53 protein-coding genes, 1 tRNA gene and 2 pseudogenes are annotated in these 50,036 nt (G+C 66.7%); 25 read left to right on the top strand and 31 right to left on the bottom strand.

From position 1 onward, the window contains the following. Positions 1 to 178 precede the first annotated feature (178 nt). The 5 genes from QM568_RS07185 to QM568_RS07165 all read right to left on the bottom strand — a co-directional run bounded on the left by QM568_RS07185 (position 179) and on the right by QM568_RS07165 (position 4,131). Positions 179 to 445: a hypothetical protein gene (locus QM568_RS07185; protein WP_415137271.1), complete on the bottom strand. Its 267-nt coding sequence runs from the start codon at positions 443 to 445 to the stop codon at positions 179 to 181. A 9-nt stretch (positions 446 to 454) separates the two neighbouring features. Continuing rightward, the gene (locus QM568_RS07180) at positions 455 to 1,402 is read right to left on the bottom strand and encodes a DUF2599 domain-containing protein (RefSeq protein WP_415137269.1); all 948 of its coding nucleotides are present in this window, start codon (positions 1,400 to 1,402) and stop codon (positions 455 to 457) included. An 82-nt stretch (positions 1,403 to 1,484) separates the two neighbouring features. Then, positions 1,485 to 2,324: an SDR family oxidoreductase gene (locus QM568_RS07175; RefSeq protein WP_415137267.1), complete on the bottom strand. Its 840-nt coding sequence runs from the start codon at positions 2,322 to 2,324 to the stop codon at positions 1,485 to 1,487. Between the two features lie 5 nt (positions 2,325 to 2,329). Next, entirely contained in the window at positions 2,330 to 3,085 is a 756-nt protein-coding gene (locus QM568_RS07170) for an SGNH/GDSL hydrolase family protein (protein WP_415137265.1), read from the bottom strand. 86 nt (positions 3,086 to 3,171) lie between these two features. Further along, complete coding sequence (locus QM568_RS07165) at positions 3,172 to 4,131, bottom strand: SDR family NAD(P)-dependent oxidoreductase (protein ID WP_415137263.1); 960 nt, start codon at positions 4,129 to 4,131, stop codon at positions 3,172 to 3,174. Positions 4,132 to 4,289: 158 nt separating this feature from the next. Here QM568_RS07165 and QM568_RS07160 point away from each other — a divergent pair, with 158 nt between their 5' ends. Both QM568_RS07160 and QM568_RS07155 read left to right on the top strand, forming a co-directional pair. Further along, positions 4,290 to 5,924 carry a flavin-containing monooxygenase gene (locus QM568_RS07160; protein ID WP_415137261.1) on the top strand — a complete coding sequence of 545 codons (1,635 nt, stop codon included), beginning with the start codon at positions 4,290 to 4,292 and terminating at the stop codon, positions 5,922 to 5,924. 24 nt (positions 5,925 to 5,948) lie between these two features. Continuing rightward, positions 5,949 to 6,287 carry a DUF4286 family protein gene (locus QM568_RS07155; RefSeq protein WP_415137259.1) on the top strand — a complete coding sequence of 113 codons (339 nt, stop codon included), beginning with the start codon at positions 5,949 to 5,951 and terminating at the stop codon, positions 6,285 to 6,287. A gap of 67 nt (positions 6,288 to 6,354) precedes the next feature. Here the strand turns inward: QM568_RS07155 and QM568_RS07150 are convergent, their stop codons facing one another. The 6 genes from QM568_RS07150 to QM568_RS07125 all read right to left on the bottom strand — a co-directional run bounded on the left by QM568_RS07150 (position 6,355) and on the right by QM568_RS07125 (position 13,053). Beyond that, positions 6,355 to 7,341: a cyclase family protein gene (locus QM568_RS07150; protein ID WP_415137257.1), complete on the bottom strand. Its 987-nt coding sequence runs from the start codon at positions 7,339 to 7,341 to the stop codon at positions 6,355 to 6,357. A 46-nt stretch (positions 7,342 to 7,387) separates the two neighbouring features. After that, positions 7,388 to 8,368 carry an ABC transporter ATP-binding protein gene (locus tag QM568_RS07145; protein ID WP_415137255.1) on the bottom strand — a complete coding sequence of 327 codons (981 nt, stop codon included), beginning with the start codon at positions 8,366 to 8,368 and terminating at the stop codon, positions 7,388 to 7,390. Further along, positions 8,358 to 9,362 carry an ABC transporter ATP-binding protein gene (locus QM568_RS07140; RefSeq protein ID WP_415137253.1) on the bottom strand — a complete coding sequence of 335 codons (1,005 nt, stop codon included), beginning with the start codon at positions 9,360 to 9,362 and terminating at the stop codon, positions 8,358 to 8,360. Before QM568_RS07140 ends, QM568_RS07145 begins: the two co-directional genes overlap by 11 nt. 99 nt (positions 9,363 to 9,461) lie before the next feature. Further along, complete coding sequence (locus QM568_RS07135) at positions 9,462 to 11,030, bottom strand: ABC transporter substrate-binding protein (protein ID WP_415137251.1); 1,569 nt, start codon at positions 11,028 to 11,030, stop codon at positions 9,462 to 9,464. 86 nt (positions 11,031 to 11,116) lie between these two features. Then, entirely contained in the window at positions 11,117 to 12,019 is a 903-nt protein-coding gene (locus tag QM568_RS07130; RefSeq protein ID WP_415137249.1) for an ABC transporter permease, read from the bottom strand. Next, positions 12,016 to 13,053, bottom strand: coding sequence for an ABC transporter permease (locus tag QM568_RS07125; RefSeq protein WP_415137247.1), 1,038 nt, complete (start codon positions 13,051 to 13,053; stop codon positions 12,016 to 12,018). The genes QM568_RS07130 and QM568_RS07125 overlap by 4 nt, the downstream gene beginning before the upstream one ends. Before the next feature lie 302 nt (positions 13,054 to 13,355). On the opposite strand from QM568_RS07125, the gene QM568_RS07120 reads away from it, so the two are divergent. From QM568_RS07120 to QM568_RS07090, 7 genes are read left to right on the top strand one after another with little or no spacing between them, the layout of a single operon-like run. Then, positions 13,356 to 14,237 carry an SDR family oxidoreductase gene (locus QM568_RS07120; protein ID WP_415137245.1) on the top strand — a complete coding sequence of 294 codons (882 nt, stop codon included), beginning with the start codon at positions 13,356 to 13,358 and terminating at the stop codon, positions 14,235 to 14,237. 46 nt (positions 14,238 to 14,283) lie between these two features. Then, a complete protein-coding gene (locus QM568_RS07115) occupies positions 14,284 to 15,777 on the top strand; it encodes an aldehyde dehydrogenase (protein WP_415137243.1) in 1,494 nt (497 codons plus the stop codon). A 38-nt stretch (positions 15,778 to 15,815) separates the two neighbouring features. Beyond that, positions 15,816 to 17,105, top strand: coding sequence for a cytochrome P450 (locus tag QM568_RS07110; protein ID WP_415137241.1), 1,290 nt, complete (start codon positions 15,816 to 15,818; stop codon positions 17,103 to 17,105). Beyond that, positions 17,105 to 17,326, top strand: a complete 222-nt coding sequence (locus QM568_RS07105) for a ferredoxin (protein WP_415137239.1) — start codon at positions 17,105 to 17,107, stop codon at positions 17,324 to 17,326. The genes QM568_RS07110 and QM568_RS07105 overlap by 1 nt, the downstream gene beginning before the upstream one ends. Continuing rightward, entirely contained in the window at positions 17,323 to 17,712 is a 390-nt protein-coding gene (locus QM568_RS07100) for a Zn-ribbon domain-containing OB-fold protein (protein WP_415137237.1), read from the top strand. The genes QM568_RS07105 and QM568_RS07100 overlap by 4 nt, the downstream gene beginning before the upstream one ends. Before the next feature lie 16 nt (positions 17,713 to 17,728). Further along, a complete protein-coding gene (locus QM568_RS07095; protein ID WP_415137235.1) occupies positions 17,729 to 18,877 on the top strand; it encodes a thiolase family protein in 1,149 nt (382 codons plus the stop codon). After that, positions 18,874 to 20,112, top strand: a complete 1,239-nt coding sequence (locus QM568_RS07090) for a CaiB/BaiF CoA transferase family protein (RefSeq protein WP_415137233.1) — start codon at positions 18,874 to 18,876, stop codon at positions 20,110 to 20,112. Before QM568_RS07095 ends, QM568_RS07090 begins: the two co-directional genes overlap by 4 nt. A gap of 109 nt (positions 20,113 to 20,221) precedes the next feature. Here QM568_RS07090 and QM568_RS07085 read toward each other — a convergent pair whose 3' ends face one another. Both QM568_RS07085 and QM568_RS07080 read right to left on the bottom strand, forming a co-directional pair. Next, on the bottom strand, positions 20,222 to 20,428 hold the full coding sequence (locus QM568_RS07085) for a ferredoxin (RefSeq protein WP_415137231.1): 207 nt from the start codon (positions 20,426 to 20,428) through the stop codon (positions 20,222 to 20,224). Next, entirely contained in the window at positions 20,422 to 21,573 is a 1,152-nt protein-coding gene (locus QM568_RS07080; RefSeq protein ID WP_415137229.1) for a cytochrome P450, read from the bottom strand. Before QM568_RS07080 ends, QM568_RS07085 begins: the two co-directional genes overlap by 7 nt. Before the next feature lie 307 nt (positions 21,574 to 21,880). Here QM568_RS07080 and QM568_RS07075 point away from each other — a divergent pair, with 307 nt between their 5' ends. Continuing rightward, a complete protein-coding gene (locus QM568_RS07075) occupies positions 21,881 to 23,551 on the top strand; it encodes a sulfite reductase flavoprotein subunit alpha (protein ID WP_415137227.1) in 1,671 nt (556 codons plus the stop codon). A 3-nt stretch (positions 23,552 to 23,554) separates the two neighbouring features. On the opposite strand, the gene QM568_RS07070 is transcribed toward QM568_RS07075, so the two are convergent. The 5 genes from QM568_RS07070 to QM568_RS07050 all read right to left on the bottom strand — a co-directional run bounded on the left by QM568_RS07070 (position 23,555) and on the right by QM568_RS07050 (position 30,003). Beyond that, positions 23,555 to 24,505 carry an alpha/beta hydrolase fold domain-containing protein gene (locus tag QM568_RS07070; protein ID WP_415137225.1) on the bottom strand — a complete coding sequence of 317 codons (951 nt, stop codon included), beginning with the start codon at positions 24,503 to 24,505 and terminating at the stop codon, positions 23,555 to 23,557. A 108-nt stretch (positions 24,506 to 24,613) separates the two neighbouring features. Beyond that, entirely contained in the window at positions 24,614 to 26,146 is a 1,533-nt protein-coding gene (locus QM568_RS07065; protein ID WP_415137223.1) for an MDR family MFS transporter, read from the bottom strand. Continuing rightward, positions 26,143 to 27,762, bottom strand: coding sequence for an MFS transporter (locus QM568_RS07060; protein ID WP_415137275.1), 1,620 nt, complete (start codon positions 27,760 to 27,762; stop codon positions 26,143 to 26,145). Before QM568_RS07060 ends, QM568_RS07065 begins: the two co-directional genes overlap by 4 nt. Continuing rightward, a complete protein-coding gene (locus tag QM568_RS07055; RefSeq protein WP_415137221.1) occupies positions 27,689 to 28,912 on the bottom strand; it encodes an NAD(P)/FAD-dependent oxidoreductase in 1,224 nt (407 codons plus the stop codon). Before QM568_RS07055 ends, QM568_RS07060 begins: the two co-directional genes overlap by 74 nt. A gap of 245 nt (positions 28,913 to 29,157) precedes the next feature. After that, positions 29,158 to 30,003 carry an IclR family transcriptional regulator gene (locus tag QM568_RS07050; RefSeq protein ID WP_415137219.1) on the bottom strand — a complete coding sequence of 282 codons (846 nt, stop codon included), beginning with the start codon at positions 30,001 to 30,003 and terminating at the stop codon, positions 29,158 to 29,160. A gap of 218 nt (positions 30,004 to 30,221) precedes the next feature. On the opposite strand from QM568_RS07050, the gene QM568_RS07045 reads away from it, so the two are divergent. Genes QM568_RS07045 through QM568_RS07030 form a run of 4 tightly spaced genes read left to right on the top strand, consistent with a single transcriptional unit; the run spans position 30,222 to position 32,833 of the window. Next, positions 30,222 to 30,977, top strand: coding sequence for an SDR family NAD(P)-dependent oxidoreductase (locus QM568_RS07045; protein ID WP_415137217.1), 756 nt, complete (start codon positions 30,222 to 30,224; stop codon positions 30,975 to 30,977). 4 nt (positions 30,978 to 30,981) lie between these two features. After that, positions 30,982 to 31,584, top strand: coding sequence for a carboxymuconolactone decarboxylase family protein (locus QM568_RS07040; RefSeq protein ID WP_415137215.1), 603 nt, complete (start codon positions 30,982 to 30,984; stop codon positions 31,582 to 31,584). Continuing rightward, positions 31,581 to 32,036: an HtaA domain-containing protein gene (locus QM568_RS07035; RefSeq protein WP_415137213.1), complete on the top strand. Its 456-nt coding sequence runs from the start codon at positions 31,581 to 31,583 to the stop codon at positions 32,034 to 32,036. Before QM568_RS07040 ends, QM568_RS07035 begins: the two co-directional genes overlap by 4 nt. 2 nt (positions 32,037 to 32,038) lie before the next feature. Continuing rightward, positions 32,039 to 32,833, top strand: coding sequence for a TetR/AcrR family transcriptional regulator (locus tag QM568_RS07030; protein WP_415137211.1), 795 nt, complete (start codon positions 32,039 to 32,041; stop codon positions 32,831 to 32,833). On the opposite strand, the gene QM568_RS07025 is transcribed toward QM568_RS07030, so the two are convergent. After that, complete coding sequence (locus QM568_RS07025; protein ID WP_415137273.1) at positions 32,778 to 34,181, bottom strand: MFS transporter; 1,404 nt, start codon at positions 34,179 to 34,181, stop codon at positions 32,778 to 32,780. The two genes, QM568_RS07030 and QM568_RS07025, sit on opposite strands and share 56 nt — an antisense overlap. A 92-nt stretch (positions 34,182 to 34,273) precedes the next feature. Here QM568_RS07025 and QM568_RS07020 point away from each other — a divergent pair, with 92 nt between their 5' ends. Continuing rightward, entirely contained in the window at positions 34,274 to 34,873 is a 600-nt protein-coding gene (locus QM568_RS07020; RefSeq protein WP_415137209.1) for a TetR family transcriptional regulator, read from the top strand. 10 nt (positions 34,874 to 34,883) lie between these two features. On the opposite strand, the gene QM568_RS07015 is transcribed toward QM568_RS07020, so the two are convergent. Continuing rightward, positions 34,884 to 35,897, bottom strand: coding sequence for a zinc-dependent alcohol dehydrogenase (locus QM568_RS07015; protein WP_415137207.1), 1,014 nt, complete (start codon positions 35,895 to 35,897; stop codon positions 34,884 to 34,886). A 33-nt stretch (positions 35,898 to 35,930) separates the two neighbouring features. Then, positions 35,931 to 36,491 carry an isochorismatase family cysteine hydrolase gene (locus tag QM568_RS07010; protein WP_415137205.1) on the bottom strand — a complete coding sequence of 187 codons (561 nt, stop codon included), beginning with the start codon at positions 36,489 to 36,491 and terminating at the stop codon, positions 35,931 to 35,933. 110 nt (positions 36,492 to 36,601) lie between these two features. Between QM568_RS07010 and QM568_RS07005 the strand changes: the two genes are divergently transcribed. Beyond that, a complete protein-coding gene (locus tag QM568_RS07005; protein WP_415137203.1) occupies positions 36,602 to 37,195 on the top strand; it encodes a TetR/AcrR family transcriptional regulator in 594 nt (197 codons plus the stop codon). A gap of 86 nt (positions 37,196 to 37,281) precedes the next feature. On the opposite strand, the pseudogene QM568_RS07000 reads toward QM568_RS07005, so the two are convergent. From QM568_RS07000 to QM568_RS06990, 3 genes and pseudogenes are all read right to left on the bottom strand, one after another. Continuing rightward, a pseudogene (locus QM568_RS07000) lies at positions 37,282 to 37,416 on the bottom strand (IS3 family transposase); the annotation flags it as partial. 199 nt (positions 37,417 to 37,615) lie between these two features. Continuing rightward, positions 37,616 to 38,865, bottom strand: a pseudogene (locus tag QM568_RS06995) (ISL3 family transposase). Between the two features lie 425 nt (positions 38,866 to 39,290). Continuing rightward, positions 39,291 to 39,599: a hypothetical protein gene (locus QM568_RS06990; protein WP_415137201.1), complete on the bottom strand. Its 309-nt coding sequence runs from the start codon at positions 39,597 to 39,599 to the stop codon at positions 39,291 to 39,293. A gap of 92 nt (positions 39,600 to 39,691) precedes the next feature. On the opposite strand from QM568_RS06990, the gene QM568_RS06985 reads away from it, so the two are divergent. Next, a complete protein-coding gene (locus tag QM568_RS06985; RefSeq protein ID WP_415137199.1) occupies positions 39,692 to 40,072 on the top strand; it encodes a DUF6907 domain-containing protein in 381 nt (126 codons plus the stop codon). A gap of 82 nt (positions 40,073 to 40,154) precedes the next feature. Here the strand turns inward: QM568_RS06985 and QM568_RS06980 are convergent, their stop codons facing one another. Next, positions 40,155 to 41,048 (bottom strand): hypothetical protein, encoded by an 894-nt coding sequence (locus QM568_RS06980; protein ID WP_415137197.1) that lies wholly within the window; start codon positions 41,046 to 41,048, stop codon positions 40,155 to 40,157. Positions 41,049 to 41,208: 160 nt separating this feature from the next. On the opposite strand from QM568_RS06980, the gene QM568_RS06975 reads away from it, so the two are divergent. Further along, positions 41,209 to 41,490 (top strand): helix-turn-helix transcriptional regulator, encoded by a 282-nt coding sequence (locus QM568_RS06975; RefSeq protein ID WP_415137195.1) that lies wholly within the window; start codon positions 41,209 to 41,211, stop codon positions 41,488 to 41,490. A 41-nt stretch (positions 41,491 to 41,531) separates the two neighbouring features. Here QM568_RS06975 and QM568_RS06970 read toward each other — a convergent pair whose 3' ends face one another. Further along, entirely contained in the window at positions 41,532 to 41,888 is a 357-nt protein-coding gene (locus QM568_RS06970) for a hypothetical protein (RefSeq protein ID WP_415137193.1), read from the bottom strand. A gap of 167 nt (positions 41,889 to 42,055) precedes the next feature. Here QM568_RS06970 and QM568_RS06965 point away from each other — a divergent pair, with 167 nt between their 5' ends. The 7 genes from QM568_RS06965 to QM568_RS06935 are packed head-to-tail and all read left to right on the top strand — an operon-like array spanning position 42,056 to position 46,118. Further along, positions 42,056 to 42,295 carry a hypothetical protein gene (locus QM568_RS06965; protein ID WP_415137191.1) on the top strand — a complete coding sequence of 80 codons (240 nt, stop codon included), beginning with the start codon at positions 42,056 to 42,058 and terminating at the stop codon, positions 42,293 to 42,295. Between the two features lie 12 nt (positions 42,296 to 42,307). Then, positions 42,308 to 42,628: a hypothetical protein gene (locus QM568_RS06960; RefSeq protein WP_415137189.1), complete on the top strand. Its 321-nt coding sequence runs from the start codon at positions 42,308 to 42,310 to the stop codon at positions 42,626 to 42,628. Positions 42,629 to 42,631: 3 nt separating this feature from the next. Beyond that, complete coding sequence (locus QM568_RS06955; protein ID WP_415137187.1) at positions 42,632 to 44,020, top strand: FtsK/SpoIIIE domain-containing protein; 1,389 nt, start codon at positions 42,632 to 42,634, stop codon at positions 44,018 to 44,020. Next, positions 44,017 to 44,334, top strand: coding sequence for a hypothetical protein (locus QM568_RS06950; RefSeq protein ID WP_415137185.1), 318 nt, complete (start codon positions 44,017 to 44,019; stop codon positions 44,332 to 44,334). Before QM568_RS06955 ends, QM568_RS06950 begins: the two co-directional genes overlap by 4 nt. Then, positions 44,327 to 44,515 (top strand): hypothetical protein, encoded by a 189-nt coding sequence (locus QM568_RS06945; protein ID WP_415137183.1) that lies wholly within the window; start codon positions 44,327 to 44,329, stop codon positions 44,513 to 44,515. Before QM568_RS06950 ends, QM568_RS06945 begins: the two co-directional genes overlap by 8 nt. Next, on the top strand, positions 44,512 to 44,901 hold the full coding sequence (locus tag QM568_RS06940) for a hypothetical protein (RefSeq protein WP_415137181.1): 390 nt from the start codon (positions 44,512 to 44,514) through the stop codon (positions 44,899 to 44,901). The genes QM568_RS06945 and QM568_RS06940 overlap by 4 nt, the downstream gene beginning before the upstream one ends. Beyond that, positions 44,898 to 46,118 (top strand): tyrosine-type recombinase/integrase, encoded by a 1,221-nt coding sequence (locus tag QM568_RS06935; protein ID WP_415137179.1) that lies wholly within the window; start codon positions 44,898 to 44,900, stop codon positions 46,116 to 46,118. The genes QM568_RS06940 and QM568_RS06935 overlap by 4 nt, the downstream gene beginning before the upstream one ends. Positions 46,119 to 46,154: 36 nt before the next feature. Here the strand turns inward: QM568_RS06935 and QM568_RS06930 are convergent. The 5 genes from QM568_RS06930 to QM568_RS06910 form a co-directional block, all read right to left on the bottom strand. Next, a tRNA-Ser gene (locus QM568_RS06930) sits at positions 46,155 to 46,243 on the bottom strand. 98 nt (positions 46,244 to 46,341) lie between these two features. Beyond that, complete coding sequence (locus QM568_RS06925; RefSeq protein WP_415137177.1) at positions 46,342 to 47,343, bottom strand: LacI family DNA-binding transcriptional regulator; 1,002 nt, start codon at positions 47,341 to 47,343, stop codon at positions 46,342 to 46,344. Between the two features lie 51 nt (positions 47,344 to 47,394). Further along, entirely contained in the window at positions 47,395 to 48,069 is a 675-nt protein-coding gene (locus QM568_RS06920; RefSeq protein ID WP_415137175.1) for a hypothetical protein, read from the bottom strand. 2 nt (positions 48,070 to 48,071) lie between these two features. Beyond that, the gene (locus QM568_RS06915) at positions 48,072 to 48,965 is read right to left on the bottom strand and encodes a carbohydrate ABC transporter permease (RefSeq protein WP_415137173.1); all 894 of its coding nucleotides are present in this window, start codon (positions 48,963 to 48,965) and stop codon (positions 48,072 to 48,074) included. Beyond that, the gene (locus tag QM568_RS06910; protein WP_415137171.1) at positions 48,962 to 49,963 is read right to left on the bottom strand and encodes a carbohydrate ABC transporter permease; all 1,002 of its coding nucleotides are present in this window, start codon (positions 49,961 to 49,963) and stop codon (positions 48,962 to 48,964) included. The genes QM568_RS06915 and QM568_RS06910 overlap by 4 nt, the downstream gene beginning before the upstream one ends. Positions 49,964 to 50,036 lie beyond the last annotated feature (73 nt).

Genomic DNA, 50,036 nt, shown 5'->3' with positions numbered 1-50,036 from the left:
CGACACCAGGAACCCCGGACTGGAACCCCGCCACCGCGACGCATCGCGGTCGATGTCATACCCCGATGTCAAAATCGACCTCACGAGCCCGGCAACGACGCCGCGAGCGAGGACTCACCCTCCCAATTAAATATCGAGGCTAGTGGTGCATGCCGACTGCACGAGGTGGCGCGTAACCTCAGCGGGGAGCGGGCTTCGCGACACGGTCGGTGTGAACTGCGGCCGCATCGCCGCCATCGACGAGGCGGAGCAACCCCCAGTTGATAAGGCAGACGACGAACGCTACAACCGCAACGGCTCCGACTATTACGGCCCAGATCGGCAGAGAGACGTTCTCGGTCGAGGAGTCGGCCAGGACACCGAGTTTGAAGATGTACACAGCAACCGAGCCAGCAACGAGCAGACTCGCCCCAGCCCCGGTGAGGTAGACCGCTTTTCGAGTCATCGAGATCGCTCAGTTCGGATTACACAGCTTGAGAACGAACTCTGCGTAGCTGACGTTGGGACGACGAGTCTCCAGGTTCCACGGGTTCTTGAGCGCGCCGATGTTTCGGGCGTGGCAGAGGAGCTGCTTCCGCATTGTCTCGGATTCATATTTGGCAGGCACGAGGCTCTTGTACGACGCCCAAATGGCGCTGTCGCTGGTGCGGCTGAAGTTATAGGTCCCGACGGTCACCGATACCTTGTCTCCGCCTTCAGGATCAGTCGCTGCTGAAATCTTCTTGTACATCGTGTTGCCGCCATAGTTGGTCGGATCCGCGACAATTGGGTACTGGAAGGATCCCGAAGAGTGGTCGACAACCTGGGTCAACACGTTTCCGTCCAGCTCATACCAAGTCGGAACGGGGGCTCCAGAGGAGTCATAGGCCCACGGAAGATCGATGACGAGCTGTACCGCACCGGTATCGTCGTACCCGACCACGCCTCCGTCGTCAAACAGCACCAGCTCCACGCCAGTATAGGTGTACGCAAAGGACCCCTGACTATTATCCGACTGGAGCACCGACGTGATCCGTAAGCTGCCGTCATCATTCAGATTCACCACCGATGCGTCTCCATCCGCATGCGCGAATGTGGCCACGCCGCTTTCCTCAGTGAGTGAACCACCCAACATTGCTGAGTCGATCTCCACAGTGATGTCTGCTCTACCGGTCGCCAGCTGAATGAGAGCGTCCTCGCGATCGGAGATCGTCACTTCCGAGTCTCTGGCGTGCGCTGTGAGGCCATCCGTGGTCGCAGTCAGCGGTGCCGCAGAGGCTAGAGCGTCCGGAACTATCTGTGAAATCACGGTCGCGGGATCGGGGTCCTCGCTGCCTTCCGCATAAGCAGCAGTCGCGCCAAGCGACGATGCGACCAGACCAAATACGGCAGCCACAGCAAACCCACTGACGCTGAGCTTCAATTGCTCACTCCCTCAACCCAAGATTGCAGCCGCGCGATGAGAGATTTCTCGTCCATTACTCTACTTTGACGGACGCGGGATATCAACGATGGGTGGGCTTGGGAACGCGCCCCGTGTGAACCGCGGCGACATTGCCGCCGTCGACGAGCAGGTCGATGCCGGTGATGTAGGTCGCCTGTGGTCCTACGAGGAACGTGACGGCATCGGCGATGTCACTGGGCGTGCCGATGCGACCAGTGCCGGAGTTCTCCACCATGGCGCGCATGAAGGCCCCTGACGGGCTCTGCAGCTCCGTCCTGCCCATCGCGGTAGAGATCACCCCAGGACTGACACTGTTGATGCGCGCACCTCTCGCCCCCCAGGTGGCACTGGCGGCCTGCACCTGCAGACGGTTCGCGCGCTTGGACTTCCCGTACGCGAGACCCGCGCTGCCGAGAGCTTCGGGAGAGAAGAAGTCCAGGCCGAGCAGTTCCTCCGCTTTACTATCCCTGATCGCTTGCTCCTGCTCAGGAGTGAAGCCCGGCGAAATGTAACTGGACGAGCTGGAGATGACGACGCCGGCGGCTCCCGGAGCGACGACCTCCGCGAACTCCTCCAACACCAGCGCGACGCCGAGCAGGTCGACACGCAGCACCGCTTCGATCGGTGCATGCGCCGGTGACACACCCGCTGTGTCCACGACCGTCCGCACTGGGCCGTGCCCTGCTGCAGTCTGCGCGAGTGCGCGCACGGATTCTCGCGAAGACACGTCCACGATCTGGGTGACGACATCGAAACCGTCGATCGTCATCCGATCAGCCAACGAGGTCAACAGCCCCTCGTTGAAGTCGGCGAGCACCGTAAGGCGCCCTGGGGCAAGTCTGCGGGCGATCGTCTCCCCCATGCCACCGACGCCGATGACAACGAGAACATCTCTGTCCATGAGCGTCACGCTCCGATTTCGTTGCCGAGGAACCGCTCGACGAGCGCAGCGAGAACAGCGCCGGCGCGGTCATTCAGGTGCACATGGTCGATGAGCAGCGACAGACCGTTGCGCTCGGAAATCTCGTCCCAGCTGAGCCCTGACGCGTGGGCCTGCGCCGCCTGGATCGTGAGGCGCACGTCTCCCGTGTAGTCACCGGGTTCGTGCTGCTCCGGCAGCTCAGCCACCAGGAGGTCATACAGCGGCAGCACCGTGACATCGCGCGCCATCGCTGCCGAATGAATCCGCGCGTTGTAAGCGCGCACCTTCGCGTTGATCTCGCTGTCGAGCCGCTCTCCGACGGGAGGGAGCTCGATCACCGCGATCCGCGCATCGGTCTCGGTGCGCAGTCGATCCAGGATGCCGGCGATGTTCTCTTCGAACCACTCGGGCGTCGGGGTTTCGGGGATGCCCTGCTGCTCGCGATAGAGCGCTTCCATCTCAGGACTGTTCGTCGCGCAGACGTCGTTCGTGCCGACCAGCACAGTCACCACAGCAGGGCGTGCTGCGATCACCGCGTCAAGGCGTTGAAGCACGTTCCAGGCGAGATTCCCGTTGACTCCGGCATTCACCACCACTGCGCCCGATGGCGCATACCGTTCCGCCAGCGTGTCGACCCAGGGTGAGCTGACCTGCCCGCGGGTGATGCTGTCGCCGGCGCAGACGATCACGCGATCGCCGACGACCTCCGACGTGAACGAATCGATGAGAATCGCTGACATGATGCTCCCTCTGCTCCCAGCCGACTGTCGACTGTCGACTGTCGACTGTCGACTGTCGACTCAGCTTCCCTGATCGGCCCTGACCGCTACTTCGACGTGCCCATGTCCGCGAGCTGCGACATGAAGCGCGCGGACCAGTCCTGCAGGCCGGACGGCACATAGAACCCGTCGAGATCGTTGATCTGCTCCCAGTGCGCCGCGACATCCTCGACCGTCGGCACGGCATCCCCCTCAGCCAGCCATCCCTCGGTGAATCCGAGGAACCACCGCCCGAAGCGATTCGCGCCGGCGACGAGGATCTCGCCGTTCACCGGGCAGGACTCGTGCGCGAGGAATGCGACCATCGGAGACACCCGGTCGGTCTGCATCAGCGCCGCTCTGGCCTCGTCCATCTGGTTCTGAGCGACGATGCTGCCCTTCCCCGTGGTCTCGCTCGGCCGGGTCACCGAGTTTGGCGCGATGCAATTGACGAGGATCCCCTGCGGCTTCGCCGCAACTGCAAGGCTGCGGGTGAAGCCGATCAGCGCGCCCTTCGCGGTCGCATACGCGAGGTTGTTCGGCAGGCCGAGCATCCCCGTCGACGCGGTGGTGATCACACGACCGTAGCCCTGCTCGGCGAAGTGCGGCCACGCAGCCCGCGTGGTGTTCCAGGTGCCCCGCAGGTGCACATCGAGCGTGATCTCGAGGTTCTCGGCATCCGCTTCGGGGAATGTCGCCCATCGTGAGATACCGGCGTTGTTCACCACGATGTCGATCCGTCCGAATTCTCGCACGGCCGTCTCCACCAGCGCCTGGCATCCTTCTTCGCTCGCCACGCTGTTCGTGTCGGCGACCGCCTCGCCACCTGCGTCGATGATCTCTTGGACGACCTCGTTGGCGGGACCGGTGTCGCTGCCGACCCCCTCCTTGCTGCCGCCGAAGTCGTTCACCACAACCTTCGCCCCCCTAGAGGCCAGCAACAGGGCATGTGCCCGGCCAAGGCCGCGACCGGCGCCGGTGACGACGGCGACGCGGCCGTCGAAGCGGAGTTCAGGGGTGGCGTTCATCATTCTCCTTCGAATAATCTGGCGGCCGGTTTCTGCACATCAGCTCAGATGTGCACCAGGCTCCCAACGGCACGCTACACGATTTCCTTGCAAAAGTTGAGCACTACTGCTTACATTATGCAGACGGGCAGGTGCCCGAGACGAGTAGGAGCGAGTCAATGACAGGACAGTCTGACAACGGAGTCGACGTCGAGGTGCTGGTCATCGGTGCCGGCGTCATCGGGATCTACCAGCTCTACCGAGCGCGAGAAGCGGGGTTCACCGCGCTCGCGCTCGAGGCAGGAGAGGGCGTCGGCGGCGTCTGGTACTGGAACCGCTACCCTGGTGCCCGCTTCGACTCGGAGAGCTACGCCTACGGCTACAACTTTTCGAAGGAGATCTTTGACAAGTGGCGCTGGAAGGAAGAGTTCGCGACCCAGCCGGAGATCGAGGACTACCTCAACTTTGTCGTCGACGAGGTCGGCCTGCGCGACGACATCCTGCTCGGCCAGCGTGTTGTGTCTGCAACCTTCGATGAGAACACCGCCGTGTGGACTCTGCACACCGAGAAGGGCGATGTGTTCCGCGCTCGCTACGTTGTGGCCGCAACCGGTGGGCTCTCCGTCCCCCACTACCCCGAGGTCGAAGGACTCGACGACTTCGGCGGGCTCGCCTATCACACAGGAGCCTGGCCGCACGAGCCGATCGACTTCACCGGCAAGCGCGTCGCGATCATCGGCAACGGCCCGAGCGGTTCGCAGATCCTGCCCGTCATCGCCGACATCGTGGAGTACGTCCACCTGTACCAGCGCACCCCGACCTGGTGCACACCGCTGAACAACAAGCCCATCCACTATGACCGTCAGGTGTGGCTCCGGGAGAACTTCGAGGAGATCGCGCAGACGGTCAACACGTCGATCTCCGGCTTCCTGCACCCACTGTCGGGCAAGTTCTCGAAAGATGACACCCCCGAGGAGCGTCAGGCCTTCTACGAGCAGATGTGGGCTGCTCCCGGCTTCGGCAAGCTCACGATGAACTACTTCGACATGACGACCAACAAAGACGTCAACTCCGAGTTCTGCGAGTTCATCGCGAACAAAATCCGCAGCATCGTCAAAGATCCCGTCACCGCAGAGCGCCTCATCCCGAAGGACCACGGCTTCGGTGCGAAGCGTCCACCGTTCATCGAGCGCTACTACGAGCAGTACAACAAGCCCAACGTCGAACTCGTCGCCCTCAAGGAGACGCCGATCGTCCGCGTCGACCGGACGGGCATCGAGACGACCGAGGGTCACCGCGACTACGACATCATCGTCTATGCGACCGGATTCGACTTCGGCACCGGCGCGCTCACCCGCATGGGCGTGCGCGGCAAGAACGGTCTCGATCTCAGCACCGACTGGGAGGACGGCCCCTCCGACTTCGGCGGCTTCGCGGCCCACGACCTGCCGAACTTCTTCTTCCCCGGCGGCCCGCACGGCGCCGGCGGCGGAAACTACCCTCGTTACGGGAGCTTCCAGGTCGACTTCATCACCGACACGCTGATCCACATGCGCGAGCACGGTTTCGCGGTGTTCGAGCCGACGCGGGAGCAGCAGGATGCCTGGATGAACATGGTCGCCGAGCTCGCTCCGCGGACCGGATTCTCGGCCGAGCACAGCCACTACTACGGTGCGAACGTGCAGGGCAAGGCGCGCAAGTACCTGCTCAACCCCGGTGGCCGCCCGAAGCTCGAGGAGGTCCTCGCGGAGCTCACCTCGACGCCGGACTACGGCGGCGCCCTCGACACGATCGCCGAGCCGGTCTCGGCCTGACGGCCACCCGGAACAGGAGCAGACATGACTGACGAGCAGCCCCGAGAGATCCTCCTCGCCCTGGTGAACTCCGTCGAGGGTCAGGACGAGGAGTTCAACGACTGGTACACGAACGTGCACATCCCCGAGGTTCTGGCTGTGCCCGGCTTCGTGAGCGCGCAGCGGTACGCCACCTCCGCCGAGGGCGAGACGGCGGCCGGATTCCGGTACGCGACCGTCTATGAAGTCGAGGGCTCAGCACTCCAGGCGCGCGCTGCGCTGTTCAGCGCGGGCCTGGGCGAAGTGAGTCCGAGCATCGACCTGGAGGGCATGGTGTTCGCGGCGTTCTCGCCGTTGGGCGAGGTGCAGCGCAGCGCTTCGTGACACCGTAGGGACATACACGTCGGCCCGGCATCGTCACGATGCCGGGCCGACGTGTATCGCTGAGCGCTCAGTACAACAGCAGGGGGTTGATGATGACCCCCGTCGAGCGGTGGATCGCGGTCGGTGCAGCGACGAGCAGCCCAGTCGAAGTGCCCGCCTCACGGAGCGCTGCCGCAGCAGGACCCAACAGGCTGTTATCGATCAGGCACAGCCCGATCGCGTAGATCAAACCGTGCACCTCGAGCGCAGCGCGCTCATTGTTGCGCGCATCGTGGAAGTCCCACACGACAAGACCCGGGTCCTGCTCCGCTATCCACTGGGCGCCGGAGGCGCCGATACCGGGGCGAGGCTGGAGAACGGCACCGGGTGTGTAACGGTGGCCTGCGGCCTCGAATCGATCGCGCCCCTGATAGATGAGCAACGCGTCTCCTGGTTCGAGAGTGACGCCCGCAGCTGCGACCGCCGCGTCGAGGTCTTCGGCCGTGACGGGGGCATCGGTGGTGACCCAGTCCACCCCCCGCACGGCGGGGATGTCGAGGAGAACACCGCGGGTCGCGATGCCGTGCTGCGCCCAGTTGACGATCGTGTCCTCGTCGGTCTGCGAGGCGGCGACCGGGATCGGGCCGTGCCAGCTGGCGTCGGCGCCGATGTGGGCGAGGCCATCCATGTGCGTGTTGTGGATGCCGTGGGCGTCGTACGTGATGACATCGCCGCCGTGGGCACTGCGTCCGTGCACGCCGGCGCGGACATCGAGTTCCACGCTGCCGTGGCCGTCCGGCAGCTCCACGACGGCGAGAGCCTGCCACTGCGCCTTCTCCTCGGCGGCGATCTCGGCGAGCGCCGCGAGGCGGTCAGGGCGGGTTTCGATCTCTCTCTCCAGTGAGACCGCCTTGCCGAGCTTGACCTGCGCGACCCCACGGAGGCGTGCGGCCTCGTCGATGAGCGCCACCGAACCGCGGCACTGGATGCCGTCGACATGGCGGGCGGCGTCGTGCGCGGTCGCGATCTCCCGCAACCAGGGAAGGAGGGGGTCGGGTTCTGTCTCCTCGGTCATACTGTCTCCTGTTCTGCCCGGAAAGCCCCGGGATCCAATTGTCGGCTCAATCGAGCGGGTAGTGGCAGGCCGCGAACTGCCCTGGGCGCACCTCGCGCATCTCCGGCTCTTCGGTGGCGCAACGATCCTGGGCGATCGGGCAGCGCGCACGGAACCGGCACCCGGAGGGCGGATTCAGCGGCGAGGGGATGTCGCCGGTCAGCGCCGGGCCGGCGAAGCCGCCCTCGCTCTCCGGGGAGGGCACGGAGTCCAGAAGCCCGCGCGTGTAGGGGTGCGCCGGCCGCTCGTACACCTCGACGGAGTCTCCGAACTCGCAGGTCTTGCCGAGATACATCACCAGGACCTTGTCGCTGAAGCTGCGGACGACGCCGAGGTCGTGCGCGATGAAGACGATGGTGAGATCGTATGCCTTCTTGAGGTCTTCGAGCAGGTTGAGCACCTGCGCTTGCACCGACACGTCGAGAGCCGAAACCGGCTCGTCGCAGATGAGCAGTCCGGGGCGCACGGCGAGAGCCCGCCCGATCGCCACGCGCTGCGCCTGCCCGCCGGAGAGCTGCCTCGGCAGCATGTCGGCGAAACGTTCGCTGGGCAAGCCAACCTGCGTAAGCAGCTCGGGCGCTTGCGCGTCGCGCTGCTTCTTCGGAACGCCGTCGATCGCGAGCCCTTCCATGACGACGTCCTTGACCGAACGCCGCGGGTTCAGAGAGCTGACCGGGTCCTGGAAGATCATCTGCATGTCGCGGCGCAGCTCGCGCATGCGCGCAGGCGAGGCTTCATCGATGCTCTCCTCGCGATAGCGCACGCGTCCGCCGGCGATCGGATCGAGCCGCAGCACCGCACGGCCGGTCGTGGACTTACCGCATCCAGACTCGCCGACGATGCCGAGGGTCTCCCCCTGAAGGAGGTCGAAGCTGACGCCGGCGACGGCTTTGAAGCTGCCGCGATCGGTGTGGTACTCCACCTCGAGGTCTTCGACGGACAGGACCGCCGCGTCTCCGCGCAGATGCGCGCTGCCGCTACCGGCCAACGAGCTCACCCTCTCTCTGGGTCTCATTCACGGGATGAAGGCAGGCCACCGCGTGATCGGTGCCGATCTGAACGAGTGGCGGCTGTGCGGCGCTGCAGTCGTCGGTGGCGGCGGCGCACCGCGGGGCGAATCGGCAGCCGGAAGGCGGATCCGTCGGCGATGGGAGCGAGCCGGGGATCACATTCAGCGGGCTGTGCCGCTCATGTCCGATCGTCGGCGTCGCCCCCAGCAGCGCACTCGTGTAGCGATGCCTCGGGTCTTCGAACACCTCTCTGCTCGCGCCGATCTCGCCGAGCCTGCCTGCGTACATCACCGCCGTCCGGTCGGTGCGTCCGGCAACGACGTGCAGATCGTGCGAGATGAGCATGAGCGACATTCCTCGATCGGTCTGCACACGCCGCAGCAGATCGAGTACCTGGCGTTGGATCGTCACGTCGAGAGCGGTGGTCGGCTCGTCGGCGATCAACAGCTCCGGCTCGCAGGCGAGCGCGACGGCGATCATGACGCGCTGACGCATTCCGCCGGAAAGTTCGTGGGGGTACGCCTTCAGGCGTCGCTCCGGGTCGGGGACGCCGACTTCCTTGAGGAGATCGAGGGCGCGGGATGCCGCCTCCGAGCGAGAAAGGCCGAGGTGGCGCCGCATCCCTTCGGTGAGCTGGCGCTCGACGCGCACGACGGGGTTCAGCGACCTGCCCGGGTCCTGGAAGACCATCGAGATCTGCTTGCCCCAGACGTCGTGCAGTTCTTTGCGGCTGAGGCCGAGCAGGTCCCGCCCTCGGAAGAGGACCGTGCCTGTGCGGTCGGAGCGCGCGGGCATGAGCCCCATGATGGCGCGTGCCATCACCGACTTGCCCGAGCCGGACTCGCCGACGACGCCAAGGGCCTCGCCACGGTGCAGTTGAAGAGAGACGCCGTCGACCGCCTTGACGACGCCGCGCGGGGAGCCGATGTAGGCATGGAGGTCGGTCACTTCGAGCAACAGATCATCGCTCATGCGATGTCACCTCGTTTCTTGGTGCGGTGGTGCGCTGCAGCGCCGGGTGGGGGGGGGGGGGGGGCGCCCCCGGCCCCCCCCGCGCCGCCACGATGGCTCCTACTGCTCGAGCCAGATGCCCGCCGCGGCGGGCGTGGTGTAGCCGTACATGAAGACGCCGTTCACCTTGTCGGAGACGATGGCGCCGTTGTAGTACTCCTGGAAGAGGATGTAGGGCTGCAGTTCGGCCAGCAGCTCCTGCACCTCGGCGAAGTGCTCCTTCTGCTCGGCGATGTCCGTCGCCGCGATCGCCGCATCGAGCGCCTCGTCCAGCCGCGGGTCGCTGATGCGCGAGTAGTTCGTCCGCTCGGCGCTGCTGTCCAGTGCACCCCAGAGCCTGGAGGCCGCATCGACGAATGCCAGCGAGGACTGCGCCACGTTGTAGTCGCCGTTCGTCGTGACGACGCCCTGCTCCGAGGCGTCGCGCTGGTCTGCGGTCACCGTGACATTGTCGTACTCGGTCAGCTGCGCCTGCAGCGCGTCGAAGATCGTCTGCCCTGTACCGGGGAACACCGTGAAGGTGAACTCCAGCGGCTTGCCCTCGTCCGCCAGCTCGTCGAACAGCTCCTGCGCCTTGTCGGGGTCGTAGCTCTGCAGCGGGATGTCAGAGAAGAAGGGCGAGTCGGACTGGAACAGGGTCGTCGGCACCGCACCGTTGCCGCGGTTGACCGCGTTCGACAGTGCATCCAGGTCGAGGGCGTAGGAGAGCGCCTGACGGGCGCGCACGTCGTCGAACGGAGCCTTGCCGGTGTTCAGCATGAAACCGACGCCACCGTTGTAGACGTACTTGATGTTCGTGAAGCCGGCAGCCTCTGCCTCGACGAACTGCGTCGGCGCCGAGTTCAGGATCAGGTCGGCCTGCCCCGCGATCAGCGCGTTGAGGCGCTGCGCGTCATCGGTGACACCCTGGGTCTCGATCGCGTCGAGGTAGCCGGGCTCGCCGAAGTAGTCCTCATTGCGCACGAGCTTGACCGTGCCGCCCTGCGTCCAGCTCTCCACCTTGTAGGGGCCGGCGCCGACCGGGTTCTTGTTGAACGCCTCCTGGCCCTGCTCCAGCGCCGTCGGGGACGCGATCCACTGCAGCGAGTAGATCGGCATGAGCCCGATGAATCCGGGCGTGGGCACGGCCATGTTCAGCTTGACGGTGTAGTCGTCGACGACCTCGATGGACGCGATCTGGCTGGCGATGCCCGCGCTGGCTGATCCGTTGGCCGGATCCTTGATGCGCTCCCAGTTGTACTTGATCGCCTCGGCATCCACCGGGGTGCCGTCGGTGAAGGTCTGGCCCTCGGGGAGCACGATGTCCCACGTGGCGCCTTCGTCGCTCGTGGTGAACGACTCGCACAGCCCGCAGTCGTACCCGCCGGTCTCCGGGTTCGCGATCACGAACTGGCCGTACAGCGCGCTGAAGGTGATCGGCATGGACGTCGAGCTGAAGATCTGCACCGGGTCGAACCCGGTGGGCTGGGCGAGCTCGATGGCGCGCAGCGTGCCGCCCGATACCGGGTCGCCGGATGACGTGGTCGAGCCCGTGTCCTCCGGCTCCTCGCTCGCTGCGCAGCCGGACAGCATCAATGCCGCTGCGATGACCGCTCCGGCGAACTGCAGAGATCTCTTCGTTGAAATCACGATGTACCTGCATCTTTCTCTTGGTGGTTGGTGTGGTGAAGGGTCTGGTGGTGGGGATCGCGGTGGTCTGGATGCTCCGCGAGAGGTCAGTCCTGCATCGTGCGGTCGAAGCGCAGGCGCAGGTGCTCGCCGGCCTGGTTGAGAGCGAAGACGGTGAGGAACAGCACGGTCGCGGGGACGAAGGTGAGGAAGGGTGCGGAGCGCAGCTCGATCGCGCCGGCGTTGATCATCCCTCCCCAGCTGGGCGTCGGCGGCGGCACCCCGAGGCCGAGGAAGCTCAGCGAGCCCTCGGCGACGATGAGCGCGGCCACCACGAGCGGCAGGTACGCGGCGAGCGTCGGCACGACGTTCGGCAGGATCTCGCGCAGCAGGATCCGGCCGTCGCTCGCACCCATATTGCGCGCGGCGCGCACGAACTCCCGGCTGGTCCATGCCATCGTGTTCGCCCTGGCCAGCCGGATGAAGGTCGGAGTGCTCGTCAGCGCGAGCCCGATCAGCAGCACGGGAACGCTAGGCGAGAAGATCGCCGTGATCGCCAGCAGCAGCACGAGGGCGGGGAAGGACAGCAGCACATCGGCGAAAAGGGTCACGACCCAGTCCACGCCCTTGCGGTAGTAGCCGGCGAGCAGACCGAGGATGGTGCCGAGGATCACACCGCCGGCGGCGGAGGCCGTACCGACGACGAGTGAGACCTGCCCGCCGAAGATGAGCCGGGTGAGCAGCGACCTGCCTGCACCGTCCGTGCCGAGCAGGGTGTCGATCGGCCCGAACTGCGGAGGCTGGCGCGGTGGCCCGACGATCGCGTCGATCGGGGCGATGGGGAGGATGGGTGCGGCGATCGCCAGTACGACGACGAGTCCGATCCAGAAGTACGAGAACCAGACCAGGATCGACCACTGGCGCTTGGCCGGGGCGACCTTGGGGATGCCGAGCCGCGGCTGCGCCTGTTTGCGCGGCCTCGTGGAGATCGAACGGGTGACGATGCTCATGCGCTCACAGCCTCCTTCTGGTCCTGAAGCGGAGTCGGCTCGGTGGGGGCTGGGGCGGATGCCGGGGCCGCACGTCGCCGCTTCTTCCCTGGTGCGCGGCGAACCCTCGGGTCGATGAGTCCGTAACCGATGTCGACGAGCATGTTGATGACGACGAAGGCGACGGCGATGAAGGTGACGACGCCCTGCACCGTGATGACGTCGCGCTGCATGATCGAGGTCGAGATGAGCTGGCCGAGACCGGGGAGCACGAAGAGCGCCTCCACGATGATCGTTCCGCCGATCAGTCGCGCGAGGCTGAGCCCGGAGATCGTGAGCAGCGAGAAGGACGAGGGGCGGAACGCGTGCCGGAACAGCACATACCCGCGCGTCATCCCCTTGGCCCGTGCTGCGGCGACGAAGTCCTCTCGCAGCGTGCCGATGAGATCGGCCCTGAGCACGCGGTGGAAGGCGGCGATCTCCACCAGCGCAACGGCGATGGCCGGCAGCAGGGCGCTGCGCAGATTGGGGCCGAGCCCGTCTGCCACCGGAACCCACCCGAGCGCGGGGAGCACCCGCAGGTGCACCGCGAAGATGTAGATCAGCACCGGCCCTGCAACGAAAGCGGGGATGGAGAGGAAGACGGCGGTGACGGCGTTGATGGCACGATCCACTGCGCTGTTGGGCATCGACGCCGAGATGACGGCGAGGGGGATCGCGACGAGCAGCGCTATCGCGAGTGCGAGCACGGCCAGCTCGAGCGTGACCGGGAGACGCTGGAAGATCGCGTCCGTCACGGAGGCGTGCGAGATCGGCGAGACGCCGAGGTCGCCCTGAACGGCATTGAGCGCCCAGTCGAAATACTGCACGAAGAACGGGCGATCGAGTCCGAGTTCGCTGTTCAGCGCCGCGACGTTCTCCGGCGTGGCCGCCTCGCCGAGGATGACCTCGGCGATCGAGCCCGGCGCGAGACTCATCAGCCCGCGCACACCGATCGTGACGATGACGATGACGAGCAGCGCATATCCGACTCGGCGCAGAACGTTAGACCACATGAGGATCCCCCTGGGGGATGCCCAGCGGGTGGGGACGGCTACCGTGCACTCGGACTCCTTTGTCGAGCTTCCCCGGAGAGACCCGGGTTTCATCTATGTTCCGTTCAACGGAACGATTCGCGCCGTACAACGCAACAATCGAAATCATGCCCGCAATGAGGCGCGGTGTCAATCACCCAAATCTCGATGGATATTTGATTGACTCGCCCCGGGGCGACGTGACAGACTCGCATCAACGTTTCGTTATCACGTTCAGATGTTCCGTCCAGCGGAACACTCTCGGCAGACAAGGAAGTCTCTCAATGACGGACCACTTCGGATATCAGGGTCGTGTGAGCGTCGTGACCGGCGCCGCCTCAGGCATGGGCCGTGCGCTCGCCGAGATTCTCGTCGACCTCGGCGCATCGGTGTACGCGATCGACCGCGTCGAAGCACCCGTCGAGGGCATCACGAAGGCCATCGTCGCCGACCTCGGCGACAAGAGCTCGATCGACGCCGCCTTCGCGGAGCTGCCGAAGGAGATCCACTCCTTCTTCGGCGTCGCCGGCATCTCGGGCGTGCACCAGTCCTACCTGGACACGTTCACCGTCAACTTCATCGCGAACAAGTACATCACCGACACCTACCTGCGCGACCGCGTGGTCGAACGCGGATCGCTCACCTTCGTCACCTCGAACGGCGGGCTGCGGTGGGAGAACCCCGACATCCGCGAAGAGCTCCAGCCCCTCATCGATCCCTCCGGATGGGACGGGCTCGTCTCAGCGGCATCCGCATTCAACGACCGCTTCGGCGGTGCCGTCCCCGGCTCCCTCGGCTACATCCTCTCCAAGCGCGCGCTGAACTACTGGATCGCCACCCAGGTCGGACCGCTCGCGGACCTCAAGAAGATCCGCATCAACGCCATCCTGCCGGCGATGACGATCTCGGGAATGATCGGCGAGTTCGCCGAGATGAAGGGCGGAATGGATGCCGTCGAGGCCGATCTCGGCCCCGCCGGCCGCCTCGCCGAGTCGGTCGACATGGCCCGCGTGCTCGCCTTCCTCGGCAGCGATCTCGCAGGCTACGTCTCCGGCGCGCACCTCTGCGTCGACTTCGGCATGAACGCTCAGCAGCTCGCCGGCCTCTCCCCCGACCGGCTCAGCTGGACGCTCGCCAGCGTGCTGAACCGCACCCCCGCCGCCTGAACCGCTCCCTGAACAAGACGCCCTGGACAAGAAGAGAGAAGATGCAATGACGGATCTGCTGACCGTGCGCGAGACCCCTGTCGCCCTGAAGCACCCCGACCGGCTCTACATCGGCGGCGAATGGGTCGCACCCCAGAGCACGACGGTGTTCAACGTGATCGACTCCGCGACGGAGGAGACCTTCTTCCGCGTCGCCGAGGCCGGACCCGCCGACATGGATGCCGCGGTGGCCGCGGCACGTCACACCTTCGACAACACCGACTGGGCGTTCCTCGAGCCTCAGGAGCGCGCCGTGTACCTCCGGCGCATCGCCGAGAAGCTGCGTGAGCGCGCCCCGGAGCTCGCGACGTTCTGGACCCGCCAGGCGGGTCCGGTGTTCCGGATGTCGTCCTACTCGATCCTCCGGGTCCCCCCGCTGTTCGACTACTACGCCGACCTCGCCGACACCTTCGAGTGGGAGCGCCCAGCCAAGCCCGAGTTCTCCGACTGGGGCGCCGTCGTCCACGAGCCGGTCGGCGTCGTCGCCGCGATCGTGCCGTGGAACACACCGCTCTCGCTCGCGGCGTACAAGGTCGCCCCGGCGATCCTCGCCGGCTGCACCATCGTGCTGAAGGCGCCGCCGGAGGCGCCTGGTGAACTGTACGTCCTCGCGGAGATCGCCGAGGAGGTCGGCCTGCCTGCCGGCGTGCTCAACGTCGTGACGGCGGATCGCGAGGTGTCGGAGCGGCTCGTGCGCGACCCGCGCGTCGACAAGATCGGATTCACCGGTTCAGGTGTCGTCGGGCGGAAGATCGCGACGATCGCCGGCGAGCGCCTGGCGCGCTACACGCTGGAGCTCGGTGGCAAGTCGGCTGCGGTCATCCTCGACGACTACGACCTCGAAACCGCTGCGAAGGCCATCGCCGCGGCCGAGACCTCCATCACCGGCCAGGTCTGCATGTCGCTCACCCGCGTCATCGTGTCGCAGGCGCGTCACGACGAGTTCGCCGATGCGCTCGGCGCGGCGTTCGGCGCGGTGAAGGTCGGAGACCCCTTCGACCCGGAGAGCCAGATGGGTCCGCTCGCGATGGCCCGCCAGCAGGACCGCGTGCTCGATTACATCCGCAAAGGCGTCGCCGATGGCGCGACCCTCGTCACCGGCGGCAACCGACCGGCCGACCTCGCGCGCGGCTACTACGTGGAGCCGACCGTGTTCGCCAACGTGGACAACGCGTCCACGATCGCACAGGAGGAGATCTTCGGCCCCGTCATCTCGGTCATCCCGACCTCGAGCGAGGAAGAGGCCATCCGCCTGGCGAACGGCACGCAGTACGGCCTCAACAACGCCGTGTTCACCAACGACATCGACCGCGCCTACCACGTCGCCCGGCGCCTGCGCTCCGGCACGGTCGGCCACAACGGCTTCAAGGTCGACACCGCGCTCGGCTACGGCGGATTCAAGCAGTCCGGCTACGGCCGAGAAGGTGGCGTCCAGGGCCTGCTGCCGTACCTCGAGACCAAGACTCTCGTGCTCGACGCGAAGCCCTCGCGCTTCGCCTGACCAGAATCCCGCCCCGACAGAGATATGGAGGGCCTCCGATGACCACCACCCAGATCAACCCCGCCGAGGTCGACTTCTTCACCGACCCCGAGGTCGCCGAGAAGGCCGAGCCCTACTTCGACTACATGCTGGAGAACCATCCGGTCTACCGCGAGCCGAAGTACGGGGTCGTCATCGTGACGGGCTACGAGGAGGCCCTCCAGGTCTACCATCAGCCGGACGTCTACTCCTCGATCAACCGCACCGGCGGTCCGGTCCTCGACCTCGACTTCGAGCTCGAGGGAGAGGACCTCAGCGAACTGCTGGAGAAGCACCGGTCCTCGTTCCCCACGAACGACCAGATCGTGACCTTCGACCCGCCGCAGCACACCGACCACCGCGCGATCCTCATGGGCCTGATCACCCCGAAGCGGCTCAAGGAGAACGAAGCCTTCCTCAAGGCCACCGCCGATCGCTTCCTGGACGAGATCCTGCCGAAGGGCGAGAGCGAGTTCATCTGGGACTACGCGAAGAAGTTCGCGGTGCTCGCGGTCGCCGATCTCCTCGGCGTGCCGGAGGAGGACCACCAGATGCTGCTGGACACGCTCGCGTCCGAGCCGGCGCCGGTGCTCGGGAACCTGGAGCTGCAGACGAGCTACCACAACGGCCTGGAGCGTCTCTACGACTACTTCGTCGCGAAGATCGAGGAGCGCCGAGCGCAGCCCGCAGGAGACGTCCTCACCGGAATGGCACTGGCGACGTTCCCCAACGGGACGCTGCCGGAACCGATCGAGGTCGCGCGCATCGCCGCCAACCTGTTCTCGGCCGGCCAGGAGACGACCGTCCAGCTCATGGGCATCTGCTTCCAGCGCATCGCCGATGACGCGGACCTTCAGGACCTCCTCCGCCGCGAACCGTCGCTCGTCCCCGCCTTCATCGAGGAGAGCCTGCGCGTCGAGGCCCCCATCAAGGGCTCCTTCCGGCTCGTCAAGAAGGCGACGACGCTCGGCGGCCTCGATCTCGCCCCCGGCACCAACGTCATGCTGCTGCACGGCGCTTCCGGCCGCGACCCCAGGCTGTTCGAGAACCCCGCCGAGTTCGACGTGAACCGCGCCAACGCCCGGCAGCACCTCGCATTCGGGCGTGGCATCCACACCTGCCCCGGTGCGCCGCTGGCCCGCGCCGAAGCCGTGTTCTCGATCCAGCGGTTCCTGGAGCGCACATCGTCGATCACGATCGACGATGCCCACCACGGCCCCGCGGATGCCAGGGAGTGGAATCTCATCAGCAGCTACAAGTTCCGCGGGCACACCCACCTCTACCTGCGACTCGTCGAGGTGCAGAGCTGATGTCCACCGACCTGCTGTCCGTCGACCGCGACCGCTGCATGGGTTCGGGCCAGTGCACCTTCTACGCCCCGAGCACCTTCGACCTCGATGAGGACAGCATCGCCATCGTCATCGACGACCACGGAGATGGCGACGACAAGATCCAGATGGCGATCGACGTATGCCCCACCCGGGCCATCGCACGCGCCGCCGCGACCCCAGAAAGAGGGCAAGCCCAGTGACCGTCAAGAACGAGGCACCAGTCTCTCAGCCGATCGCCGACCTGGAGACCGACAGTCTCCTCGGCGAGTTCCCTGAGGGCAGACGACTCATCGGCACGCGCTGTCGGGCCTGCGGCCGCACCATGATCGGCAGCCGCGTGGTGTGCAGCTCCTGCGTGAGCCGCGACGTGGAGCGCGTCGCACTGCCGGCGAACGGTGTGCTCTACTCGTTCACCCGGATCCACGGGCGAGACGGCGATGTCCGCCCTCTCGGATATGTCGATCTCGATGACGACGTGCGGACCCTGACCGACCTCCGGGAGACCGCACCGCTGGTCCCCGGCATCCGCGTCGAACTCCAGACCGAGGGCGACGAGTGGTTCTTCGTCCCCGCAGACGGTCAGTGACGGAAGGAACAGCAGCATGTCCAACGAAGTCTTCGTCATCTCGGCGGCGATGATCCCCTTCGGCAAGTACCGCAGCTCCTCCTACGTCGGGCTCGCCGTCTCCCCGCTGGTCGACGCGCTGAACAGCGCGGGCATCGACAAGCGCGATGTCGACGCGATCTACGTCGGCCACTCCTACGGCGGCATGATGACGGGGCAGCGCATCACGAAGGAGATCGGCCTGGGCACCGTGCCCACGGTCAACGTCGACAATGCGTGCTCCAGCGGCGCGACCGCCGTCCACGAAGCGTGGACGGCCATCGCCCAGGGGCTCATCGATGTCGCCGTCGTCATCGGCGTCGAGAAGCTGACCCAGTTCGGCGGCGGCGCGCTCCCGCTCTCGCCCGAAGACCGCGAGGTCAAGCAGGGCATCATCATGCCCGCCGTCTACGCCATGCGGGCGACGCGTTACCTGCACGACTTCGATGCGACGCCGGAGGACCTGGCGCTCGTCAGCGTCAAGGCCCGCAAGCACGGCGCCCTCAATCCCTTCGCGCAGTTCCGCCAGGAGGTCACGGTCGAGGAGGTGCTGAGTGCGCGACCCGTCGCGGACCCGCTCACCCTTCTGATGTGCTGCCCGACCGGCGATGGCGCAGCGGTCGTCGTGCTCGCCTCCGAACGGGCGCGCTCCCGCCTCGAGGCCACCAGCGCGATCCGGGTCGCGGCCTCGGTCCTGCACTCGGGGCACGTCGAAGAGGGCTTCCGCGACATGACGAAGCCGGAGATCACCTACGACTCCGCCCGCGACGCCTACACACAGGCCGGCATCGAGGCGAAGGATCTGGACATGATCGAGTGCCACGACGCCTTCTCGATCGCCGAGCTCGTCTACTACGAGGCACTCGGCCTCACCGAGCGCGGCAGCGCCGCAGGACTCCTCCGCGACGGACGGACCACCTTCGGCGGCGACGTCGTCGTGAACCCCAGCGGCGGCCTCCTCGCCAAGGGACACCCCGTCGGCGCGAGCGGCGTCGCTCAGGTCGCCGAGGCCTTCTGGCAGCTCACCGGCGAGGCGGGAGCCCGTCAGATCGAGGATGCGCGCTGGGCGCTCACCCACGTCACGGGCGGCGGTACCGCAGGACTCGACCACGGCGCTTGCACGATCCACATCTTCGAGGCGGCATGAGCGCCCCGCAGCAGGGGCCGGTGCTCGCCGGCCTGAAGATCGTCGACCTCACGACGTTCCTGTCCGGACCGTCCGCCACGCAGCTGCTCGGCGACCTCGGAGCCGAGATCATCAAGGTGGAGGCGCTCTCCGGCGACTCCAGCCGCGACATCGCCGGCCCGAAGGTGCTCGGCGACAGCGCCTACTACCTGGCGAACAACCGCAACAAGCGCAGCATCGCCATCGACCTGAAGTCTCCTCGCGGGCTCGCCGTCATGAAGCGGCTGATCGCGGATGCCGACGTCGTGATCGAGAACTTCCGGCCGGGTGTCTGCACACGGCTCGGACTGGACCCCCACGAGATCACCGAGGAGCACCCCGCGCTGATCTGGGCATCGATCAGCGGCTTCGGCCAGGAGGGTCCGTGGCGCGACCGACCGGCCTACGACATGGTCGTCCAGGCGCTGAGCGGGGTCATGAGCCTCACCGGCCACCCCGGCGCCCCCGCGGCTCGGCTCGGCATCCCCGCCGGCGACGTCGTCGCCGGACTCTATGCCGTCATCGGCATACTGGGTGCGCTCGTCGCGCGTCAGCAAACGGGCGCCGGACGCATCGTGGACGTCTCCATGCTGCGCGGTCAGTTGGCGATGCTCTCCTACCAGGCGGTCTACGCGTCCGTCACCGGCGAGGCGCCGGGCCCTCAGGGCGCAGGGCACGACTCGATCGCGACCTACCGCTCCTTCCGGGGTCGGGACGGGCGAGAGTTCGTCGTCACGGCGAATACCCCGAGGATGTGGGAGGGCCTGTGCCGTGTGCTCGGGCTCGAGCAGCTGGTGACCGATGAGCGCTTCATCGACGCCGCCGCGCGCCTGCGGAACAAGGAGGAGCTCTGGCACCTGCTGGAGGCGCGATTCGCCGAGCTCCCGGCGGCCGACTGGGTGGACCGGCTCACTGCCGCGCAGGTGCCGGTCGCTCCGGTGAAGGATGTGATCGAGGCGCTGGACGACGCCAGGGAGGCAGCGGACGGATCGCTGGTGACGGTGCACAACGCCGAGGCGGCGTTCGACAACGTCGCAACCCCGATCCGGTTCCTCGCGACCGAGGAGGTGGAGCCCCGCTACCCGCCTGCGCTCGGCGAGGACACGGTTGCGATCCTGACCGAGGACCTCGGCCTGACGCGTGAGGAAGCGGATGCGCTGGTCGCTGACGGGATCGTGATCGCGGCAAACGCTGGGGAGCGTGTCGCGGCCGGCTGAGCCGCGCGGGCTCAGGGCCCGATCAAGCCCTGAGCCCGTTCGCAACGAAGAGCGGGAGCATCCGAATCGGATGCTCCCGCTCTTCGTTGTGTCGCGGCTCTGCGCGAGTTCACTCCTCGATGAGGGAGAGCGAGCGGCTCGGGCAGATCTGCACCGCCTGCTTCGCCGCGGCGACCTCGGCGGGATCCCCCAGGTCCTCGTTCAGGACGACGACCCATCCGTCGTCGTCCTGGTCGAAGGTGTCCGGCGCAGCGAAGACGCACTGACCAGAGCCGATGCAGGTCGCGCGTCGCGCCTCGACGTGCGCGCTCACCATGCCACCGGCAGCTTGTGCGGACCGAAGTTGCCCATGTTCTTGAAAGTCAGCTCCGAGACCGGGACCGTCAGGCGCAGATCGGGAAGCCGTTTGATGACCTCTTCGAGCACGACGACCAGCTCCAGGCGTGCGACGTTCTGCCCCAAGCACTGGTGCGGGCCGAACCCGAACGCGACGTGGTTGCGCGCTCCCCTGGTGAAGTCGATCTTGTGCGGATCGGGGAACACGTCGGGGTCGCGGTTGGCCGTGTTCTCCAGCGCCCAGACGGTGGCGCCCTCCGGGATCGTCACCCCGTGCACCTCGATGTCGGCCAGCGCCAGGCGCAGTCCCCCAGACTCCGCGATGGTGAAGTAGCGCAGCAGTTCCTCGACGGCGTTCGGCACGAGCGAGATGTCGTCGCGCAGCTGCTGCATGAGCTCCGGCTTGTCGAGCAGGGTCATGATCGACAGGGCGATCTGGTTGGCCGTGGTCTCGTGGCCGGCGATCAGGAGCAGGAAGCCGAGTCCGATGACCTCTTCGCGCGTGGAGCCGGCTGCGAGCTGGCGGCTGAGGATGTCATCGCCCGGCGTCGCGATGCGCTCATCGACCATTCCCGCGATGTACGAGCGGATGGCCGTGATCGCCGCGATCCGCTCCTCCTGCGTGCCTTCGCCGGAGAACTTCGCGGAGTGCTCCTGGAAGAAGACGTGATCCTCATCCGGCACCTTCAGCAGGTCGCTGATGACGAGGGAGGGAACCGGGAGCGCGAGCAGCGCGACGAGGTCGCCTTCGTTACCGCTGGCGAGCATCGCGTCGATCGCTTCGGTGACGACCTGCTCGATCTTCGGCCGCATGGCGGCGATCCGCTTCACGGTGAACTCGTTCATGATCCGGCCGCGCAGCGTGGTGTGCACTGGTGGGTCCATCTCGATGAGCTGGCCGTGGTGCGTGGCCGGGTTGTACGCCACGTGGGCAGGATGGCGAGGATCCTCGCGATCCGAGCTGAACCGGGTGTCGACCAGCATGGTGCGCACGTCCTCGTGCTTGGTCACGGTCCAGATCTCACCGCGCCCAGGCCAGTCGAGACGCGCCACCGGACTCTCAGCCTGAAGCTGCAGATGCTCGATGGGCGGGCTGTACGGATCGGTACGTTCGCTTGAGAACACTGTCTTCACCATTGAAGGGACTCCCTCGTGTCGGTCGGGACACCTAGTCGTGAATAATTAGGGACTTGCGCTTACTTTACACACTCCGGGGCGTCTGCGTCGATAGTCTGGCGCAAGGTTCTGCACCTGGACCGAGAACAGTGCGGATTCGTTGACACCCAGCCGGATCGCGGTCATACTAGTGTTGCGTTATAGAGGTTGCCTGTTCCTTAGTAAGGAACACCAGGTGCGTCAGAAAGGGCCACCCGGTCACCGCACAGGTGGGATCTCCACGGCATCCGTCACAAGGAAGTGAGAACTGCGCATCATGATCGACGTCAGCACAATCAGCGAACGCCCCGGCGTCGGCATCGCCCTTCCGTCGACGCTGCGCATCCTGTTCGGCAGCGAGATGGGCAATGCGGAGATCGTGGCCGACAAGCTCAGCGAGATGCTCACCGAACGCGGCGTGGAGACCGAGTGCGTCGCACTCGACGACCAGCCCGTGGACGAGCTGAGCGGGCTCGGAGTCACGCTGATCGTCACCTCGACCTCGGGCGAGGGCGATATGCCCTATAACGCCGACAAGTTCTGGCAACGCCTCATCGCCGCAGATGCACCCTCGCTCACCGGCCTGCACTACGCGGTGCTCGCCCTCGGCGACACCGGATACACGTACTTCTGCGGAGCGGGTGTGAAGATCGACGCTCGCCTGGAAGAGCTCGGTGCGACGCGCATCGCAGAGCGCGTGGACTGCGACGTGAGCTACGACATCCCGGCGAACGCGTGGATCGCAGCCCGTCTCGCGCAGCTCCTGCCTGCACCAGAGGGAGCGCCCGTCACCGCGACGGCAGCGGCACCGCTGACCGGCCCCGACCCGGCGGCATGGACCCGCGAGCATCCGTTCGAGGCGACCCTCACCGCCACCCGGTTGCTCTCCGGCGCCGGCAGCGCGAAAGAGATCCGGCACTACGAGCTCGACCTGTCCGGCAGCGATATCGACTACCAGCCAGGGGACTCGATCGGCATCGTCCCGACGAATGACGAGGTCGCCGTCGAGCGCTTCCTCGAAGCCGCAGGGCTCACCGGAGCGGAAGAGCACGACGGCGAGACGTTCGCCTCTCTCGCCGAGCACCGATGGGAGCTGCGCTTCCCTTCGGCAGGGCTTCTGGATGCCGTCGTACGGCTCGCTCCGGACAGCCAGCTCGCTCGCGCTGTCACTGCGGCCGGCCACGACGCGGGCGACCACGTTGCAGAAGAGGAGTGGATCCGCTCCCACGGCGTCATCGAGACCCTGCGCGAGCTTCCTTCGCCGCTGCCGGCAGGCGAGCTCGCTGCGCTGATGGCCCCGATCCGCTACCGGGCGTACTCCATCGCGTCCAGCCCGCGCCGGCATCCGCACGCGGTTCACCTGACTGTCTCCACCCAGCGCAATCCTGATTTCGCAGCCTTGCCCTCCGGCATCGGCAGCGGTTTCCTCGCAGACCGCGTCGACGTCGGCGCGAAGGTGCGCGTCTTCCTCCTGGCGAACCGGAGCTTCCACCTCCCCGACGACCCTGAGGTGCCCATCATCATGGTCGGCCCCGGCGTCGGCGTCGCCCCGTTCCGCGGCTTCCTCGCCGATCGTGCACAGCAGGAGCGTCGAGGGCCGGCATGGCTGTTCTACGGCGACCAGCACGAGGCCACCGACTTCAGCTACCGCGAGGAGTGGGAGCAGTTCCTCGCCGAGGGCACGCTCACCCGCCTCGACACGGCGTTCTCCCGCGACCAGGAGCAGAAGCTCTACGTGCAGGACCGCATCCGGGAGAACGCGGCAGAGATCGTGCGCTGGCTGCGCGACGGGGCGTACGTGTACGTCTGCGGAGACGGCAAGAGAATGGCCGCCGACGTCGACGATGCCCTCAGCGAGGTCGCTCGTGCCGAGCTCGGTGACGCCGACGGCGCCGAGCTTCTGGCGCAGCTGCACCGCGAGAAGCGCTACCTCAGGGACGTGTACTGAGGCTCAGGCGTCCCGGTCGTCGGGCGCCCCGGCATCCGCCTCGCCGTCGTTCTCGTCGCCGTTCTCATCGGATGCGACGATGTGCCCGACGATCCGGTCGTAGACGTCGACGACCAGCTCGCGAGGGCTGCCGAGGATGTTGAACCCGTGACCGACGCCGGCGACGTCGACGTGCTCCTTCAGCGCGCCGACCGCAGCGAGCCGATCGGCATAGCGGACGGCCTCCTCGCGGAGGATGTCCTTCTCGCCGGTGATGACGACGGCCGGGGCGATTCCTTCGATCGAAGCCGTATCCGCTGGTCCCGCGGGCGAGACGAGGCGGTCCGCCCGGCGAGAGACCTCCGGCACGTAGGCGGTATCGAAGATCGGGCCCAGCGGCACGAGGAAACCCTCTTTGCCCGGCCCCTTCTTCGCCTTTGCGGGAATAGTCAGGTCGAGCGGCGGGTACAGCAGCACCTGAAGACGGATGCTCGGACCGCCCTCTTCCAGCGCCAGCCGCGCGACTCCTGCGGCGAGCGCTCCCCCGGCCGATGCACCACCGATGGTCAGCCGCGATCCGTCCCAGTCGCGATCGGCCGAGGCCGCCCAACGCGTGACGTCCAGCGCCTGCTCGATGGATCCTGGCGCTCTGAGCTGCGGGGCGGGGTCGTAGTCGACGTTCACCACCGTCACCCCGGCTTTCGCCGCGATGTAGCGGCAGATCGGGTCGTCCTGCTCCGGATGCCGCAGAACGAATCCCCCGCCGTGCAGGTTGATGTGCACGGCCCTGCCTGCGGCGCCCTCCTGCGGCAGATACAGGGTGGCGGACACGTCGCCGTGGCGGGTCGGTATGGTCACCGTCTCCAGCGTCGCCGGGAGCTCTGCGAAGGCGATCTCCGAATCGTTCTTCGCGCTCCCAGGACCGCGCTGCGCAAGCTTCGCGATGCCATCCGCAAGCCATTGGGGAATCGGCATGTCTCGCTCCCTTCGACCGTGCGCCTCAGGGTGGGCACGGCATCTTTCTCAGAATAGCAAGCCGCAGTGCTTAGGTTTAGGGAACCTCGGAAACGATCGACCGCTCGCTCAGGCGATCGTCTCAGCCAGCGGTTTCGCCTTCACGAACGAGAGCGCGACGGTCGCGGCGAGCACGATCGGCACCATGAGCAGGTACACGGGCGTCAGAGCGTCGTTGTAGCTGTCGACCACCAGCGTCCGCAGGCCCTCCGGGAGCGCGCGGACGGCCTCGGGGCTCGGCGAGGCGCCGAGAGCGTCGAGGGCATCTGCGGGCAGCCTCTCGGCGAGCAGCGCGGATAGCCCGCCGATGAAGATCGTGCCGACGAGCGACGTCCCGAACATCCCGCCGATCTGCCGGAACAGACTCGAGCCTGCGGTCGCGACGCCGACGATCGCGTGCTCGAAAGAGTTCTGCACGATGAGAATGAGGTTCTGGAAGCAGCTCCCCAGCCCCAACCCGATGAGTGCCACAGAGCCGCCGACCCACAGGAGTGAGCTCTGTGGGGTCAGCAGCGAGAGCCCTCCCATTCCCACCGCGATGAGCAGCGTTCCGATGATCGGATAGAGCTTGTAGCGTCCGGTGCGCGCGACGAGCTGCCCGGTGAGAGTGCCGGAAAGCAGCGTGCCTCCGGACATGGGGATCATCATCAGGCCGGCTTCGGCAGGCGACAGACTGAAGGTCATCTGCAGGAAGGTGGGCAGGTAGGCGATCGTGGCGAACATCTGCATACCGATGCCGACGGAGGCGATGCTGGTGAGCACGAAATTGCGGTCGCGAAACAGCCGCACCGGCATAATGGGGCTCGCCACACGCCCTTCAACGATCGCGAACGCCACAACAGCGGCGACGCCAAGGCCGATCAGTCCCAGAATCATCGGGGAGGTCCAGGGGTATTGGATGCCGCCCCAGATCGTGATGAGGGCGAGCGAGGTCGTCGCGATGGATATGAGCGCCATCCCAGCCACATCGATCCGCACCGCCTCTGTACGGCGAGGACGGGGGATCTTCAACAGCACGAGGACGCCGATCGCCGCGACAGCGCCCAATATCACGTTGATCCAGAACGTCCAGCGCCAGCCTGGCCCCTGCGCAAGGACTCCGCCGACGAAGGGCCCGAGCAAGGATGCCAGTGTGGAGACGGCCATGAGGATGCCGGCGTAGAACCCTCGTCGCCTGGCCGGCAGGATGTCGGCCATCGCCGCAGCAGGCAGCACCGTGAGCCCCCCGCTGCCGATGCCCTGCACGATCCGCCCGGCGATGAGCCACCCCATGTCCGGCGCGAGAGCCCCCATCGTCGAGCCTGCGACGAACGCGGCGATCGACACGATCAACAGGGGTCTGCGGCCGAAGAGGTCGCTGAGCTTGCCGTAGACGGGCATGGTCGGGATCGAGGCGAGCATGTAGGCGGCGATGACCCAGGGCATCTCGTCGAGCCCGTCGAGGTCGGCGACGAGCACCGGCAACGCGGGCGTGAAGACCGTGGTGTTCAACTGCGAGAGCAGGGTGACCAGGCTCAGTGAGACGAACAGCAGGGCAAGGCTCGCGCCGCGCGCCCCTCGATCGCCGGTTGGTTCGGACTTCTTCTCCTCGGCCGCACTCATTCGATCGCCTCCGCCAGTGCGCGCGGGCGGATGAATCCGAGCACCCCCGCCGCGACCAGCGCGACGATCGTCATCAACAGGTAGACCGGCAGCATGGCGTCGGTGAACGCGCCGATCACGACGTCCTGCACGCCGTCGGGCAAGGCGTGCACGACGTCGGGGGCGGGTGAGGTGCCGATGTCGGCCAACTGCCCTTCGGGCAGGCGCTCGACGAGCCGCTCGCTCAGCCCTCTGACGAACATCGCGCCGACGAGCGATGTGCCGAACATCCCGCCGATCTGCCGGAACAGGCTGGTCGCAGCGGTCGCCACTCCGACGATGGCGTGCGGGAAGGCGTTCTGCACGGCGAGGACGATGTTGCCGAAGGAGCTGCCGATGCCGAACCCGACGATGCCGCCTGCCGCGGCGATGACCCAGATGGCGGAGTCGTGCACTGTCGCCGCCATGAGACCGGCGCCTGCGGCGACGATGACGGCGGCGACGATGAGCACGAGCTTGTACCGGCCGGTGCGCGCGACGATCTGACCGCTGGCTGTGGAACCGAGCAGGGTACCGACGGCCATCGGGATCATCACGAGCCCGGCATCCGCAGGGCGCGCGCCCAGTGTCATCTGCGCGAAGGTCGGCAGGTAGCCGAGGAAGGCGAACATCGCCATCGCGAGGCCGATCGCCGCGACGCTCGTGAACACGAAGTCGGCGTCGCGGAACAACGTCAGGGGCAGCACCGGCTGAGCGGCGCGACGCTCGACGAAGGGGAGGGCGATAGCGGCGCCCAGCCCCACGGCGGCGATCCCGACGATCTGCGGCGAGGTCCATTCGTAGGCCGCACCGCCCCAGGTGGTTACGAGTGCGAGGGCGGTGGTGGCGACGGAGATGAGCGCCATCCCTGCGTAGTCGATGCGCACTCGCCCTGAGCGTTCCGGCTTCGGCAGGCGCAGCAGGAAGGCAGTGCTGAGGAGAGCGATCACGCCCAGCGGGACGTTGAGCCAGAAGCCCCATCGCCAGCCGGGTCCCTGCGCGAGCAGGCCCCCGACGAAGGGACCCGCAATGGAGGCTGCGGCGAATACGGTGCTCAGGATTCCGGCGTAGAGTCCGCGCTGACGGGCGGGGACAACGTCGGCCACGGCCGCCTGCGGAAGGATCACGAGGGCACCGCTGCCGGCACCCTGGAGCACCCGGGCGAAGATGAGCCACTCCATGGTGGGGGCGAGCGCACCGGCCAAGGAGCCTGCCGTGAAGATGGCGATTCCGATGACGATCAGAGCCCGTCGGCCGAAGACATCGCTGAGCTTCCCGAAGATCGGCATCGTCGGGATCGAGGCCAGGATGAAGGCGACGATCACCCAGGACATCTGCTCCAGCCCATCGAGCTCGGCGGCGATCACCGGCAGCGCAGGCACGAACAGATGCTGCGACAGCGAGGTCAGCAGCGTGACGAGGCTCAGTGCGGCGAACAGCAGCACGATCCTGGGGCGCGAATGCGTCATCGCACATCCTTCCTCGGCCGTGACGGGACGCGACGCCGAGCCGGCGAGAGCACGCTCAGGCGCGCTGGCGGAGCTGTTCGACGATCTCCTCGGCGGTGCCTCCGGCGGCGAGCAACCGTCGCAAGTGATTGAGCGCGCGCACCCAGTTCACCGTCACCGCGCCGCAGGCGTTCCCCTCTGCATCCGCATGCACGACGGCGACCCTGCCGTCCTCGTCCAGGCTCCCGAGGACGATCGAGGTGCCCTCAGGATCGCGCCAGCCGACCGCGTGCACCTTCCAGTCGTACTGATCCGACCACACGTAGTCGGTGGGCGCGTACGGCGAATCCGTGCCGTTCACGATGGCCTCCGCAAGGTAGCGCGCCTGGTCGCCGGCATTCGTCCAGTGCTCGGCACGGACGAGCGCGCCCCGGCCGGGATGCGGCCAGCGGGCGACATCGCCGAGCGCATAGACATCGTCGACGCCGACCGCGCGCAGGAACCCATCGGTCACAACGCCGTTGTCGACGGTGAGGGAGGAACCGTCCAGCCAGTCGGTGTGCGGCACGGAGCCGATGCCGACGACCACGGCGTCGGCGTGCAGCGTCTCGCCGTCGGCGAGCGTGATCGTCAGATCGCCCTCTGCGCCTTCGATATCGACCACACCGACTCCGAAACGGGTCTGCGCCCCGTTGCGTCGGTGCAGCTCGACGAGGCTTCCCGCGACTTCGGGGCCGACGAGACGCGTCATCGGCTCCGGGATGGGATCGACAACGATGACCTCGCATCCCCGAGAGCATGCTGCAGCCGCGATCTCGGTGCCGATGAAGCCGCCCCCGACCACCACGAGGGAGCCGCCGCGCTCGAGGCGGTCGGCGATCGACTTCGCGTCCTCGAGAGTGCGCAACTGGTACACGCCGGACTCCGGCCGCCACGGCGAAGGGCGGGCCGCAGCCCCGGTCGCGATGACCAGGAGGTCGTAGGCGATCTCCGCCCCATCGGTCAGCCGCACCGTCTTGGCCCCGGTGTCGAGAGAGGTCGCGGCGTTGCCGAGCAGCACATCGACGCCCAGATCGCGCAGCTCCTCCTCGGTCGCGAGCCGCACGCTGCCGGCGAAGTCCTCGGACCATCCGGTCTTCAGCAGGTCCTTCGACAGCGGGGGGCGATCGTATGGCAGCTCCTCCTCGGCACCGATCAGCGTGATCGAACCGTCGAAACCGACGGCGCGCAGACCCTGCGCGGTCTTGGTGCCGGCGAGGGATGCGCCGACGATGACGACGTGACGTCCGGGTGCGTTCAAGATCCGAGTTCCTTACTTCTTCGTCAGGTGCGGCCTTGCGGAACATCAGCACGGTTCCGCAGTCGGTGTGCGGGCCGCTGAGCACATTCACTGAACGGAACAGGCAACCTCTACAACGCAACACCAAGAGTATCCCGCCCCCGATCGCCCACTGTCAACAGGACATCGCTGCGAGGTCGGGGCAGCGCGAATCCACCCCGAGTGGAACGCGGAACGGGCCGGTCCCGAATCCGGCGGGCGTCGACTCAGCGCGACGCGTTCGAGTGGGGGTCCCTCGATCCCCTCAGGTAACCAGACAGGCGCTGCGCGGCATCGCGGACGGTGCCCGCCATCAGGGACGATTTCGCGGCGTTGAAGCGGCCCTCGGGGAGGCTGATCCCGATCGATCCGATCACGCCGGATACCCCGAACACGGGAGCGGCGATCGCGATGGCCCCCTCGATCCGTTCGCCGTGCGTGATCGCGAACCCCTCCTCGCGAACGGTAGCGAGGCGGGCGAGCAGGCTCGGGGCGTCGGTCAGCGTGCGCTCGGTAAGCGGATCGAGGGCTCCGTGGGAGATCTCCTGCTGGATGTCCGCGGGCGCGTACGCGAGGATCGCCAGCCCGCTGGCGCCGGCGTGCAGCGGGAGCCACTGCTGCAGCGGAAGGGTGTAGCGCAGCGGATGCGAGGACTCGATCGCGAGCGTGAACATCATCTGGCGGCGTGGCTCGCTGTACACGCAGAAGAACGCGGACTCGCCGGTCTGCTCCATGAGCTCGCGCAGGGTGTCGGTGGAGACCTCGTGGAGCGGATAACGAGCGGTCGTGGTCCAGGCCAGTCGCAGGAACTCCAGTCCGAGGCGATACGACCCCGTTGGCGTGCGTCCGACCAGTCCGAGCTTCTCGAGGTCGGTGATGAGGCGGTGCACCGTGCTCGGACTCACCTCGAGACGCCCGGCCAGCTCTCGCACGCCGTGCGTCTCCTGCTGGCTGTCCACCATGAGGGTGAGCAGTTCGATCCCCCGCGCCAGCGGCTGCCGACGACGGCTCTCCTCCGTCGTGTCAGCATCCGCTGCGCTCGATGCCTTGCCCATCCTGACCCACTTTCTCACTTGACATTCATGATCGCTGCCGACATTCTTGACATCGCGATGCAACGGAACATCCGTTCCGTTATGCACAACGGTAGTGCACCTGAGTTCGTGCGCGGACAAGCCGTTGTCAGCGAGTCAACCGTCCGGGCGCAGTAGCGTCCCGCGACCGAGAAGAACTGAGGACGGACTGCGATGACTAGGCCGAATGCTAACCGATTCCCACGGCGAGGGCAGCGATGACGGGGGCCGGCCGCGTCGCGGTGGTCACCGGTGGATCGGCGGGGATCGGGTACTCGATCGCCGAACGACTGGTCGGCGACGGCTTCCGCGTCGTCGTGCTCAGCAGCAGCGAGGGCAGCGCTGAGAAGGCCGCAGCGGAGATCTCGGCGAACGGCGGCACCGCCATCGGATACCGCGCTGATGTGAGCGACCGTGCAGCTGTCGACGCAGCACTGGCGTCCGCCCGCGCGGAGCTCGGCCCCATTTCGGTCCTCGTCGCCAACGCAGCCATCGCACCTCAGCGGCCCTTCCTCGAGATGACCCAGGAGGAGTGGGACCGCGCGATCGCGATCAACCTCACCGGGACGTTCAACACCGTGCAGTCCGGTTTGCCGGACCTGGTCGAGGCGGGGTGGGGTCGCGTCGTGCTCATCTCCTCCTCCAGCGCGCAGCGCGGCGCCCCGAGAATGGCGCACTACGCGGCATCGAAGGGCGGGCAGCTCGCGCTCACCAAGGCGCTCGCGGTGGAGTTCGCCAAGCAGGGCATCACCGTGAACACCGTGGTGCCCTCGTCGATCGACACGCCGAGCGTGCAGAAGAAGCGCGCCGCCGGCACGATCCCCTCCGCCGAGGACATGGCGAAGTACATCCCGGTCGGCCGAGTCGGCACCGGCGAGGACATCGCGGCAGCGGTCTCCTACCTCGTGTCCGATGAGGCCTCCTACGTCACCGGCCAGACGCTCAGCGTCAACGGCGGATCCTTCATCGGTTGACGCCATGACCACCACACCACGCGTTCCGCCCCGCCCGACCGACAACTGGGACGAGGAGGTCGACGACGCCTTCTCGGTGCTCGCCGCCCACGCCCCTGCCGGCATGGCCCCTCCGCCCGGCGCGACCTCGCGCCCGCAGTCGAACATCCTCGGCATTTACGCCTGGCATCCGAATTTCATCAAAGGATGGATGCCGTTCTCCAACCATCTGCGCCACTCCACGCTCTCCGACGCCGTGCGGGAGATGGTGATCATCCGCACCACGTGGCTCGGACACGGTGAGTACGAATGGGCCCAGCACGTGCGGATGAGCAGGGCCGGCGGTTATCTCACCGACGCGCAGATCGACGCGCTCTCCGTCGGCCCCGACTCGCCGGTCTGGACGGCCGAAGAGGCGGCGATCGTCCGAGCCGTCGACGGATTCTGCCTCGACAAGCGCATCGACGACGGCACCTGGGCCGAGCTCGGCGCGCAGTTCGACCGTCAGCAGCTCATCGACTTCGTGTTCACGATCGGCACCTACGACATGCACTGCACGGCGTTCAACGCGCTCGGACTGCAGCTCGAGCCGGGCATGACCGGATTCCCACCGGAGCACTCGCCGTGACCAGTGGCGGCGAGTTGCGCTGGGCGGTGAAGGACTCGTTCATCCGGTACGTGCGCGTGATCGCCGCCGGCACCACGCAGCTCGACGACGGTGCGGCTGAAGCGGCGGACGGCGCTTTCACCTGGCCGCTCGCGAGCGCCTCGCGGGATGACGGCCAGCTGGATCTCCGATTCAGCGGCTCGGTGCGCTTCACCGCCCATGGCGGCTATCTCGACGTGGATCTGCGCGATCCGTGGCTGCTGCTCTCGGGCGATTCCGGCTCCCTGAGCATCTCCCCTGCCGGAGGCGACGGCAGGCTCGTGATCGCGACCATGAACCCGTCGGCCGAGGCAGCCGCTGACGATGCGCTCGTCCCGCTCCTCACCGCCGCCGGCGCCGAGCTCTTCGGCAGCGTATACGCGACAGGTACCGCGTTCGCTCCGCTCACGGCCAGCATTCGGCTAAATTCTTAAGGGTGGCTGAATCTTCGACGGAATCGATCGCACGTCCCCGCAGCGGTCCGCGATCGGGCGGCGAGCGCCGCAACGTCCGCGGAGAGGCCACCCGGCGTCGGATCCTGACCGCTGCTGAGCGGATCTTCGCGGAGCACGGCGTCGCCGCCGCGCCGCTTCGAGACATCGGGATCGCCGCAGGGCAGCGTAACCATGCCGCCGTGCAGTACCACTTCGGCGACCGCGACGAACTCGTGCGGGCGCTCATGGAATACCGCGGCGACGAGAGCGAGGCGAGCCGCGCCGACCTGGTGGCCCAGCTGATGCTCGACGATGGCCGCCCTACCGTCCCCGACGTGCTGAACGCGTTCATCTGGCCCCTCGCGATCCACCTTCAGGAGAACAACCACTACCTGGCATTCCTGTCCCGTCTCGTCGTGGAAGAAGGCGGGTACGAAGGCCTCGGTCGTGTGCATGTCCACGCCGGCGCCTCGGTGCTTGCGCTGCGCACCCTCCTCAGCCGACTCGTCCCCGACGTACCGGATGAGGTGCTCGACGAGCGCTGGCAGGTCGCACTCACGAGCGCGGTGCAGACCCTCGCCCGTTATCAGTCCGCACAGCAGAAGCGCGAGCACCTTCCGGTGAAGCTGGAAGTGCTCATCGCCGACCTCATCGCCTTCCTCAGCGCAGGGATCGTCGCACCGATCGCTTCGGGGGATCCACGGAGCTCTCGACGGCCCGCCGAACCCGGCGCATGGGACGTCAGTCGGCAGGAAGGGACGGTCGTCCCTCCACTCCGCCCCTCGGCTGGGGAATGAGCAGCGCCAGCACGGTGCACACGACGGCGGCCGCGAGTCCCAGGATCAAGGCGAGCTGGAAGCCGTCCGCCGTCGGGAGCGAGACTCCGTCGACGTCTACGGCCGACTGCGCCAGCACCGCCGCGATAGCAGCGGCGGCGACGGCCGTGCCGAGCGAGCGCATGAGCGTGTTCAGCCCGTTCGCAGCCCCCGTCTCGGCAGCGGGGACCGCCCTCATGATGAGGGTCGGCATCGCCGCGTAGCCGAGGCCGATGCCGATGCCGACGAAGACGTTGATGACGAGGATCCCCCAGGCCGGCAGCGGAAGGAGCACCGCCGCGAGATAGGTGGCAGCGATGATCGCCGCACCCGCGACGAACAGCGGCTTGGGGCCGCTGCGGCGTTCGATGCGCCCGGCGATCGGCGACATCGCGAGCATGGCAAGGCCCGAGGGCATCAGCATGAGGCTCGCGGGAAGAAGTCCGAGGCCGAACCCGCCGACCTCTTCCGGCAGTTCGAGCAACTGCGGAAAGGCGATGTTGGAGCTGAACAGCGCGAACCCCATTGCGACGGAGGCGAGGTTGGTGAGCAGCACCGGCCCTCGCGCAGAGACGCGCAGATCGACCAGCGGGCTGGGGATGCGAAGCTCGTACCCTCCCCAGACGAGGAGCACGATGACACCGCCGGCGAGCAGGCCGATGGTGGGGATCGAGGTCCATCCCCACTCATTGCCGCGGGAGATGCCGAGCAGCACGCCCGCGAGGCCGACTGCGAGCCCTACCGATCCGACGTAATCGATCCGGCCGGGGTTGCGCAGCGTGGAAACGGGAATGACCAGCAGAACCAGAGCGAAGCAGACCGTCCCGAGCGCTGCGGCCACCCAGAACAGCACGTGCCAGTCGAAGTGCTCGGTGACGAAGGCGGAGAGCGGCAGCCCGAGCGCCCCGCCGACGCCGAGGGTCGCGGAGACGAGGGCGATGGCAGAGCCCAGGCGCTCCTTGTGGAGCGTGTCCCGGAGGATCGAGATGCCGAGCGGGATGACCCCCATGCCGAGGCCCTGCAGACCGCGACCGATGATCAGCGAGGTCACGGTGGTCGAGAGCGCGGCTGTCACCGCACCGGCGACGAGGGCTGCGAGCAGCACGAGTGCGACGCGCCGCTTCCCGAACATGTCGCCGAGGCGACCGGAGATGGGCGTGCAGATGGCCGATACCAACAGGGTGATCGTGACGGCCCAGGCGGTGTCTTCCCGGCTGGCGCCCAGCAGCTCGGGCAGTTCCCCCTGAATCGGGATCAGGATCGTCTGCATGAACGACGCGCTCATGCCCGCGAAGGCGAGAACCGCAGTGACGAGCCCCGGGCTCGGCATCCGGGTCAGATCCCGCGGAGTCATGCCGGAAGCCCCCTCTTGATACTCAGTCTCAGCATTGATTCATGCTATCACTTGGTAGACTCCGACTCATGACAACGACCGTCCGCGAGCGCACCAAGGACCTCATGCGGGCGGAGATCGCCGAGATCGCTGTGCAGGTGTTCGCAGAGCACGGATTCGATCAGACCACGGTCGACGACGCGGCTCGCGAAGCGGGGATCTCGAGGGCGACCTTCTTCCGGTATTTCGGGTCGAAGGAGGAGGCCGTCGTCCTGTCCGTGCAGTCGGGCGGAGTGGATTTCGGCGCACTCCTGCGCGAGCGCTCCCAGGCGCTCGCCGACGCCGCGAGCGCCTGGGAGCTGCTCACAACCGTGTTCGAAGAAGGCATCGCGAGCATCGACGGCGACCCCGTGCGTCTTCGAGCCCGGACGCGCATGATCGTGCAGACGCCCTCCCTGCGCGCCCACCTCACGGAGAAGCGGCGCGCCCAGGAGCAGAGCCTCGTGGCGGCGATCGTCGAGCAGGGAGCCGATGTGCTGTCCGCGCGGGTGCTCGCCGCAACGGCCCTCGCCGCGTACGAGGTCACCTGGCAGGAGTGGGCGTCCGACGACACCGCTGAGCTCAGAGATGTGTTCCGCGAGGTGTTCTCGCGGGTGCCGCTGCTCACCGAGCCGATCACGGATCGGTGAGCAGCGGAGGTCAGAACGTCACGACGACCTTATCGGCGGCGCCAGGAGTCTTCGCGAGCTCGAGCGCGTCGAGGGCGCGGTCGAAGGGGAGGCGGTCGCTGATGATGACGGCGTACTTCTCCCAGTTCTCGACGATGTCGTCGGTGACCTCGAAGATCTCCGTCGGGTAGCCCATCGACCAGACGATCGTGAGCTCTGAAGTGAGGATGCCGCCGAAGTCGAGCTCGACGGGGCGCTTGTGCACGGCCACGATACCGAGGGTCGCGCCCTGCTTGGCGATACCGGCGACGGTCGGCGGGATGCTGGGCGCACCCGCCGCGTCGAGGTAGATGTCGGTACCAGCGCGCGCCCCACGGTTGAACACGGTCGCACCGTCTCCGTGCAGCTCGATCAGGCGGGCCGCGATGTCCTCCTCGGCGGAGTTGATGACGGCATCCGCACCGACCTGCAGCGCCTTCTCCAGTCGGGCAGGAAGGATGTCGACCACGACGATGTGAGAGGCGCCGCGGCGCCGGTAGCCGAGCACGGCGCCGAGGCCGATGGGACCTGCGCCGAAGACGACGACCTTCGCGCCGGGCTGCGGGTTCGTGCGGTTCACGGCGTGGTAGGCGACCGCCATCGGCTCGTTCAGCGCGGCGACCTCCCACGGGACGTCCTTGGGGATGACCTTCAGCTGTCGTCCGAGCTGCGCGTCCTTCACGACCACGTACTCGGAGAGGGCGCCCTGGGCGCCGCCGGAGCCGAGCAGCCCGTCGGTGAAGGCCATCGTGTCGATGACGACGTGGTCGCCGACCTCGATGTCCTGCACACCCGCGCCGACCTCGACGACCTCTGCAGCGGGCTCGTGCCCGAGCGGGGTCGCGCCGATCCGCGGCGGGATGCCGCCGTTGTGGGTGTACATCGCGTCGGAGCCGCAGATGCCGCACGCCTTGATCTTCAGCAGGACATCGGCAGGTCCTGGAACCGGGGTGTCGACCTCGACCCACGCGGTGGTGTCGGGTGCGGTGATGTGTACGGACTTCACGGTTCTCTCCTTGGGGTGTGGGTGGTGGGCGAGTCAGCCGGCGAGCAGCGCAAGGATGTCGTCGGTCGTTCCGGTCTCGCCGAGGATGCGGAACACGCCATCAATCGCACGGTGATGCGAGTCGGGGATGCGGTCGGCGACCGCATCGGTGGCGATAACGACGTTGTAGCCAAGGTCATAGGCGGCCCGAGCGGTGGACTCGACGCCGAAGCTCGTCGCGACGCCGGTCAGCACCACCTGCGTGATGCCCTTCGCCGCGAGCCGATCGTGCACATCCGTTCCCGCGAAGGCGCTCCACGATCCCCTCGTGACGACGAGGTCGCCGGATGCCGGCGGGAGCTCGGGGAGGGACTCGGTGAACTCCGCCGGGATCTCGGGCAGTCGCCCTCCGCGCTCGACGCGGCCGATCGGCGCCTGCGCCGGATCGAACCGGGCGAGCACGACGGGGAGGCCCCGCTGCCGGAACGCGTCAGCGAGACGGGCGGCATTGCCGATCACCCCGTCGACGGGAGGCGTCATCTGCGCGGCGGTGGTGCCCTTCTGCAGGTCGACGACGATCAGCGCTGTCGCCGGGTCGAGGGTCGTGATCGGCATGGTGGAGTCCTTCCTGTGGCCGTCGACATCGGGCTTTCCACATCGACCGGTCTTTCTGACAGAATATCTCATCAGTGTTCACTTAATCAGATGTTGATGAGAAAAAGACCGTGACCAAACGAGGACGAGGGCGGCCGCGAGAGACCACCCACGACGAGATCCGCGACATCGCCCGCGCCCTGTTCTTGCGCCAGGGGTACGCGGCGACCTCGCTGCAGCAGATCGCCGAGGCCGCCGGGATCAGCCGCACCACGCTGTTCCACTACTTCCCGGCCAAGAGCGACCTCATTGCCGACGAGTTCGATGCCAGCTTCACCCGGCTGCGGCAAGCACTCGAGCACAGCGAGGGCAGGCCCGTCGTCGAAGCGATGGCGGAAGGTGTCGCGGCGGCGGTGCGATTCACTCGGCAGGAGCGCGACGCGCTGGTGCTCCGCTGGCGCATCGTGCGCGACGACGACGAGCGCCGCACCGACGTCGCGTTGCGCACCAGGGAGATCATCGATCTGCTCGTCGAGTACGGCCGGGCCCGACTGCCGCACACGGCGCCTGAGAGAGTGACGCACGTTGTCGAGGCATTGATGGCCGTGGTGGTCGCCGTGACAACGCAGTGGGCGTCGCAGGAGGAGCCGACGGCCGACCTGGACGTGCACATGACCGAGCAACTGGCACCGTTCGTCGCCGCGCTGGGGCCGCTGCTGGAGTGAACGCGCGAGTGAGCGCGTGGATCGTTTGTATGGGGCTGAGATCCTTGTCTCGACTGGGGTGAACCGTCCCAGGTTCTTTGCCGCTTCTATGCGGGTTGCGTCTCTCTGGTGAGGGTCGCGTAGTAGGTCGCCTCGTATTCGTCGGGGCTGACCATTCCGGGGCTACCGTGAAGCCTGCGGTGGTTGTACCAGTCGACCCAGCCGGCGGTCGCGTATTCGACGTGATCTCCACCCGCGTTGCCATCGACAGCTCACATCCCATGCCACCACGGTCACCGTTTCGAGGGCATTCTCAGTTGAGGCGCCGAGGGCGTTTCGCGGGCATCTTTAGTGAGTCTCGTCGTTGACTTGATAACTACCGCTGAGTCTAGGTATTGTCCGCCTGTCGAGTTTGCCGGCTCTTCGGACATCCGGTGGGGGTTATGGGGTGAGGCCGCCGGCAGCGAGGAGCATGCGGAGCCGGTAGTTGTGCCGGTTGCGGAACCCTCTGGCGAGGCGGCGGTGGAGTTCGATGATCCCGTTCACGGCTTCGGTGCCGCCGTTGTTCGCGCGGCCGGTGGTGAAGTACGCCAGGAACGCGTCGCGCCAGCGGCGGAGGGTGCGTCCAGGCGCGCGATCTCGGGGATCGGGCAGGAGGAGAACGAGTCGACGACCTTTTCGGCGATCCGCCGCCCCTCGGCGAGGTCTTTCTGGTGGTAGGCGGAGCGCAGCTGCTGGGCGCGCTGCCACGCGACGAACACCTCGTCGTGGGCTTGGTCGGCTTCGATCGCCGCGACCAGCCGCGTCCGCTGTTTCTCGGTGAGGTTCTCCGCTCCGGCGCGGAGGATGGTCTGGATCCCGAACAGCGGGTCCCCTTTGCGTCCGCGGTGCCCGAGGGTGTCCTGCTGGACGCGGCGACGCACCTCGTCGACGGCGGCGGTGCCGAGCTTCACGACATGGAACGCGTCGAGCACGGCGGTGGCGTCTTCGAGCTTGTCATCGATCGCGGTCTTGTAGCCGGCGAACGGATCCAATGCCGCGACCTGCACCCGTCGACGGAACGCGTCGCCGCGCTCGTCGAGCCAGCCCGCGTAGGCTTTCCCGGACCGGCCAGGCACGAGGTCGAGCAGCCTCGCCCGCGTCTTCCCGTGCTCGTCGCGGCTGAGGTCGACCATCCCGGTCAGCTCCTTCGGCCCGCGTTTGCGCGGGTCGACGTGATGCCAGATGTGCTCGTCGACACCGAGGGTGGTGACGTTCTCGAACCGGGACTCGTCGGCCGCGAGTTTCACGAGTTCGGGCTCGACGGCCCGCCACACCGTCTTCCACGACGTACCGAGCTGGCGAGCCAGGCCCTGGATCGTCGCGTGCTCACGGCGCAGCTGCCCAAGCGCCCACGCGATCGCTCGTTTCGTGATCGACCCGCGCGCGGCGACCAGTGTCGGGATCTGCTCCACGAACGCCTTCCGCGGGCACTGCTCGTCGACGCACCGCCACACCCGCTGCCGCCACACGATCCGAACCCGGCCCGCGCCGGGCACATCGTGAAGAACGCGTCTTCGACGGCCGCGACCGACAGCGACCACGCCGCACGAAGGGCATCCGGTCGGCGCCGCCGGGCTCGAGACCGTGACGACCAGCAGGCCGTCACAACGGTCGACATCCTCGACATGGACGCCATCAAGGCCGAGCAGAAGGTCGCAGCGGGAACACGGGCAGAAGGCAGAGCGCGCGTCAGCGCACCCCGAAGTAGGGTGAAACACGTCGAGGTCCTCGGAGTCGATCAGGCAGTAAGCACTTCTGATCCTCGGGGACCTCGACCCCTACCCGCCAACCATCACCCGGCGCGCCCCACCCCCACCGAATGTCCGAAGACCCCCTTAAGTTCCCGGACGATAGGCAGGTCGCCCTCGATAGCAGCGAGACCAAGGTCGTGACGAGCTGCTTCCGACAACCCCTGGAGCGCTTGTGCATAGTCGAGAGAATATCGACGGGCAGACGCGACCCGAAACACCTTATCCTCGCCGATTTGTTCATTCATTCGACCCATGAACCGATCCGTAGATTCACGAAAATAGTTTGTTGCTTCGATTACTTCGCGCGTGCCAACAATTGAGACTCAAGCCTCGACTCGTGGAAACTTTTCATATACTTTGATCCCGGCCTGGAGCGCTTTGGCAGCAGCCTTATCAGCCTTCTTTGATTCGCCGCCCTTCGGTGCATTTCGAGCAAACGTCTGCATGTGCTCGTATAGAGCAAAGGCCATGTCGAGTGCCTCAAAGTAAACTTGCCTTCTCAGCTCACGAACTGACCGATGCACGTCGTTACGCCGGGCAAGCAACGCCGAGAGAGCCGCACCAGCACCCACGCCGACCAGGCCCACGAGTGGAACGACGAGAGGTGCCAGCGCAGATGCGAGTGCGTCCATGTGCACATCATAGGAAGAACCGAATGCCTTGACGCCCGCTACGCTCCCCGCTCCCGTTTCCCATTGGGGGAGACAGAGAGAACGGATCGAGCATGGAGCAGGGGAACAACGACCAGCAGGACTCCAACAGAGACGACTGCCCACCTTGGTGCGTTGCTGACCACGGAGCACAGGATCATGTCGATGACCGATGGCACGAGAGCGAGGGAGACTGCGTGCCGGTTGTCGAGCTACGCATCGTCTCCGGCAGTGGAATGCTTCACCATCTCGTTGTTGCTGAGGAGTTCGATGTTCGTCTTGAGCAGAGGGTCGGCCAGGTTGAGGTGTTCATTCTGTTCGGCATTGGCGACGACCGTGAGCGGAACTTCCGGCTAAGCCTGGAGAGCACCAGGCGGATTGTGGGCGCGCTGGAGCGAATGCTGCGACTGGAAGCAGCGGGCGGCGGAATGAGGATGAACAGAGGCGACTGCTGAGTCGAGGCGTTTCGTTACACAAGAAAACCTCGCCCGGCACGGACGGGTGTCCGCGCCGGGCGAGGTTTTGTTGAGGTTGCGATCAGACGGTGGTTCGGGTGCGGCGGTAGAGCAGGACGCCGAGGGTCACCAGTAGCGCCCCAGCTCCTCCGAGCATCCAGACGGAGCCGTCGTTGAGCCCTGTGGCGGCGAGCGTGTCAACAGCCGTCGGCTCGACAACCGTCAGGTTCAGGAAGACCGAGCCCGACGTAGCCCCACGAATCTCGATCTGGTGAGCATCGATGACGGTGTCTGTCGGGATGGTGACGGTTTGGCTGACGGTGCCGTCTGCCGATGTAGTGCCACTGTGCAGCAGAACGGGCGTGGAGTGAAGCCAGATTTCGATGCTCTCGTTCGCTTCGAAGCCAGCTGCCGTCACCGTGAGGGTGCCATTCGGCGCGACGATGCCGGGTGAAACAGTGCCGCTCAGGGCCGAGCCCGACTCAGATGGTGTTGGCGTCGGAGTGGGCTCAACAGGCTCCTCGCAGGATGGCACCGTGAGGGTGCCGCCATCGATCGTGGCGGTCTCGTTGGTGTCGAGGTTCACGACGACATAGGAGTACTGGTAGGTCCCGGGCAGGAGTTGCACCATGGCATCTCCTGGAGTCGGGCCACCGTCGATGGAGACGTCATTGATCTGTTCACCGTCAGCGGTGTCGTAGTTGAAGTTGATCGCCACGGTAGGAAGCTCAACGTATCCACAGACCGGCTCGAGGGTGAGGGTGGAGGCGGGAGTCCAACCAGATTCGAGCTCGGCAGACTGCTCATCCTGCTCAAGCGTCGAATCCTGAGCAAGCGCGACACTTCCGCCGCCGAAGATCAGGCCGAAGGTGAGCAGTATCGCCGTGACTGTCGCTCCCTGGCGACCCAGCGATCGTCGGTGCCGTCGCCTTCGACTGGCATGTCTTGGTTTCGTGGCGTCAGGCTGATGGGACATAGAACCCCCTCGGGTGTCGGGTTGGTGCGCACTACCGAGCCGCTCAGGAGACTCAGCAGGTTGCCAGCAGGTGCAAAGCAAGCCTGAAGATAGATCAGACATGCTTCATTATGCATAAATTATCTTCACGCGGGCAAGCGGCAGCGTTCAGCGTGGATGTATGGCCAAGCGCGTACCACCCCCAGAGTGGGCACCGTACGTACGCGAGCTTGGGCTAGCGCTTCATCGTCAACGGGTGGCTGCGGGCTTGAGCCAAGAGCAGCTGGCTGCTGCTGCGGGCATCACCAGGGCAACGTATGCCCAGCTGGAGAAGGGGCTGTCACGGCCCGACGTGGCTGCGAACCCGTCGCTCTACACACTTGTGGCACTGAGCAATGTGCTGCATGTGGAGGTGACGGAGTTGATTCCGAGGGGTGCGCCGGATGTGTCGGCGTGGCGGTGAGGGGCTGCGCAAGCCACCTCCGCCATCGCAGTAGTTCCGGATCAGGAAGGGTTCGCGGCGTCGCGGCGTAGCGGGTTGTGTCGCCAGCGGTAGGGGGTGTTGTGGCTGACCTTGAGGAGGTTGGCAACTTGACGCTGTGTGCGTCCGTACCGCTCCATCGCAAGCTCTCCTGCCAACTGCCGGGAGTGCTCTGCCGCCGGGAACGCCTCGCCCAGGTACTGAAGAAGGTCATCGATTGAGAGTTGCCCACGCCGGGCCTGCGCAGCTGCGCGAGCGTATCCAGCTGCTGCCACGTCCAGCAGCTCGGCGAGGTCAGCCGGAGTCTGCACGTCCTGTAGGGCGAAGGTCGAGCGATCGGGATGCGACTCGTAAGGGTTGGGCAAGGTCTTGGGCGACATCCGACCAGGATACCTGGCATCTAGCCAACTTTCCTAGCGTGCAATGCCGAAACATAGAGCCTTACCCTGACTTCTTGCCAACATACCTTGCATAATGCCGCCGGTGAGTCTAGCCTGATCTTGCAATGCTTGTTGGCATATGCATCGATCAACGCAAGGAGACACAGATGAAACACGAAGACGCTGCGGCGCTGGTGCTGGCTGACCGGTCGCACCCCGCCGTGCTGGCGAAGCCCTGGGCGGCTGCGAACACGCGCGACGAGTTCCGCCTCGGAGTCGAGGACTACGCCGAGGCAAATATGCGCGAGCTCGCGCGCTGGTTCCGCAAGGTGCTCGGTGGGCGCTGGGTGACGGCTCCGTACGTGCTGGCCGTCCTTCGCCTCGTCGCGAAGACGTGGAAGCCGTAAGGGGGTCGGGTCATGCTCGCTATCAGCGATCACGAGGACATCCGGCTCATCAGCGTCGGCCCCAAGCTGGCCGACCGGCTCACAGGCGAGCAGAAGGTGCGCGACGGCGTGCCGCTCTGGTCGTGTGTCGCACTCCACCAGCCCGACGACGGATCGAAGCCGCAGCTTCGCACCGTCACCGTGGCGTCACCACAGGAGCCGACGTTCACGCCCATGCAGGCGAAGTTCCGCGATCTTCAGGTGGACTTCTACCAGGTGGCCGGCAACGACGGTTCTGCGCCCTCGGCAGGGCTGTGGTTCAGAGCAGCGGGCATCGTCGAGTTGAAGGCGTAACCGATGGTCACCGCGATTCTCGGAAGGGCCGCCCGCTGGTCGTGGGCGGCCCTCGTCACCGTGGCGTGGCTCGTTGTGCTCGGCATCGCGTCTGCGTTGCCTGGTCGTAGCGGTGCAGTCGGCTTCTGGCTCGTCGTCTTTGTGGCGGCTGCTTTGGCTCTCGCCGCGATCTGGCTGCCGATGCTGCGCACCTATGCGCCGGTGTGGGCTGACGTGCAGAGATACCGGCGTCGCCGCAGCCGGTGGCTTCGCCGCTGGAACGGCTACTGCTTCGCGCGAGATCTCGGCATCGTCGCGAAGCTGCCCAACGAGGTCGAGAGCGTGGCCTTCCAGCGCAAGCGTCGGCGGTGGCTGCCAGCGGTCGAGTTCGTGAAGACGAAGACCTCTGCTCGCCTCACCGTCGAGCAGCAGACCGCTTCGGCAACGGACGATGACATTCTGAAGCGCGCTCATGCGGCGGCAGGTCGCATCGGGATGCCTCCCGACCATGTGACCGTGAAGCGCCCGACGCCCGGCCGCGTTGTCGTCCGCTGGGATGCTTCGGCGGCGGTCGATCCGCTGGCAACGGGTCGCGTGAACGGCTGGCAGGTTCAAGTTCCCGGTGGTGTTCCTGTGCTCGGGCGCGAGTCGAGCGGGCGCGACTTCGTGCTTGACGTGCCCGGTGACCCGTTTCATCTGGCTTGTCAGGGCGCCAGCCGCAGCGGGAAGAGCGTGGCCATGATGGGGCTGCTCGGCGGCTACGCTTCGGCATCCCGTCGGGGCGATGCGATCGTCGGTGGCATCGATCCGACCGGCCTCCTGCTCGCGCCGTGGGCTGAGCATCCGGGGGCCGAGTTCCGGGCGCTCGGTCTAACCGACCTCGACGCGATCACGTCGGCGCTGTCGGCGGCGGTCGCCGAGATGGATCGACGGGTGGCCTGGCTCATGTCCCAGGGCCGCGACAAGGTGACGACGCCCGGCGACTTCGGCGCGCTGTTCTTCGTTCTCGAAGAGTATCCGGGCCTCGTCGCCGCGCTCGGCTCAGCCGATACCCCGCTGAAACCGGCCGAGCGTCGCCTGCCGGTTGTGAAAGCCGGCATTCAGAGATTGATCCAGGAAGGCGCAAAGGCCGGCGTGCGCGTGCTCCTGCTCGCCCAGCGCATGGATGCCTCGATTATCGGGGGTTCCGAGCGGTCGAACATCGGCACTCGGATCAGCCTCCGCGTGGACAACCGCGACGCCGTGACGATGCTGCACCCGGACGCGGATCAGGAGACGGTCGAGCGCATCCGGGGATTCGCGCCGGGATACGCCTACGTCGAGCGCCCGGCCGAAGCCCCGCAAATCGTCAGATTCGACGCGGTTGACTACGGCGAGTATCGCCGGGTCGTGATGAGCGGGGCCGAACGATGAACATCGAGGCGCTGAACCTGAGAATAGCCCGCGTTGAGAAGGCGGCAATCGTGCGCAGCTTGACGGGCCAGTACCGGCAAGAACACGACGACGAGCTGCGTGCCCTGTACGCCCTTCGGCGGGCGATCTGGCCGACGGCGACACCGGAAACGGATGGCCTCACCGATCGGCAGCGCGACGGCTTCGCCTGCGTCGTGTGCGGTGTCGAGCCGATGGTGTCGAGGCCGGTCGGCTTCGGAGCGCACGGCCAACTATTTGCCTGCGCGGAGGATCACGCCGCGCTTCTGCTCGGAGAAGGAGAGAACGATGATTGACGAGACCGAGGGCCGCATGTTCCTCTCTGAGCGTGAGGCGGCACGCATCCTTCGCGTGCATCCTGCAACGCTCGGGAGGCTCGTGAAGGCGGGGAATCCGCCCGTGGAACCCGTGCTGATCGGCACGCGCCGCGTGTACAGCGCTGTTGCTGTACGTGAGCTGGCGGGGCTGAAAGCATGAGCGCAGACGACCCCATTGCTGAGGGTTGGCATGATTCGTTCGGGTGTGACGACGCTGTTCCGGCTGAAGCGGCGCAGCTACGGGTAGCGGTCGGCTTCGATACGGGAGCGTCCTACTGGCGTTCCTGGGTGGTCGCGTCCTCAGACGACTCGGTGCCGCCACGGATGCCGCTTCCGGAACGAAGCGACTTTGTCGTGGATGTTCGACTCTTCCGCTATCACGATCACGTCGAATGCCTGGTCGATGTCGTCCGGTCATCGGAGAGCAGCCTCGCCACAGAACAGATCGGAATCACGCAGACTGACGCGAGCAGCTGGATGCGCTTGCTCATCCCTGCGCCGACTTTGCCGGAAGGGGACGAGCACGCCGAGGGCGATGCGCGATGAGCATCGAGCGGCGCGAACTCGCCTCGGGCGTGCGGTGGCGTGTGCGCCTGCACGTCGGCGGGCAGGTCGTCGCGGATCGGACGTTCACAACGCGTCGAGCGGCCGAGGCGTACGAGCGGCGCGAGAAGGAGGCGCTGAGCAACGGCGGGTTCGTCTCGCCGCAGCGTTCACGTGTGGCGCTCTCCGATGTGGCAGCCGAGTTCCTGGACGCTCGCGCTGGCCAGGTTGTCGCGCACACGCTGCGCACTGACCGCGACAACCTGGCCGCGCTCCCGCCGAAGTTCTCTGCTCGCTCCATCGGATCGATCACCGAGGCGGACGTGCTCGCACTGCTGACCGACCTGCTCGACGGGCGCGCGCACTCGACCGTGGCGCGGATCAAGACGACACTGAGCGCACTCTTCACCTGGGCGGTGCGAGAGCGATGGGTGAGCAAGAACCCCGTTCGCGGCGTGCGTATGCCGTCAGGTCTGAGCGAGGCCGTGGACATGGTGCCGCTGACGAGTTCTGTGCTCGCGCTGATCTTGCAGGCGCAGCGGGAGAAGTCGCCCCGCGATGCGTTGGTCACCGAGTTCCTGAGCCTCACCGGTCTGCGATGGGGCGAGCTTCGCGCCCTGCAAGTGGCCGACCTTCAGGAAGTGCCGATGCCCGCGCTTCGGGTGCTTCGCAGCCACTCGGACAACTTCGCACAGAAGGCACCGAAGACGGCGCGCGGGCGGCGAATCGTGCCGCTCGTTGATCGCGCTTTGGAGATTGCGCGTGCGTGGGCGTCGGGCAAGGGGCCGGATAACTACCTGGCGACGAGCGCGACAGGTCTGCAACTCCGTGGGACGTACTTCCGTCGCGCGCTGGATTGGACGACGACAGCGCGGGGGTTCACGATCCATGCCCTGCGGCACCACGCGGCGTCGACGTGGCTCCGGCAGGGCATCCCGATCAATCACGTTGCCGCCTGGCTGGGCGATGATCCGCGTACGGTGCTGAAGGTCTACGCGCACGTGCTCGGCGAAGAGCAAGACCGCGAGGCGCTGCGCCGCCTCAACTCACTCCCCTCCCACTCCCCTGCCGGGGTTCCTGGGAATGACGACCGAGGGGAGGGAGGCGGCGAAGAGCCTGGAAAAACAGGCTCTGACCAGGGAAAATTTGGCGGAGACGGAGGGAGCCGTCGGCCGCTTCGCGGCCTCCTCCCAAATCCCACTCTGCCCAGGATGCAGTGAGGGACCCCCGCTTCGCGGGAGTCCCTCACTGCATCGCGGAGACGGAGGGATTTGAACCCTCGGTCCCCGTGAGGGGACTCCACCTTAGCAGGGTGGTGCACTAGGCCTGACTATGCGACGTCTCCAGGCACCCTGACCCGCAGGCCCGGATGCACTCTGCCAGTGTAACCGGTTCTCATGGACCGTCACGAATCGAGCGTGCGAGCGACGCGGAGAGCCCGGCTCAGCGCCCCGACGACTCCCGCACGACGAGCTCCGGCTGGAACCGCACGCGCCGGTCATGCTCGACCCCGTCGAGCTCCTTGAGGAGCAGGTCGACTCCTGTCCAGCCGAGCAGGCGAGCCGGCTGGCGCACCGAGCTGAGCGGCACGACGGTGGCGGAGGCGAAGTCGATGTCGTCGTAGCCGACCATCGCGATGTCCCCGGGCACGCGCACCGCCGAGCCGAAGCTGAAGGCCTGCAGCAGCCCGACGGCGAGCAGATCGTTCGCCGCGAAGACCGCATCCGGCCGCGACGCCGCCGCACGCGCGACGATCTCCTCACCGGCGGCACGCCCCTGCAGCACGGTCAGCGATGGCCGCTCGATGACCTCGAGCTCGGCTCCCGCCACCGCGTCCACGGCCGCCTGCGCGCCCGTCAGACGATCGGCGACCTGCTGCACCGAACGCGGGCCGCAGACGTACGCGATGCGCCGCCGCCCCGAGGAGAGCAGGTGCTCGACCGCGAGCCGCCCTCCCTCGACGTCGTCGACCGACACCGACGGCAGCAGACCCTGCTCGACCTCGCGGTCGACGAGGATCACCGGCATCCCGCCCGCTGCGAACCGATGCACGGCCTCGAGATCATCGGATGCCGGAGTCAGCAGCACCCCGTTCACCCGCTGCTCCTGGAACAGCTCCAGGTGCGACTCCTGTCGTTGGTCCTGCTCGTCGCTATTGCCGAGCAGGACGGTCATGCCGGCATCCGCTGCCCTGTCCTGCGCGCCGCGGGCGACCTCCGCGAAGAAGGGGTTACCGATGTCGGGGATCACGAGACCGATGCTGCGGCTGCGCCCGGCACGCAGTTGCCTGGCGGCGTCGTTGCGCACGAAACCGAGCTCCTGGATGACGCGCTGCACACGTTCGGCGGTGCGCGCCGACACCCGCTCCGGCTGATTGAGCACGTTGGACACCGTGCCGACCGAGACGCCGGCGGCGGCCGCAACGTCTTTCACCCCCACAGCCATCGCGCACCCCTGTTCCGAAACCGCACCAATACTCTCACCGCGCGGGCAGTCCTACCTGATGCGACGCTCAGGGACCCGGCGCGCAGGGACCGCGACCACGGCGAGCGCGGCGCATCCGAGCCCCGCGATGACGAGCGGGACGAGCATCCAGGTCACGACGCCGACGAACACCGCTGTGGCCGCGAGGTACAGAGCGCCGACCACGTCGGACGAGGCGATCCTCGGCACAGCCCTGATGGCCGCACGCCATCCGCGTTCCGGCTCCCACTCCCCCGCCGCGATCAGCAGGGCGACGGCCAGGACGAGCAGCCCGCCCCAGCCGACGACGGCGATGACCTGACCTCCGGGGAGCTCCCCCGTGTTCGCAAGCACGATGTCGACCGCGAGCGCCGCCGCGATCAGCGCGACCGGAACGCCCACGCCGAGCGAGCGGATGAGCCCCGCGCGCACATCGACCCAGAAGAACGCCGCCCGGGAGTCCTCGGCTGAGACGAAACGCCTCAGGTGCCGGATGCCGGCAGCGAGAGCGATCGGGAGGGTGACCACAGGCAGGGCCACGAGAGCCATCAGCAGCCCCGTGGTGAGCACCTCTCCGAAGAGCCCGAAAGTCGCCGCAGCCCCGGGGTGGGGACCAGGCTCGGCGCCGTCGAGCGTCGGTCCGGCTCCCGAGCGCGCCTCGCGCACGGCCGCTCGCGCCGCCCGCCGCTCGCCGCTGAAGACCGACATCGTCAGCCCTTCAGCCCCTGGGTGGCGACGCCGTCGACGAGGAACCGTTGGAACACGATGAAGAACAGCAGCACCGGGATCAATGCCACGAACGATGCGGTGACGGTGGCGCCGTAGTCGGCGCCGCCGGAGGATGCGTCGTTGTACAGTCGCAGCGCGATCGGAAGCGGGTAGTTCTCCGGGCTCGTCAGGTACAGCAGCGGCCCGAGGAAGTCGTTCCACTCCCAGATGAACGCGAAGATCGCGCACGTGATCAGGGCGGGCTTGATCAACGGGAGGATGATCGACCAGAAGATCCGCAGGTGCCCCGCGCCATCGATGCGGGCCGCCTCGTCCATGTCGCGCGGCATCTGCCGGATGAACTGCACGAGCAGGAACACGAAGAAGGCGCTCGTCGCGAGGAACTTCGGCAGGATCAGCGGGATGAACGTATTGATCCAGCCGAGCTTGTTGAAGATGATGTACTGCGGGATGATCACGACGTGGAACGGCAGCAGCAGCGTGCCGATCATCGCGGCGAAGAAGATCCCCAGGCCCTTGAACTGCACGCGGGCGAAGGCGTAGGCCGCGAGCGCCGATGAGAGCACCGTGCCGACGACGGCTGCCACCGCCAGGATGAACGAGTTCAGGAAGAACCGCCACATCGGCACACCAGCGATCCCCTCCATGACCTTCGCATAGTTGTCGAAGGTCGGGGCGTTCGGGATCAGACCGGGGTTCTGGCCGAACTCGGAGTTCGGTTTGAACGTCGACAGGAACAGCCACACCAGCGGATACAGCACCACCGCGGTGAGCGCGAGCAGGCAGACGAACCACACCACGCTCTGCCAGGTCTTGCGCGAGATCCGCTTGCGGGGAGCGGGCGCGCCGGTGGTGATCAGTGCGGTGGAGGTCATCGGTCGTCTCCCGAGTAGTGCACCCAGGAGCGCTGGGTGCGGAAGAGGATGGCGGCGATGATCGCGACGACGACGAGCAGCACCCAGGCGATCGCTGCGGCGTAGCCCATCTGGCCGTCGGAGAATCCCCGCTTGTATAGGTAAACAGTGATGAAGTTCGTCATACCCGCAGGCCCACCCGTGCCGTTCGAGATCACATAGGCCGAGGTGAACACCTGGAACGCTCCGATCAGCCCGAGCAGCAGGTTGAAGAACATCACCGGCGACAGCATCGGCACGGTGACGGCCTGGAAACGCCGCCACGCGTTCGCACCGTCCATCTCGGCGGCCTCATACAGCTCCTTCGGGATCTGCTTGAGACCCGCGAGGAAGATCACCATCGTCGACCCGAACTGCCACACATGCAACAAGATCATCATCGGCAGGATCATCGCCGGGTCGCCGATCCACCCCCCCAGGTCGATGCCGAAGAGCTGCAGTCCGGAGTCGACGGGACCGTCGGAGGAGAACATCGCCCGCCAGACGATCGCGACGCTCACCGAGCCACCGATCAGCGACGGCGCGTAGAAGGCGGAGCGGAAGAAGCCGGCGCCCTTGTCACGGTAGTTCAGCAGCATCGCCACGCCGAGAGCCGCAGCCAGCGTGATCGGGGTGCCGACGAAGACGTAGACGAGGGTGATCTCGGAGGACTGGATGAAATTCTGGTCCTTCGTGAACATCCGGATGTAATTGTCCAGACCGATCCATTTCGGCGGCTGGAAGATGTTGTACTTCGTGAACGACAGGTACAGCGAATACACCATCGGCAGGGCCGTCAGACCGAAGAAGCCGATCAGCCAGGGGGTGAGGAACGCGTAGCCAGCCGCGGTCTCCTTGCGGCTCCTGGCCCGCTGCCCCGGTCGGGTGAATGTCTTCTCGGGGCGGCGTTCGCCGCCCAGCTGCCGCGCCCGGCTCGACGGCTTCTCGGTGACGATGGTTCTCGTCTCGGTCGCGCTCATGGCAGCTCCTTCCGATGTTCGGGTGGTGGGCCGGGCACGGGGTGCGGCCCCCCCACGGGGGAACTTGTTGATG

The organism is Microbacterium sp. (assembly GCF_047607465.1).
Lineage (GTDB): Bacteria > Actinomycetota > Actinomycetes > Actinomycetales > Microbacteriaceae > Microbacterium.
This window is presented reverse-complemented; position numbering and strand designations above follow the sequence as displayed.

Bases quoted from the DNA above. Each gene is read 5' to 3' on its own strand.
- QM568_RS07185 (WP_415137271.1), bottom strand. From the start codon at position 445: ATGACTCGAAAAGCGGTCTACCTCACCGGGGCTGGGGCGAGTCTGCTC.
- QM568_RS07175 (WP_415137267.1), bottom strand. From the start codon at position 2,324: ATGGACAGAGATGTTCTCGTTGTCATCGGCGTCGGTGGCATGGGGGAG.
- QM568_RS07170 (WP_415137265.1), bottom strand. From the start codon at position 3,085: ATGTCAGCGATTCTCATCGATTCGTTCACGTCGGAGGTCGTCGGCGAT.
- QM568_RS07165 (WP_415137263.1), bottom strand. From the start codon at position 4,131: ATGAACGCCACCCCTGAACTCCGCTTCGACGGCCGCGTCGCCGTCGTC.
- QM568_RS07160 (WP_415137261.1), top strand. From the start codon at position 4,290: ATGACAGGACAGTCTGACAACGGAGTCGACGTCGAGGTGCTGGTCATC.
- QM568_RS07155 (WP_415137259.1), top strand. From the start codon at position 5,949: ATGACTGACGAGCAGCCCCGAGAGATCCTCCTCGCCCTGGTGAACTCC.
- QM568_RS07150 (WP_415137257.1), bottom strand. From the start codon at position 7,341: ATGACCGAGGAGACAGAACCCGACCCCCTCCTTCCCTGGTTGCGGGAG.
- QM568_RS07140 (WP_415137253.1), bottom strand. From the start codon at position 9,362: ATGAGCGATGATCTGTTGCTCGAAGTGACCGACCTCCATGCCTACATC.
- QM568_RS07130 (WP_415137249.1), bottom strand. From the start codon at position 12,019: ATGAGCATCGTCACCCGTTCGATCTCCACGAGGCCGCGCAAACAGGCG.
- QM568_RS07125 (WP_415137247.1), bottom strand. From the start codon at position 13,053: ATGTGGTCTAACGTTCTGCGCCGAGTCGGATATGCGCTGCTCGTCATC.
- QM568_RS07120 (WP_415137245.1), top strand. From the start codon at position 13,356: ATGACGGACCACTTCGGATATCAGGGTCGTGTGAGCGTCGTGACCGGC.
- QM568_RS07115 (WP_415137243.1), top strand. From the start codon at position 14,284: ATGACGGATCTGCTGACCGTGCGCGAGACCCCTGTCGCCCTGAAGCAC.
- QM568_RS07110 (WP_415137241.1), top strand. From the start codon at position 15,816: ATGACCACCACCCAGATCAACCCCGCCGAGGTCGACTTCTTCACCGAC.
- QM568_RS07105 (WP_415137239.1), top strand. From the start codon at position 17,105: ATGTCCACCGACCTGCTGTCCGTCGACCGCGACCGCTGCATGGGTTCG.
- QM568_RS07095 (WP_415137235.1), top strand. From the start codon at position 17,729: ATGTCCAACGAAGTCTTCGTCATCTCGGCGGCGATGATCCCCTTCGGC.
- QM568_RS07090 (WP_415137233.1), top strand. From the start codon at position 18,874: ATGAGCGCCCCGCAGCAGGGGCCGGTGCTCGCCGGCCTGAAGATCGTC.
- QM568_RS07085 (WP_415137231.1), bottom strand. From the start codon at position 20,428: ATGGTGAGCGCGCACGTCGAGGCGCGACGCGCGACCTGCATCGGCTCT.
- QM568_RS07075 (WP_415137227.1), top strand. From the start codon at position 21,881: ATGATCGACGTCAGCACAATCAGCGAACGCCCCGGCGTCGGCATCGCC.
- QM568_RS07070 (WP_415137225.1), bottom strand. From the start codon at position 24,505: ATGCCGATTCCCCAATGGCTTGCGGATGGCATCGCGAAGCTTGCGCAG.
- QM568_RS07065 (WP_415137223.1), bottom strand. From the start codon at position 26,146: ATGAGTGCGGCCGAGGAGAAGAAGTCCGAACCAACCGGCGATCGAGGG.
- QM568_RS07045 (WP_415137217.1), top strand. From the start codon at position 30,222: ATGACGGGGGCCGGCCGCGTCGCGGTGGTCACCGGTGGATCGGCGGGG.
- QM568_RS07040 (WP_415137215.1), top strand. From the start codon at position 30,982: ATGACCACCACACCACGCGTTCCGCCCCGCCCGACCGACAACTGGGAC.
- QM568_RS07025 (WP_415137273.1), bottom strand. From the start codon at position 34,181: ATGCCGAGCCCGGGGCTCGTCACTGCGGTTCTCGCCTTCGCGGGCATG.
- QM568_RS07020 (WP_415137209.1), top strand. From the start codon at position 34,274: ATGACAACGACCGTCCGCGAGCGCACCAAGGACCTCATGCGGGCGGAG.
- QM568_RS07010 (WP_415137205.1), bottom strand. From the start codon at position 36,491: ATGCCGATCACGACCCTCGACCCGGCGACAGCGCTGATCGTCGTCGAC.
- QM568_RS06990 (WP_415137201.1), bottom strand. From the start codon at position 39,599: ATGGACGCACTCGCATCTGCGCTGGCACCTCTCGTCGTTCCACTCGTG.
- QM568_RS06985 (WP_415137199.1), top strand. From the start codon at position 39,692: ATGGAGCAGGGGAACAACGACCAGCAGGACTCCAACAGAGACGACTGC.
- QM568_RS06980 (WP_415137197.1), bottom strand. From the start codon at position 41,048: ATGTCCCATCAGCCTGACGCCACGAAACCAAGACATGCCAGTCGAAGG.
- QM568_RS06975 (WP_415137195.1), top strand. From the start codon at position 41,209: ATGGCCAAGCGCGTACCACCCCCAGAGTGGGCACCGTACGTACGCGAG.
- QM568_RS06970 (WP_415137193.1), bottom strand. From the start codon at position 41,888: ATGTCGCCCAAGACCTTGCCCAACCCTTACGAGTCGCATCCCGATCGC.
- QM568_RS06965 (WP_415137191.1), top strand. From the start codon at position 42,056: ATGAAACACGAAGACGCTGCGGCGCTGGTGCTGGCTGACCGGTCGCAC.
- QM568_RS06960 (WP_415137189.1), top strand. From the start codon at position 42,308: ATGCTCGCTATCAGCGATCACGAGGACATCCGGCTCATCAGCGTCGGC.
- QM568_RS06955 (WP_415137187.1), top strand. From the start codon at position 42,632: ATGGTCACCGCGATTCTCGGAAGGGCCGCCCGCTGGTCGTGGGCGGCC.
- QM568_RS06950 (WP_415137185.1), top strand. From the start codon at position 44,017: ATGAACATCGAGGCGCTGAACCTGAGAATAGCCCGCGTTGAGAAGGCG.
- QM568_RS06945 (WP_415137183.1), top strand. From the start codon at position 44,327: ATGATTGACGAGACCGAGGGCCGCATGTTCCTCTCTGAGCGTGAGGCG.
- QM568_RS06940 (WP_415137181.1), top strand. From the start codon at position 44,512: ATGAGCGCAGACGACCCCATTGCTGAGGGTTGGCATGATTCGTTCGGG.
- QM568_RS06935 (WP_415137179.1), top strand. From the start codon at position 44,898: ATGAGCATCGAGCGGCGCGAACTCGCCTCGGGCGTGCGGTGGCGTGTG.
- QM568_RS06925 (WP_415137177.1), bottom strand. From the start codon at position 47,343: ATGGCTGTGGGGGTGAAAGACGTTGCGGCCGCCGCCGGCGTCTCGGTC.
- QM568_RS06920 (WP_415137175.1), bottom strand. From the start codon at position 48,069: ATGTCGGTCTTCAGCGGCGAGCGGCGGGCGGCGCGAGCGGCCGTGCGC.
- QM568_RS06915 (WP_415137173.1), bottom strand. From the start codon at position 48,965: ATGACCTCCACCGCACTGATCACCACCGGCGCGCCCGCTCCCCGCAAG.
- QM568_RS06910 (WP_415137171.1), bottom strand. From the start codon at position 49,963: ATGAGCGCGACCGAGACGAGAACCATCGTCACCGAGAAGCCGTCGAGC.